Annotated in this window: 50 protein-coding genes; 29 read left to right on the top strand and 21 right to left on the bottom strand. The window is 68.3% G+C overall.

Features of this window, described 5'->3' with window-relative positions; translation table 11 throughout:
- Positions 1-78: 78 nt before the first annotated feature.
- Positions 79-1,314, bottom strand: a complete 1,236-nt coding sequence (locus D8S75_RS16245) for a CaiB/BaiF CoA transferase family protein (protein WP_119967419.1) — start codon at positions 1,312-1,314, stop codon at positions 79-81.
- A gap of 267 nt (positions 1,315-1,581) precedes the next feature.
- On the opposite strand from D8S75_RS16245, the gene D8S75_RS16240 reads away from it, so the two are divergent.
- Entirely contained in the window at positions 1,582-1,887 is a 306-nt protein-coding gene (locus tag D8S75_RS16240) for a winged helix-turn-helix transcriptional regulator (RefSeq protein ID WP_119967418.1), read from the top strand.
- 115 nt (positions 1,888-2,002) lie between these two features.
- Entirely contained in the window at positions 2,003-2,362 is a 360-nt protein-coding gene (locus D8S75_RS16235; RefSeq protein ID WP_119967417.1) for an FKBP-type peptidyl-prolyl cis-trans isomerase, read from the top strand.
- 68 nt (positions 2,363-2,430) lie between these two features.
- On the opposite strand, the gene D8S75_RS16230 is transcribed toward D8S75_RS16235, so the two are convergent.
- From D8S75_RS16230 to ppsA, 4 genes are all read right to left on the bottom strand, one after another.
- Positions 2,431-2,904, bottom strand: a complete 474-nt coding sequence (locus tag D8S75_RS16230; RefSeq protein WP_119967416.1) for a hypothetical protein — start codon at positions 2,902-2,904, stop codon at positions 2,431-2,433.
- Positions 2,905-3,042: 138 nt separating this feature from the next.
- Positions 3,043-5,136: a VC_2705 family sodium/solute symporter gene (locus tag D8S75_RS16225; protein WP_119967415.1), complete on the bottom strand. Its 2,094-nt coding sequence runs from the start codon at positions 5,134-5,136 to the stop codon at positions 3,043-3,045.
- On the bottom strand, positions 5,129-5,449 hold the full coding sequence (locus D8S75_RS16220) for a DUF4212 domain-containing protein (RefSeq protein ID WP_119967414.1): 321 nt from the start codon (positions 5,447-5,449) through the stop codon (positions 5,129-5,131). Before D8S75_RS16220 ends, D8S75_RS16225 begins: the two co-directional genes overlap by 8 nt.
- 27 nt (positions 5,450-5,476) lie before the next feature.
- Entirely contained in the window at positions 5,477-7,867 is a 2,391-nt protein-coding gene (gene ppsA / locus D8S75_RS16215) for a phosphoenolpyruvate synthase (protein WP_119967413.1), read from the bottom strand.
- 192 nt (positions 7,868-8,059) lie between these two features.
- Between ppsA and ppsR the strand changes: the two genes are divergently transcribed.
- The 3 genes from ppsR to D8S75_RS16200 all read left to right on the top strand — a co-directional run bounded on the left by ppsR (position 8,060) and on the right by D8S75_RS16200 (position 11,001).
- On the top strand, positions 8,060-8,881 hold the full coding sequence (gene ppsR / locus D8S75_RS16210; RefSeq protein WP_119967411.1) for a posphoenolpyruvate synthetase regulatory kinase/phosphorylase PpsR: 822 nt from the start codon (positions 8,060-8,062) through the stop codon (positions 8,879-8,881).
- A gap of 354 nt (positions 8,882-9,235) precedes the next feature.
- Positions 9,236-10,429 (top strand): hypothetical protein, encoded by a 1,194-nt coding sequence (locus D8S75_RS16205; RefSeq protein ID WP_119967409.1) that lies wholly within the window; start codon positions 9,236-9,238, stop codon positions 10,427-10,429.
- A complete protein-coding gene (locus D8S75_RS16200; RefSeq protein ID WP_119967407.1) occupies positions 10,426-11,001 on the top strand; it encodes a hypothetical protein in 576 nt (191 codons plus the stop codon). Before D8S75_RS16205 ends, D8S75_RS16200 begins: the two co-directional genes overlap by 4 nt.
- A 438-nt stretch (positions 11,002-11,439) precedes the next feature.
- Here the strand turns inward: D8S75_RS16200 and D8S75_RS16195 are convergent, their stop codons facing one another.
- Positions 11,440-12,324 (bottom strand): LysR family transcriptional regulator, encoded by an 885-nt coding sequence (locus D8S75_RS16195; RefSeq protein WP_119967405.1) that lies wholly within the window; start codon positions 12,322-12,324, stop codon positions 11,440-11,442.
- Between the two features lie 127 nt (positions 12,325-12,451).
- On the opposite strand from D8S75_RS16195, the gene D8S75_RS16190 reads away from it, so the two are divergent.
- Genes D8S75_RS16190 through D8S75_RS16180 form a run of 3 tightly spaced genes read left to right on the top strand, consistent with a single transcriptional unit; the run spans position 12,452 to position 14,451 of the window.
- Positions 12,452-12,958: a universal stress protein gene (locus D8S75_RS16190; RefSeq protein WP_119967404.1), complete on the top strand. Its 507-nt coding sequence runs from the start codon at positions 12,452-12,454 to the stop codon at positions 12,956-12,958.
- Between the two features lie 6 nt (positions 12,959-12,964).
- On the top strand, positions 12,965-13,939 hold the full coding sequence (locus D8S75_RS16185; RefSeq protein ID WP_119967403.1) for a TerC family protein: 975 nt from the start codon (positions 12,965-12,967) through the stop codon (positions 13,937-13,939).
- Positions 13,936-14,451 carry a universal stress protein gene (locus tag D8S75_RS16180; protein WP_119967401.1) on the top strand — a complete coding sequence of 172 codons (516 nt, stop codon included), beginning with the start codon at positions 13,936-13,938 and terminating at the stop codon, positions 14,449-14,451. The genes D8S75_RS16185 and D8S75_RS16180 overlap by 4 nt, the downstream gene beginning before the upstream one ends.
- A gap of 133 nt (positions 14,452-14,584) precedes the next feature.
- Here D8S75_RS16180 and D8S75_RS16175 read toward each other — a convergent pair whose 3' ends face one another.
- Positions 14,585-15,289 (bottom strand): TetR/AcrR family transcriptional regulator, encoded by a 705-nt coding sequence (locus D8S75_RS16175; protein ID WP_157982672.1) that lies wholly within the window; start codon positions 15,287-15,289, stop codon positions 14,585-14,587.
- A 144-nt stretch (positions 15,290-15,433) separates the two neighbouring features.
- Here D8S75_RS16175 and D8S75_RS16170 point away from each other — a divergent pair, with 144 nt between their 5' ends.
- The 7 genes from D8S75_RS16170 (at position 15,434) to D8S75_RS16140 (ending at position 21,434) form a co-directional block, all read left to right on the top strand.
- The gene (locus D8S75_RS16170; RefSeq protein WP_119967398.1) at positions 15,434-15,844 is read left to right on the top strand and encodes a c-type cytochrome; all 411 of its coding nucleotides are present in this window, start codon (positions 15,434-15,436) and stop codon (positions 15,842-15,844) included.
- Complete coding sequence (locus tag D8S75_RS16165; RefSeq protein WP_119967396.1) at positions 15,841-17,250, top strand: D-arabinono-1,4-lactone oxidase; 1,410 nt, start codon at positions 15,841-15,843, stop codon at positions 17,248-17,250. The genes D8S75_RS16170 and D8S75_RS16165 overlap by 4 nt, the downstream gene beginning before the upstream one ends.
- On the top strand, positions 17,247-18,539 hold the full coding sequence (locus tag D8S75_RS16160) for an alanine racemase (RefSeq protein WP_119967394.1): 1,293 nt from the start codon (positions 17,247-17,249) through the stop codon (positions 18,537-18,539). Before D8S75_RS16165 ends, D8S75_RS16160 begins: the two co-directional genes overlap by 4 nt.
- A 25-nt stretch (positions 18,540-18,564) precedes the next feature.
- Complete coding sequence (locus tag D8S75_RS16155; protein ID WP_119967393.1) at positions 18,565-18,996, top strand: DUF2147 domain-containing protein; 432 nt, start codon at positions 18,565-18,567, stop codon at positions 18,994-18,996.
- 48 nt (positions 18,997-19,044) lie between these two features.
- On the top strand, positions 19,045-19,962 hold the full coding sequence (locus tag D8S75_RS16150) for a TorF family putative porin (RefSeq protein WP_157982671.1): 918 nt from the start codon (positions 19,045-19,047) through the stop codon (positions 19,960-19,962).
- Between the two features lie 195 nt (positions 19,963-20,157).
- Positions 20,158-20,502: an ArsR/SmtB family transcription factor gene (locus D8S75_RS16145; protein WP_119967389.1), complete on the top strand. Its 345-nt coding sequence runs from the start codon at positions 20,158-20,160 to the stop codon at positions 20,500-20,502.
- Positions 20,503-20,528: 26 nt separating this feature from the next.
- A complete protein-coding gene (locus tag D8S75_RS16140; protein WP_119967453.1) occupies positions 20,529-21,434 on the top strand; it encodes an arsenite methyltransferase in 906 nt (301 codons plus the stop codon).
- 159 nt (positions 21,435-21,593) lie between these two features.
- Here D8S75_RS16140 and ahpF read toward each other — a convergent pair whose 3' ends face one another.
- Positions 21,594-23,162 (bottom strand): alkyl hydroperoxide reductase subunit F, encoded by a 1,569-nt coding sequence (ahpF, locus tag D8S75_RS16135; protein ID WP_119967388.1) that lies wholly within the window; start codon positions 23,160-23,162, stop codon positions 21,594-21,596.
- A 99-nt stretch (positions 23,163-23,261) separates the two neighbouring features.
- Positions 23,262-23,825, bottom strand: a complete 564-nt coding sequence (gene ahpC, locus D8S75_RS16130; protein WP_119967386.1) for an alkyl hydroperoxide reductase subunit C — start codon at positions 23,823-23,825, stop codon at positions 23,262-23,264.
- A 168-nt stretch (positions 23,826-23,993) separates the two neighbouring features.
- Between ahpC and D8S75_RS16125 the strand changes: the two genes are divergently transcribed.
- Positions 23,994-24,281 carry a VF530 family protein gene (locus D8S75_RS16125; protein ID WP_119967452.1) on the top strand — a complete coding sequence of 96 codons (288 nt, stop codon included), beginning with the start codon at positions 23,994-23,996 and terminating at the stop codon, positions 24,279-24,281.
- A 207-nt stretch (positions 24,282-24,488) separates the two neighbouring features.
- Here D8S75_RS16125 and D8S75_RS16120 read toward each other — a convergent pair whose 3' ends face one another.
- From D8S75_RS16120 to D8S75_RS16110, 3 genes are read right to left on the bottom strand one after another with little or no spacing between them, the layout of a single operon-like run.
- Positions 24,489-25,448: an alpha-E domain-containing protein gene (locus tag D8S75_RS16120; RefSeq protein WP_119967384.1), complete on the bottom strand. Its 960-nt coding sequence runs from the start codon at positions 25,446-25,448 to the stop codon at positions 24,489-24,491.
- Positions 25,442-26,905, bottom strand: coding sequence for a circularly permuted type 2 ATP-grasp protein (locus tag D8S75_RS16115; protein ID WP_119967382.1), 1,464 nt, complete (start codon positions 26,903-26,905; stop codon positions 25,442-25,444). Before D8S75_RS16115 ends, D8S75_RS16120 begins: the two co-directional genes overlap by 7 nt.
- Before the next feature lie 56 nt (positions 26,906-26,961).
- Positions 26,962-29,442 (bottom strand): DNA internalization-related competence protein ComEC/Rec2, encoded by a 2,481-nt coding sequence (locus D8S75_RS16110; protein WP_119967381.1) that lies wholly within the window; start codon positions 29,440-29,442, stop codon positions 26,962-26,964.
- 142 nt (positions 29,443-29,584) lie between these two features.
- Here D8S75_RS16110 and D8S75_RS16105 point away from each other — a divergent pair, with 142 nt between their 5' ends.
- Positions 29,585-30,043 (top strand): RidA family protein, encoded by a 459-nt coding sequence (locus D8S75_RS16105; RefSeq protein WP_119967380.1) that lies wholly within the window; start codon positions 29,585-29,587, stop codon positions 30,041-30,043.
- 29 nt (positions 30,044-30,072) lie between these two features.
- Here D8S75_RS16105 and D8S75_RS16100 read toward each other — a convergent pair whose 3' ends face one another.
- The 5 genes from D8S75_RS16100 to D8S75_RS16080 form a co-directional block, all read right to left on the bottom strand.
- A complete protein-coding gene (locus tag D8S75_RS16100; RefSeq protein ID WP_119967379.1) occupies positions 30,073-31,845 on the bottom strand; it encodes a methyl-accepting chemotaxis protein in 1,773 nt (590 codons plus the stop codon).
- Between the two features lie 192 nt (positions 31,846-32,037).
- Positions 32,038-33,801, bottom strand: a complete 1,764-nt coding sequence (locus tag D8S75_RS16095; RefSeq protein ID WP_119967378.1) for a methyl-accepting chemotaxis protein — start codon at positions 33,799-33,801, stop codon at positions 32,038-32,040.
- A gap of 166 nt (positions 33,802-33,967) precedes the next feature.
- Positions 33,968-36,322 (bottom strand): DNA topoisomerase IV subunit A, encoded by a 2,355-nt coding sequence (gene parC / locus D8S75_RS16090; RefSeq protein ID WP_119967377.1) that lies wholly within the window; start codon positions 36,320-36,322, stop codon positions 33,968-33,970.
- On the bottom strand, positions 36,319-37,119 hold the full coding sequence (locus tag D8S75_RS16085) for a lytic transglycosylase domain-containing protein (protein WP_119967376.1): 801 nt from the start codon (positions 37,117-37,119) through the stop codon (positions 36,319-36,321). Before D8S75_RS16085 ends, parC begins: the two co-directional genes overlap by 4 nt.
- Positions 37,120-37,123: 4 nt before the next feature.
- A complete protein-coding gene (locus D8S75_RS16080) occupies positions 37,124-39,100 on the bottom strand; it encodes a DNA topoisomerase IV subunit B (protein WP_119967374.1) in 1,977 nt (658 codons plus the stop codon).
- Between the two features lie 108 nt (positions 39,101-39,208).
- Between D8S75_RS16080 and D8S75_RS16075 the strand changes: the two genes are divergently transcribed.
- From D8S75_RS16075 to D8S75_RS16045, 8 genes are all read left to right on the top strand, one after another.
- Positions 39,209-40,426 (top strand): MFS transporter, encoded by a 1,218-nt coding sequence (locus D8S75_RS16075; protein ID WP_119967373.1) that lies wholly within the window; start codon positions 39,209-39,211, stop codon positions 40,424-40,426.
- A gap of 7 nt (positions 40,427-40,433) precedes the next feature.
- Positions 40,434-40,583, top strand: coding sequence for a hypothetical protein (locus tag D8S75_RS17605; RefSeq protein WP_198673228.1), 150 nt, complete (start codon positions 40,434-40,436; stop codon positions 40,581-40,583).
- A gap of 43 nt (positions 40,584-40,626) precedes the next feature.
- Positions 40,627-41,205 carry a class I SAM-dependent methyltransferase gene (locus D8S75_RS16070; RefSeq protein WP_119967372.1) on the top strand — a complete coding sequence of 193 codons (579 nt, stop codon included), beginning with the start codon at positions 40,627-40,629 and terminating at the stop codon, positions 41,203-41,205.
- A gap of 34 nt (positions 41,206-41,239) precedes the next feature.
- On the top strand, positions 41,240-42,136 hold the full coding sequence (gene dapA / locus D8S75_RS16065) for a 4-hydroxy-tetrahydrodipicolinate synthase (RefSeq protein WP_119967371.1): 897 nt from the start codon (positions 41,240-41,242) through the stop codon (positions 42,134-42,136).
- A gap of 35 nt (positions 42,137-42,171) precedes the next feature.
- Positions 42,172-43,263 carry an NlpB/DapX family lipoprotein gene (bamC, locus tag D8S75_RS16060; RefSeq protein ID WP_119967370.1) on the top strand — a complete coding sequence of 364 codons (1,092 nt, stop codon included), beginning with the start codon at positions 42,172-42,174 and terminating at the stop codon, positions 43,261-43,263.
- Between the two features lie 19 nt (positions 43,264-43,282).
- Positions 43,283-44,068: an MBL fold metallo-hydrolase gene (locus D8S75_RS16055; RefSeq protein WP_119967369.1), complete on the top strand. Its 786-nt coding sequence runs from the start codon at positions 43,283-43,285 to the stop codon at positions 44,066-44,068.
- Positions 44,069-44,336: 268 nt separating this feature from the next.
- Positions 44,337-44,951, top strand: coding sequence for a TRAP transporter small permease subunit (locus tag D8S75_RS16050; protein WP_119967368.1), 615 nt, complete (start codon positions 44,337-44,339; stop codon positions 44,949-44,951).
- Positions 44,952-44,966: 15 nt separating this feature from the next.
- Entirely contained in the window at positions 44,967-46,796 is a 1,830-nt protein-coding gene (locus D8S75_RS16045) for a TRAP transporter large permease (protein WP_119967367.1), read from the top strand.
- Between the two features lie 514 nt (positions 46,797-47,310).
- On the opposite strand, the gene D8S75_RS16035 is transcribed toward D8S75_RS16045, so the two are convergent.
- From D8S75_RS16035 to xseB, 4 genes are all read right to left on the bottom strand, one after another.
- Complete coding sequence (locus D8S75_RS16035; protein ID WP_119967365.1) at positions 47,311-48,393, bottom strand: TRAP transporter substrate-binding protein; 1,083 nt, start codon at positions 48,391-48,393, stop codon at positions 47,311-47,313.
- Positions 48,394-48,613: 220 nt separating this feature from the next.
- The gene (gene dxs, locus D8S75_RS16030) at positions 48,614-50,506 is read right to left on the bottom strand and encodes a 1-deoxy-D-xylulose-5-phosphate synthase (protein WP_119967364.1); all 1,893 of its coding nucleotides are present in this window, start codon (positions 50,504-50,506) and stop codon (positions 48,614-48,616) included.
- A gap of 77 nt (positions 50,507-50,583) precedes the next feature.
- Positions 50,584-51,522, bottom strand: coding sequence for a polyprenyl synthetase family protein (locus tag D8S75_RS16025; RefSeq protein ID WP_119967363.1), 939 nt, complete (start codon positions 51,520-51,522; stop codon positions 50,584-50,586).
- On the bottom strand, positions 51,507-51,737 hold the full coding sequence (gene xseB / locus D8S75_RS16020; RefSeq protein WP_119967362.1) for an exodeoxyribonuclease VII small subunit: 231 nt from the start codon (positions 51,735-51,737) through the stop codon (positions 51,507-51,509). Before xseB ends, D8S75_RS16025 begins: the two co-directional genes overlap by 16 nt.
- A gap of 356 nt (positions 51,738-52,093) precedes the next feature.
- Here xseB and D8S75_RS16015 point away from each other — a divergent pair, with 356 nt between their 5' ends.
- The 4 genes from D8S75_RS16015 (at position 52,094) to flhD (ending at position 55,814) form a co-directional block, all read left to right on the top strand.
- A complete protein-coding gene (locus D8S75_RS16015; RefSeq protein WP_119967361.1) occupies positions 52,094-53,233 on the top strand; it encodes an aromatic ring-hydroxylating oxygenase subunit alpha in 1,140 nt (379 codons plus the stop codon).
- Between the two features lie 98 nt (positions 53,234-53,331).
- Positions 53,332-54,249 carry a DMT family transporter gene (locus tag D8S75_RS16010; RefSeq protein WP_119967360.1) on the top strand — a complete coding sequence of 306 codons (918 nt, stop codon included), beginning with the start codon at positions 53,332-53,334 and terminating at the stop codon, positions 54,247-54,249.
- Positions 54,250-54,317: 68 nt separating this feature from the next.
- Positions 54,318-55,184 carry a sulfurtransferase gene (locus D8S75_RS16005; protein ID WP_119967451.1) on the top strand — a complete coding sequence of 289 codons (867 nt, stop codon included), beginning with the start codon at positions 54,318-54,320 and terminating at the stop codon, positions 55,182-55,184.
- Between the two features lie 300 nt (positions 55,185-55,484).
- Positions 55,485-55,814: a flagellar transcriptional regulator FlhD gene (gene flhD / locus D8S75_RS16000; RefSeq protein ID WP_119967359.1), complete on the top strand. Its 330-nt coding sequence runs from the start codon at positions 55,485-55,487 to the stop codon at positions 55,812-55,814.
- Positions 55,815-55,932: the final 118 nt, after the last annotated feature.

The raw sequence follows: 55,932 nt of genomic DNA, 5'->3' as shown, positions 1-55,932 counted from the left end.
CCCCACGCGCCGAAACGCTATCAAAAAGAGAGCTATCCGCGCTTTACTGGCAAGCGCTGCAGGCCAAAAAACCTTGAATCAGGCCACGGCCGCGCCGTCGTGCAGCGCCCGCACCTGTTCGGGCGTGTAGCCCAGGCCCTCCAGCAGCGCCTGCGTATGCTCGCCGCGCCGGGGCGGCTGCAGGCGCACGCCCAGGCGCTGGCCGTCCATGCGCAGCGGGAACAGCGTGGTGCGCGCGGTCTGCCCGGCGCGCTCGCCGTCGGGCAGGGTGATGTCGGCCAGGCCGCCCGTGGCGTTGAGGTGCGGATCGTCGTAGAGCTGCTCGGGCCGCAGAATGGGCGCGTAGGGCAGGCCGTTGCGCTCGAACAGCTCGGACAGCTCGGCCGCCGTGCGCGAGGCCAGGCGCTGGCGCAGCTCGGGCAACATGGTGGCCCGCGCCCGCACGCGGTCGTTGTTGGTGGCCAGCAGCGGGTCGGCCTGCAGGTCGGCAAAGCCCAGCGCTTCGCAGAAGGTGTTCCACTGCGCGTCGCTCACGGCGGCCAGGAAGATCTGTTCGCCGTCCTTCACGCTGAACACGTCGTACAGGCCCCAGGACGAGATGCGCTCGGGCATGGGCGCCGCCGGCTGGCCGGTCACGGCGTACTGCAGCATGTGCTGGCCGACGAGGAAGACGTTGTTCTCGTACAGCGCCGAGTCGATCTCCTGCCCGCGCCCGGTGATGCCGCGCTGCATCAGCGCGGCCATGGCGCCGATGGCGCCGAACATGCCGCCCATGATGTCGTTCACGCTGGAGCCCGCGCGCAGCGGGTCGCCGGGGCGGCCGGTCATGTAGGCCAGCCCGCCCATCATCTGCACCACCTCGTCGAGCGCCGTGCGGTGCTCGTAGGGGCCGGGCAGGAAGCCGGTGTGGTTGACGTAGATGAGGCGCGGGTTCTCCGCGCACAGGCCCGCGTAGTCCAGCCCGTACTTGGCCAGCGCGCCGGGCTTGAAGTTCTGCAGCACCACGTCGGCCGACAACGCCAGCTTGCGCGCCACGGCCTGGCCCTCGGGATGGCGCAGGTCGATGGCGATGCTCTTCTTGTTGCGGTTGAACAGCGGAAAGAACCCCGCCCCGGCGCCCAGCAGGTGGCGCGTGCGGTCACCCTCGATGGGCTCCACCTTGATGACCTCCGCGCCCAGGTCGGCCAGCACCATGCCGCAGGTCGGCCCCATGACCATGTGGGAGAACTCGACGACCCGCAGGCCCTGCAGCGGCAACGGGCCGGCGGCGGGCGCGGGGGTGGCGGGAAGAGGCGCGATGGTGGCGTGGCTCATGCGAACAGCGTGGTGGTGGCGAGGGGGGCGCAGCGGCGGCGAGGGAAAACCCGGCCGCTGGAGGCTGCCATCCTAGACCAATCCGTGGCAGCCCCACAACACTTTCAGCGTTTCCACGGCATTCACGGACCCAGCGCCCTGCAGGTATATGTTTGGAGCTATTAAACTTGTAGCAAAATCGGTTCGGCGCTATAGTCCGCCCAGCGCCCCAGGCGCCCGGCTCGCGCCGTACCGCCGCCCATCACCCCTTGCGCAAGGAGAAGCTTCATGAGCTCCAAAGAAAACGCCGCCATCCACCAGCTGTTCGAACGGCTCGAATGCCGCTACGCACTGCGCGTGCTGTGGGCCCTGCGGGACGGGCATCCGCAAACCTTCCGCCTGCTGCAGGACAGCGTGGGCGGCATCACGCCCAACACGCTCAACACCCGCATCAAGGAACTGCGCGAGGCCGGCCTGATCGACCATGGCAGCGACGGCTACGCCGTCACCCCCTCGGGCAGCGACCTGCTCAAGCGCCTGAACGACGTGCAGGCCTTCGCCAACCGCTGGGTGGCCAGCCGGGCCAAGAAGTAAACCCGTCGCCGGTGCCGCAGCGGCGGCACCGTGATTCACAGCAAAAAGCCTCTAGCGCTCATCCACAAAGCGCCTGAAGCTATTATTTATATAGCAAACAATCAAGGAAACATCCATGGCGCTCACCACCACCGCATCGGGCCTGCAGTACGAGGACACCACCACCGGCGAAGGCGCCGAGGCCACGCGCGGCAGCCAGGTCACCGTGCACTACACGGGCTGGCTCTACAACGATGGCGTGCAGGGTGCCAAGTTCGATTCCAGCCGTGACCGCAACGACCCGTTCGTCTTCGGCCTGGGCGCCGGCATGGTCATCAAGGGCTGGGACGAAGGCGTGCAAGGCATGAAGGTGGGCGGCCAGCGCACGCTCATCATCCCGGCGGCCCTGGGCTATGGCGCACGCGGCGCCGGCGGCGTGATCCCCCCCAATGCCACGCTGAAGTTCGACGTCGAACTGCTCAAGGTCGGCCGCTGAGGCGCCCTTCCCCACCCATGAAAAAAGCGGCCACGGCCGCTTTTTTCATGGGAACGGGGCAGGGAGGCTCAGCCAAACAGCGCCACGTCCAGGCGCGCGTACTTGGCGTCGCCCACGGCCTCGCGGATCTTGGGGGCCAGGGCCGCCAGCTGGTCGAAGCTGCCGGCGCCCTCGATGGCCAGGTTGAGGCGGAAACCGCGCAGCCCCAGGTCGGCCGTGAGTTCGGTGGCGATGGGATAGGCCTCCTGGTAGCGCTCCTGGGCCGAGCGCCCGCTGCCCTGGGTGCCGGACGCCTCGGGCTCCGCCGAGGCCACGGCAGCGCCGGCCGCCCCGGCGGCACCGGGAGGAGGTGCGAGCAGGCCCTGGTCGATCATGGTCTGCACGTCGTCCTGGGTGATGCCCATCGCCGCCGTCGCGGCCAACACCTGCTCGGCGGTGCGCTTGCCGTCGAACAGGATGAACGCCGAACGCTGGCGCTGCGTGAGAACGCCTTGGCGATCCTTCAGGGAATCGAGCCCCGCCTGGGTTTTGACAAGTAGCATTTGTTCCTTTGCGGCCCCGCCTGCGCGGCCCGGGCAGGCGGGCAGGCGTTTCCGTATCAACCGTTCGGTTCAGATTGACAGATATGCAACCATCTGTGAACCGGGGTTTTCCATACGCGCCGCGGCGGCGGCCGGAGGTCAGATTTCGGAACGGATCACCGGCTGGGGCGGCGCCGGCCGGGTCAGCCAGCTCACCAGCCCGGCCGAGACCAGCCCGGCGGGCACGCCGAAGACACCGGCCGAGATCGGCTGGATGCCGAACCACAGGCCATCGGCCAGCAGCCACGGCGGCAGCGCGGCGCGCAGGCCCGGCACATGCGAGAGCATGTAGTACATGGCCACGCCCAGCCCGCAGAGCATGCCGGCCACCGCCCCCTGGCGCGTGGTGCCGCGCCAGAAGATGCCCAGCACCATCACCGGAACGAAGGCCGAGCCCGCCAGCGAGAACGACGCCGTCACCAGCGGCAGGATGTCGGATGGCTTGAGCGCCGCCACGAAGGCCGCCGCCAGCGCCACGGCCAGCAGGGTGAACTTGGTCAGAATCACGCGCTGCTCGGGCGAGGCGTTGCGGGGCCGGTCCTGGAAATACAGGTCGCGCACCAGCGCGTTGCTGATGGTCAGCAGCAGGCCGTCGGCGGTGGACAGCGCCGCCGCCAGCCCGCCCGCCGCCACCAGACCCGAGACCACGTAGGGCAGGCCGCCCAGCTCGGGCGTGGCCAGCATGATGAGGTCGGCCCCCAGGCGGATCTCGCCGAACTGCACGATGCCGTCGCCATTGACATCCTCGATGGACAGCAGCGAGGCATCGACCCGCGACCACTGCGCGATCCAGTTGGGCAACTGGTCGAAGCTGCTGCCCACCAGGTTGTTCATGACCTCGAACTTCACCAGCACGGCCAGGGCGGGCGCGCTGAGGTACAGCAGCGCGATGAAGAACAGCGACCAGGCCACCGAGGCGCGCGCGCCCGCCACGGTGGGCGAGGTGTAGTAGCGCGTGAGCAGGTGCGGCAGCCCGGCCGTGCCCACCATCAGGCAGAACATCAGGGCCAGGAAATTGCGCCGCGTTTCGGTGTAGCTCTGCTGCTCCTCGGGCGTGCCGTCGGGGTAGCCGGCGAAGGCATGGCTGTGCGGCGGCAGGCCGCCCAGGGGCTGGGCACGGGCGTAGTTCTCGTGCATCTGACGCGTCCAGCGCTCGCGCGCCGCCTCGGCGTCGCGCGGCAGCGCGGCCAGTTCGCGGCTGGCGGCGACGATGAGGCCGACATCAACGTTCTGCGCGCGCAGGCGGCGGATCTTGTCCTGGATCGCCATGCGCTCGTCCTCCAGCGCCGCCTCCACGTTCTGCAGCCGCGCCTCGTAGTCGCGCGCGCGCTCCAGGTAGGCGGCCACCACCTGGTATTCGGCGGGCGAGGCCAGCAACTGCGCCTCCAGATCGGCGATTTTGCCCACCTGCTTGCCGTAGATGAAGGGCGCGACCGGGTTGCCCAGCTGCTTGTAGGCCAGCCACGACACCGGAATCAGGAAGGCCAGCAGCACCACCACGTACTGCGCCACCTGCGTCCAGGTGATGGCGCGCATGCCCCCCAGGAAGGAGCACAGCAGCACGCCGCCCAGGCCCAGCATGATGCCGATCTCGAACTGCACGCCGGTCAGGCGCGAGGCGATCAGGCCCACGCCGTAGATCTGCGCCACCACGTAGATGAACGAGCACACCACGGCCGCCAGCGCGGCGATGACGCGCGGCCAGCGCCCGCCGAAGCGCACATGGAAGAAATCGGGCACGGTGTAGAGGCCCATGGCGCGCAGGTGCGGCGCCACCAGGATGGCCACCAGGCAGAAGCCCCCGGTCCAGCCCAGCAGGTAGGCCAGGCCGCCCGCGTGGCCCGGCGTGCCCGAGAAGCCCTGCAGGTACAGCGCGCCGGAGAGGCTGATGAACGAGGCCGCGCTCATCCAGTCGGCGGCGGAAGCCATGCCGTTGTACATGGGCGGGATGCGGCGGCCCGCCACGTAGTATTCCTCGGCGTCCGTCGTTCGGCCGTAGACGCCGATGCCGGCATAGACCATGACGGAGAGGAACAGGAAGATCGGCCCGATCCAGTGGCGCGACAGCCCCTGGCTTTCGGCCCAGGTCATCAGCAGCAGGAAGGCCAGCAGCCCCGCAACGTACAGCGCCAGGATGCGGTGCAGGCGCCAGAGATAGGACCGGTCGGTGCCGGCCTTGCCGTGCTCAGCCATCGTGACGCGCGGTCTCCGCCTTCGCGGCGGCGGCGCGCTCCGCGTCCTGCCGCTCGAAACGGTTCATCGCCCAGCAGTAGATCACCACGATGGCGATGAACACCAGCACCCCGCCCTGCGCGGCCACCCAGTAGCCCACGGGCCAGGAGCCCACCACGAGCGACTCCAGGTCACGGGCGAAGTACATGGCGACGAAGGACACCAGCGCCCACGCCAGCAGCAGGCCCGCCTTGAGCCAGAGGTGGCGCACATCGTGCAGGTCCGGCGGGAACGGCCCCGCCATTTCCGGCGCGGAGGGCTGCTGCGGCTGCATGGCGGGCGTGGGTGCGGTGCCTGGGCGTCAGCCCGCCAGTTGCTGCCAGGTGGCGATCACGCTGTCCGGGTTGAGCGAGATGGAAGTGATGCCTTCCTTGGCCAGCCACTGGGCGAAGTCGGGGTGGTCGCTGGGGCCCTGGCCGCAGATGCCGATGTACTTGCCCTGCGCGCGGCAGGCCTTGATGGCCAGGTGGATCAGCGCCTCGACGGCCGGGTCGCGCTCGTCGAAGTCCTGCGCCAGCAGCTCCAGGCCCGAGTCGCGGTCCAGGCCCAGGGTGAGCTGGGTCAGGTCGTTCGAGCCGATGGAGAAGCCGTCGAAGAACTCCAGGAAGCGCTCGGCCAGGATGGCGTTGCTCGGGATCTCGCACATCATGATGAGCTTGAGCTCGTTCTCGCCGCGCTTGAGGCCATGCTGCGCCAGCAGCTGCGTCACGCGCTCGGCCTGGCCCAGCGTGCGCACGAAGGGCACCATCACCTGCACGTTGGTCAGGCCCATGTCGTTGCGCACGCGCTTGAGCGCCTCGCACTCCATGGCGAAGGCCTCGCCGAAGTCCGCGCTCACATAGCGCGCCGCGCCACGGAAGCCCAGCATGGGGTTTTCTTCCTCGGGCTCGTAGCGGCTGCCGCCGATGAGCTTGCGGTATTCATTGGACTTGAAGTCCGACAGGCGCACGATGACCGGCTTGGGCCAGAAGGCCGCCGCGATGGTGGCCACGCCCTCGGCCACCTTGTCCACGTAGAAGGCACGGGGCGAGGCATGGCCGCGCGCCACGGATTCCACGGCCTTCTTCAGGTCGGCATCCACCGCCGGGTAGTCCAGGATGGCCTTGGGGTGCACGCCGATGTTGTTGTTGATGATGAACTCCAGCCGCGCCAGGCCCACGCCCTCGTTGGGCAGCTGGGCAAAGTCGAACGCGAGCTGCGGGTTGCCCACGTTCATCATGATCTTGGTCTGGATGGGCGGCATGGTGCCGCGCTGCACCTCGGTGACCTCGGTTTCCAGCAGGCCGTCGTAGATGCGGCCGGTGTCGCCTTCGGCGCAGCTCACGGTGACCAGGGTGCCGTCCAGCAGCTTGTCGGTGGCGTTGCCGCAGCCCACCACGGCCGGGATGCCCAGCTCGCGCGCGATGATGGCGGCGTGGCAGGTGCGCCCGCCCCGGTTCGTGACGATGGCGCTGGCGCGCTTCATCACGGGCTCCCAGTTCGGGTCGGTCATGTCGGTGACGAGCACGTCGCCGGGCTGCACCTTGTCCATCTCGGAAATGTTGTGCACCAGGCGCACCGGGCCGGTGCCGATCTTCTGGCCGATGGCGCGGCCCTCGGCCAGCACCGTGCCCGTGCCCTTGAGCTTGTAGCGCAGCTCGGCCTGGCCCTGGACCTGGCTCTTCACGGTCTCGGGGCGGGCCTGCAGGATGTAGAGCAGGCCGTCCTCGCCGTCCTTGCCCCATTCGATGTCCATGGGGCGGCCGTAGTGCTGCTCGATCACCAGCGCGTACTGCGCCAGCTGCTGCACGTCGGCGTCGGTGAGCGAATAGCGGTTGCGCAACTCGGTGGGCACGTCGGTGGTCTTGACCAGCTTGCCGGTGGCCTTCTTCTCGTCGGGCGTGGAGAACACCATCTGGACCAGCTTGCTGCCCAGGTTGCGGCGGATCACGGCCTGCTTGCCGGCCTTGAGCATGGGCTTGTGCACGTAAAACTCGTCGGGGTTCACGGCGCCCTGCACCACCGTCTCGCCCAGGCCGTAGCTGCTGGTGATGAACACCACGTCTTCAAAGCCCGATTCGGTGTCGATGGTGAACATCACGCCGGCCGTGCCCAGGTCGGAGCGCACCATGCGCTGCACGCCGGCCGACAGGGCCACCACGTCGTGGGCGAAGCCCTTGTGCACGCGGTAGCTGATGGCGCGGTCGTTGTAGAGGGAGGCAAACACCTCCTTCATCTTGTGCAGCACCTCGTCGGCGCCATGCACGTTCAGGAAGGTTTCCTGCTGGCCGGCGAAGGACGCGTCGGGCAGGTCTTCCGCCGTGGCGGACGAGCGCACGGCGAAGCTGGCATGCGGATTGCCCGCCGACAGGCGCGCGAATTCCTCGCGGATGGCTTTTTCCAGATCGGCCGGGAAAGGCTGAGCCTCCACCAGGGCACGAATCTCGGCGCCCACCTGCGCCAGCGCGCGTACGTCCTCGGTGTCGAGGGCGGCCAGCTTGGCGCTGATCTTGTCGGCCAGGCCGTCGTAGGCCAGGAATTCGCGGAAGGCATGGGCCGTGGTGGCGAAGCCCGTGGGCACGCGCACGCCCTGGGGCAGCTGCGAGATCATCTCGCCGAGGCTGGCGTTCTTGCCGCCAACGACCTCGACGTCGGTCATTCTCAGGTTTTCAAACGGAACGACCAGGGCGGTCGCGTTGAAGAGTGCAGACATGGGAAAGCTCCAGAAGTTGAAACTGGGTCTGCGCCCATGCCCATAAGGAGCAATGGGCGGGCATCCACGCGCGGGGCTCGGCTTTGTCGTTGTGGTTGTAGGCCAGCGGCGCGCATGGTGAGAATTCGGATAATGGGCGCAATTGTAGGCCCGGGCTTCTGGCAACGGGCTGACGCTTTAAAAAGGGCCTCCATGCACTCGCGCACCGTATTTTTTGTCTCCGACGGCACCGGCATCACCGCCGAAACCTTTGGCAACGCCATCCTGGCACAGTTTGAAATGGTGCCCAGGCATGTGCGCCTGCCCTTCATCGACACCGTGGACAAGGCGCACCAGGCCGTGCGCCAGATCAACCACACGGCCGAGCTGGAGGGGCGCAAGTGCATCGTCTTCACCACGCTGGTGAACATGGAGGTGCTCAAGGTCATCCAGGAAGGCTGCAAGGGCATGCTGCTGGACATGTTCGGCACCTTCGTGCACCCGCTGGAGATGGAGCTGGGCATCAAATCACACCACCGCGTAGGGCGCTTCTCGGACATCAGCAAGAGCAAGGAGTACCACGACCGCATCGAGGCCATCAACTTCAGCCTGGCCCACGATGACGGGCAGACGCACCACGATCTCGAAGGCGCCGATGTGATCCTGGTGGGCGTGAGCCGCAGCGGCAAGACCCCCACCAGCCTGTACCTGGCCATGCAGCACGGCCTGAAGGCCGCCAACTACCCGCTGATCCCCGAGGACTTCGAACGCCGCCAGCTCCCGCCCGCGCTGGTGCCGCACCGCAAGAAGATTTTCGGCCTGACCATCAGCCCCGAGCGCCTGTCCGAGATCCGCAGCGAACGCCGCCCCGACTCACGCTACGCCAGCCTGCAGAACTGCCGCCACGAGGTGGCCGAGGCCGAGGCCATGATGCGCCGCGCGGGCATCCGCTGGCTGTCGTCCACCACCAAGTCCATCGAGGAAATCGCCACGACCATCCTGCAGGAGATCCGGCCGGAGCGGTTGGTGTACTGAGGGCGGGGGCGGCGGCTTGCCGGCTGGGGCTCATCGCATTGCCGCATCCTGAGCAAAAACCGGCCGCAGCGCTTATTTAATAAGCGCTAGAAGCTATCAATACGAGAGCAAAATCCTGCTCGATGCGGCATGGGCGGCAAGTGCGGTCGAGACAGGCTGAGGATCGGCAGTCATCGAGAGGCAACTGGTTTCTGCCCGTTGTGGTCCTTCCGCTCGCGAGCGTGACTGGCAGGTCTGAATGAATGGAATGGACGCAGTTTGCGAGCAAGCCTGCGGTGGCAACCGTACACAAGTGACTGCACCGACCGTTGAGGTCACGGCGAATGATGAAAACCAATCTGGAGGGATCGGAGCTTGTTCGAAAGCATCGTACTTAGGAGTAGCGAGGACGCTGGAAACATTACGCTGGGCGCCATCGCGGAGGCGCTTCTCTTCTACCAAAACACTCGCATCGTTGTCGGGCATGGAACACTGGTTTCGTTTGCGCGAGACGGCAGCCTTAGCGAAATCTTGGCGCTTGTGAAAGAGAAGCGCCTACAGGCTGTGCATTGTGAGGAGACCTTAGCCACCATTACGCACTCGCATGGCGTATTTCAGGCGCATGATTTCGGCGCAATCACGCTGATTGGCAACGAGGAAGTGCGCGGAAGGAACCGGGCAGAACGGATCGAGATCAGTTTGCGCAAAAGCGGCCTCGACGCACTTAAGGCGAAGGCTCAAGCGCAAGCTTTTGTCGATCTAGTTCCTTTGAAGAGCTTGGAGAAAGATGACTATGTAAAGGGCGGCATCCCAAATGCAGCTCGCATGGATGCGAAAGATCGCGCGACCCTGAAAGGGCTCCTGCGTGCAGGACTCGCCGTAGTACCTGGCGGATACGACGCGGGAGACAGTCTTGAGGCTGACTATGTCCTCAGCGACCTAGGCTATTTTCTGTTTACCAATGTTGACTTCGCAGCGGTCAACAAGCGCAGGGCGAGTATGAATCCTGTGCTTGAGCCGCTGACGCCAGCCGCGTTGCTCAATCTCATCTTGTGGTCGCGAGCGGACATGCACTTGGCAGCGTTCTACGGGGGAGATTTCATTACGACAACTGCAAATTCGGCGCTGGTTCGGTGGAGGCAAGCGCACTTGTTCGAACGCGCAGACCGAAATCGTGAAACACGGGAGCAATTCTCGGAACTTGTTCTTGCCGACTACCCAAGCATTCGAGAGGTCATCGACAGCGGAGAACGATCATTTGCTGAGTTCTTGAAGGTCTTGGACAAAGCACACAAGTTCAAAGCTTGGTTGACGAAAACAAATCCGGATCAGAAGCTGATCAGCCAGTACATCGAAGCTTTGAAGGCAGACACATGGGCCGACAAGGCGCCAGTCAAGGCACTTCGCTATCTGTTCTCACTTGGAACCGGCTACGTCGATCCAACCGGAGGCATGGTTTCCGGCGCTGCAGACGCCTTTCTATTAGACCGATTCATGAAAGGATGGCGGCCAAATCACTTCGTCGATGACCGACTTAAACCTTTTCTAAGTTGGAAAGGCGAAGCATGAGCGATTGGGATTTTCTGTACGAGATGCACGACCGTGGCTATAGCGCCGACGAGATCGCTAATGCTGCGGGTGCTGGGGTAGCACCTTGGGAGTGGGAGCACATCGACAGAGAGTGGGTGGACGCCCAACTTGAAGACCAACCTGAGGAGGATGCACACTCGGTTGAGCCCGCCCGGAGCAGAGAGGGCTTTCCGTTCAGCGTCCTTGAGCAGACGGAAATCTTCCAAGACTTGGTTGACTGCGCGGCGCGCCACTTCGAAAACACAGGCCGATACCTACAGGTCTGGGGCGAACTCGGAGAAATCTACGCGGAGATCAAGTTTGGACTTCGCCGCCATGCGACCCACGCACCCGGCTCTGACGGAACGATTGGCGGTAAGCTTGTCGAGGTTAAGACAATCTCACCAGAGAAGACAAGCGACCGTGTACTGGTCAAGCGTCAAGGAAACTTTGAGCAGTTGCTGATCGTTCGCATTGATCAGGACTTCCAGTTCCAGGGCAAGCTCATCGACCGCAGCGAGCTAAAGGGTGGCGCTGGAAAGTTCCTTCAAGGACGACTGAAGGGAGACTAGACCGCTTTTTTACACCCAGCCAAACCGGTCTTGCCCAGAAACTTTGTCTGTTGCAGCGAGCAACGGTGTCCGATGTAGCGGATGGCATCCTTGCAGCGCCTGGGGCATTTGGCATGCTGAATTCTGAGTCAATGCCGCAGTCCGTTGCCTAAGGTCTTCACAGGCATCCGCTTTCAGCCTTGAGCCACCGCCGGTTTTTTTTCATTCTGAGGGTCGGTTGCGGCCGTGAACCGCCATCGCACCAATAACTATGCCCCCGGAAAATCCGCGTTCAAGCCATCCATACGATGGCTAATAGCGCTCCTAACACAATAGCTGCTGGCGCTTATTTGATAATCGCTTGAGCCCTATTTCATCAAAAACCCAAGCTACGGCCGTTGCCAACCGGCAATACAGGTCCCAGCGCGACGGTCCCGCCGCGATCGCCCCCTAACCGCGCTAGCGCTCCACCGGCAACAACCGCTGCACCAGCGGATGCAGCACCTTCTTGCGCGCGCCAATCGCGAAGAAGTGCTCCTCGACGCCCTCGCAGGCGCCCACGCGCCTCACGCCATGCAGGGCCGTCAGGTCATCGTGCACCAGGCTGGCCATCGGAAAGACGCCCATGCCTGCCGCGCCGAAGGTCTTGAGCAAGGCGCTGTCCTCGAACTCGCCGGTCACGTTCGGCGTGATCGCCATGCGCTCGAACCACTGGTCGAGCCGGGCGCGCACGGCGGCATGGCTGGTGGGCAGCAGCACGGGCACCTTGGCCAGGGATTGCGGAAAGCCCCGGCGGGCCCCCGCGTACAGCGACGGGGGCGCGTACCAGGCCAGCGCCGACGAGCCCAGCGAATGGCTGTAGACCTTGAGGTTGGGGTTGGGTGGCGCGGGGCGGTCGGCGATGACCACATCAAGCCGGTGCAGCGCCAAATCGCCCAGCAAGTCCTCGAACTCGTCCACCAGGCACAGCAGCCGCAGGTGCGGCTCCTGCATCACCGGCTGCAGCAGGCTGCGGACCGCCAGCTTGGGCAGCTCGTCGGAGATGCCCACCACCAGGCGCACGGTGGGCGAGCCCACGGCGTCGCGCAGCGCGGCCGGCAGTTGCTCGCCCAATTGGAAGATTTGCTCGGCCTGGCGCAGGGCGGCGACCCCTGCGTCGGTGAGGGCCACGCCGCGCCCCGCAGGCTTGAGCAAGGCATAGCCGAGGGAGCGCTCCAACTCACGCACTTGCGTGCTCACGGTCTGCACGGCCATGCCCAGGCGTTCCGCAGCGCGCGCCATGCCGCCTTCCTTGGCGACGACCCAGAAGTAGTACAGGTGCCGGTAGCTGAAGTCGGGACTCATGGTCCGGTTTTTCAGAACTGTTGTTTCTTGATTATCTGCTTTCACAAACTAGCCGCATCACTATCGTTGGGCCCAGGGCCTGTTCGCAGACGAGCCGCCCATCCCACGAACCTGCAGGAGAAAAGCCATGTTGAGAGTCCTTGTTCCAGCGGATGGTTCGCCCAATTCGCAGCACGGCATACGCCACGTGATCGGCGAGTTCATGAAGAACCATGAGCTTGAAATCCATGTCCTGAACGTGCAGCCGCCATTCCCCCGGCTGGTCAGCGACTTCACCAGCCGGCAGGACCGCAGGGAGTTCCATGAGGAGCAGGCCGAGCTGGCGCTCGCGTCCGTCCGGCAGACGCTGGACGCCGCTGGCGTGCCCTACACCGTCCATTCCGAGGTGGGCGACAAGGCCGACTGCATCGTGGAGGCGGCGCGCCGGCTCCAGTGCGATTGCATCGTCATGAGCACGGCGCGCAAGAGTTCGCTGGTCCGCCTGGTGGAGAACTCGGTCACCAACCAGGTGATCGAGCGCACGACCGTGCCCGTGGAGGTGATTGCCGGCGAGCCTCCCTCGGCGCTGGAGCGCGTGGGCATTCCGGCGGGCCTGGGCGCGGGCATCGCCGTGCTGTGGATGGCCGCCAGCTGAGAAGGTATGAACCCCATCGAATCCCTGGCCACGGGCCCGATGTGGGCCGGCTTCATCGTCTTCGTGCTGGCGATGCTGGCCCTGGATTTGTTCGTGCTCGGCGGCAACAAGGCCCACCGCGTTTCGGCCAAGGAGGCCGCGGGCTGGGCCACGGCCTGGGTGGCCCTGGCCAGCACGTTTGGCGCCCTGCTGTGGTGGTACCTGGACGGCGTGGCCGGCCGCGAGGTCGCCAACCGCAAGGCGCTGGAGTTTTTCACCGGCTACCTGATCGAGCAGGCCTTGTCGGTGGACAACATGTTCGTGTTCGTGATGATCTTCGGCTACTTCGCCGTTCCGCCGGAGCTGCAGCGCCGCGTGCTGCTGTATGGCGTGCTGGGCGCGATCATCATGCGCGCCGCGATGATCCTGGGCGGTGTCTGGCTGGTGTCGCAGTTCGCCTGGGTGCTGTACGTGTTCGGCCTGTTCCTCGTGGTGACGGGCGTCAAGATGCTGCTCATGGCCGACCAGAAGCCCGACCTGGAGAAGAACCCCTTGCTGCGCTGGCTGCGCGGCCACATGCGCATCACGCCGGGGTTTCACGGCCAGGCCTTCTTCGTGCGCATCGACGGGGTGCGGCACGCGACGCCGATGTTCCTGGTGCTCATGATGATCGAGGCCAGCGACCTGGTCTTTGCCGTGGACAGCATCCCGGCCATCTTCGCGGTCACCACCGACCCGTTCATCGTGTTCACGTCCAACATCTTCGCCGTGATGGGCCTGCGGGCGCTGTACTTTCTGCTGGCCGACATGGCCGAGCGCTTTCACCTGCTCAAATACGGCCTGGCCCTGGTGCTGGTCTATATCGGCGGGAAGATGCTGGCCATGCCCTGGTTCCACATGCCGGTGCAGTGGTCGCTGCTGATCGTGGGCTTGATCATCCTGATCTCCGTGGTTCTCAGCCTCAGGCTCTCCGGCAACAAAACCTCCAGGAGCACCTTATGACCCCTGCGGCCATGCCCGACAACATGCCGGCGCCCGGCCTCGAACGGCGCGACGGCATGGGCCGGCTCGTCGCCGTCACCTGGCACGGCACCGGAACCCATGCCGCCCACGGCAGCGCGCGCTGGCTGGTGGCGGTCGATGGCTCCGCCTGCTCGTCGCGCGCCGTCGCGATGGCGGCGCGCCTGGCGGCGCTGGCGCCGGGCGCCGAGGTGGACCTGGTGCATGTCCAATCCTGGCTGAGCAAGGAGGCGGCGGAGACCGGGCTGGCGCGCGGCGGCTGGGCCGCCACGGCCCAGGCCCGCCAACTGCTCGACGCGGCGGGCCTGCGCTGGCGCCTGCATGCCGTCATGGGCGAAACAGCGCCCGAAATCGTGGGCCTGGCCGAGGCACTGGGCAGCCACGGCATCGCCATGGGTTCGCACGGGCTGACCGCCGCCGCGTCCGTGCTGCTGGGCTCCGTGGCCTACAAGGTCTTGCACTTGGCCGGGATACCCATCCTCATCGTGCGTTGAGTCCCGCGCACAGCGCGGCGGTGCGCCATGCCGCCATGCGCCCGCATGAAAGGGCGATGCCCCATGGCCGCCATTAGCTATTAATTTGATAGCTAATGGCGCTTACCCACAGGCCCCTGGAGTCCGTTTTTGTTCACACCCTGGGGGCTCCCGGCCCCTGCCAGCGCGCCACGATGCCCTGCAGCAGCACATCAAGCATGAGGTCCAGGTGCTCGGGCACGCCCTGGCGGTTGATCCAGGGGTCGTCGCCGGTGCAGATGCGCAGCGCCACCAGGCCGTGCAGGCTTTCCCAGACCATCTGGGCCACGGTTTCCACCTCCTGTTGTGCCAGCGCCATGCCGTGCTCGTCCAGCATGCCGGCCACCAGGGCGCAGACCAGCGCATAGGCGTCCTCCGACACATTGCCCTGCTCGATGCTCGAATCCTCGATGGCCGAGGGCGGGCGGCGCTCCATGAACACCAGCCGGTACTGCAGGGGGTGCGCGATGCCGTGCGCCACATAGGCATGGGCCACGCGCCGGAGCTTGCCGGTGGCGCCGCCCTCGCCCTCGCTGGCTTCGAGCAGGTGGCGCGAGAGCTTCTTGAGGTCGCGGTCCACCGACTGCGCGATCAGCGCCGCCTTGTCCGGGAACAGCGCGTAGACCATGGTGGTGGACGCGCCCACGGCGTCGGCCACCGCGCGCATGGTCACGGCCTGCACACCGCCTTTTTGCAGCAGCTTGCGCACCGCCGCCAGCATGGCATTGCGGCGCTGCGATGCCTCGCGCTCGCGCAATTGCTTGCGCCCTGGCGGCTTCGCCGCGCCCTTGGTGTCTGCCTGTCTTGCCTTCGCGTTCAAACCACTCCCCTTGCAGCGCCCCCAACCCGGGGGCGCCAGATGACGTCATCCCAAGCATAGCGCCAGCCTGACGTTCCCGCTTGCCACGGCCCCCTGGAACAAACCCCAATAAAAAACATTGTTTTTTTTGAGATCATTGTTTTCATGAAGTTCCACGAACCTGCCACGCCACCCGCGCGGCCCGCCACGGCGGCGCCCGGGCGGGCGCTCGGGCCGCTGCTGGCGCTGTGCCTGCTGGCCGGCTGCGCGCAGCGCGAGACCCCGCCCACGCCCCAGGAGCTGGCCCGCGCGCAGCAGATGCGCCCGGCCGATCCCGCCCTCGCCAACGCCTACGAACGCTCCTGCATGCTCTGCCACGCCCAGGCCGGCAGCGGCGCCCCGCTGACCGGGGCCGCCAGCGCCTGGGCCCCGCGCCTGCGCCAGGGCATGGACACCCTGCTGGCCCGCACCGAAAACGGCTTCAACGCCATGCCTGCGCGCGGCCAGTGCGCCGATTGCAGCGCGCAAGACCTGCGCGCCCTCATCGCCTTCATGGCCCAAAGCCCCACCCCATGACACCTCCCGCCCCCACCGACTCCGGCCGCCGCGCCCTGCTGCGCGCCAGCGCCGCCTGCGCCCTGGCCCTGCCCGCCCTGCGCGCGCCAGCGCAGGCTCCGGCACCCGCCCCCACCCCGCCCGCGCCCACCCCCTGGCGCAACTGGTCGGGCCTGCACAGCGCCAGCCCGCGCCTGCGCGCCACCCCGGGCAGCGAGGCGGAAGTGGCCGCGCTGCTGCGCGAACACCCCGCCCTGCCGGTGCGCTGCGTGGGCGCGGGGCATTCGTTCACGCCGCTGGTGCCCACCGAGGGCATGCTGGTGTCGCTGGACCGGATGTCGGGCGTCACGGTGCTTCCGGGCAGCGAGCCGCTGGCCCGCGTGCAGGCCGGCACGCGGCTGTCGGTGGTGTCGCGCCAGCTCGACCAGGCCAATCTGGCGCTGCGCGTGCTGCCCGACATCGACCTGCAGAGCCTGGCGGGCGCCATCGCCACCGGCACGCACGGCACCGGCGCCACGCTGCCCGCCATGCATGCCGACGTGGTGGGGCTGCGCCTGGTCACGGCGCGCGGCGAGGTGCTCGAATGCTCCGAACAGCAACGCCCCGAGCTGCTGGCCGCCGCGCGCGTGTCGCTGGGCTGCCTGGGCGTGGTCACGCAGGCCACGGTGCGCGTGGTCGATGCCTTCCAGCTGCGCCGGCGCGTCTGGATCGAGCCCACCGAGGCCATGCTGGCCAACGCCGAGCAACTGGCGCGCCAGCACCGCAACTTCGAGTTCTACTGGCTGCCCTTCACCGGGCACTGCGCCGGTATCGCCCACGATCCCGCCCCGGGCACCGACGTGCTGATGCCCCCCGCCGCCGACGAGGACGTGCTGCGCGACCTGCGCCGCCTGCGCGACACGCTGGGCCATGTTCCCGCGCTGCGGCGCTGGGTGGCGGGCCAGATCCTGCGGCGCACGCCGGCCGAGGAGGCGCGCAACCGCTCGTGGCGGCTGCTGTCCACCCACCGGCCCACGCGCTTCAACGAAACCGAATACCACCTGCCGCGCGAGGCCGGCCTGGCCTGCCTGCGCGAGGTGATCGCGGCGCTGGAGTCGCGCAACGAGGTGTTCTTCCCGCTTGAATTCCGCTTCGTCGCGCCCGACGACGCCTGGCTGAGCCCGTTCCACCAGCAGCCCAGCTGCTCCATCGCGGTGCACGCGGCGGCCGACGAGCCGCACGGCTACCTGGTGGACGCCATCGGCGCCATCCTGCGGCGCCATGGCGGCCGGCCGCACTGGGGCAAGCTGCACGGGCTGCGGGCGGCACAACTGGCGCCGCTGTACCCGCGCTGGAAAGACTTTCTGGAGCTGCGCGCCTCGCTCGACCCGCAGGGGCGCTTTCTCAACGCGCACCTGCGCGAAGTGTTTGGAGTGACTCCCGCATGAAACCCTCCCCCACCCGCCGCCGGCTGCTGTTGGCCGGCTCCGTGGCCGGCTCCGCCGCTGCCGCCGGCTGGGCGCTGCGGCCGGCCCCCACCGGCGCGCCGCACGGCGCCTACTTCCAGGCCCTGGCCCAGGCGCTGAACAGCGCCGACGCGAGCGCCCCGCGCATGGTGATCGACCTCGAACGCCTGCTGGCCAACGCCGCGCTCGTGCGCCAGCAGGTGCAGGCCAGCGGCCTGCACCTGCGCCTGGTGGCCAAGTCGCTGCCCAGCCTGCCCCTGCTCGACCGGCTGATGCAGGCCACCGGCACGCAGCGCCTGATGGTGTTCAACCTGCCCTACCTGCTGACCCTGGCGCAAGAGCGCCCCGCCACCGACCTGCTGCTGGGCAAGCCCCTGCCGGTGGGCGCCGCGCGGCAGTTCTACGCCGCGTTCCGGGGCGACGCTGCTGCCCTTGCGTCCCGGCTGCAGTGGCTGATCGACACGCCCGCGCGCATGGCCGAATACCGCGCACTGGCGCGCACGCTGGGCCAGCGCATGCGCGTCAACCTGGAGATCGACGTGGGCCTGCGGCGCGGCGGCTTCGCCGATGCACAGGCCCTGGCCACGGCCCTGCGGCTGCTGAAGGAAGAGCCCCTGCTGGAATTCGCCGGCCTGATGGGCTACGACGCCCACCTGGCCAAGCTGCCCGGCCTGCCGGGCGTGCGCGCCAGCGCCCAGGCCCATGCGCGCGAGGTGTACGCCGCCTTCAAGGCCCAGGCCCTGCAGGCACTGGGCCTGCAGGACGGCCCCCAGTTCACCTGGAACGCCGCCGGCTCGCCCACCTACCACCTGCACGACGGCCAGGGCGCCGCGAACGAGGTGGCCGTGGGCTCGGCCCTGGTCAAGCCCTCGGATTTCGACCTGCCCGCGCTCGCGCCGCTGCGGCCGGCCGCCTTCATCGCCACGCCCGTGCTCAAGGCGGCGGCGTTCAGCCTGCCGTTCGGCGTGCAGGGCATCAGCCAGGCGGCGCGCTGGTGGGACCGCAACCAGGCCCTGGGCTATTTCATCTACGGAGGCCAATGGCTGGCCGACCCCGCCTCGCCCGAGGGGCTTGCACCCAGCAGCCTGTACGGCACCTCGTCCAACCAGCAGGTGCTGGTGGGCTCGGGCGCGCAGGCGCTGCAGGTGAACGACACCATCTTCCTGCGCCCGCGCCAGAGCGAGGCCGTGCTGCAGCAGTTCGGCGACCTGCTCGTGGTGGCCGGCGGCAAGGCCGCCGAGCGCTGGAGCGTGCTGCCCGCGCAACCCTGATCCCCCAACCCCAGGAGCCCCGACCATGCGCCCCACTCCCTTCCTCGCAGCCCCTGCCCTGGCGCTGCTTCTCGCCCCGGCCACCAGCGCCCTGGCCGCCAGCCCGCAAGACGCCCAGGGCCTGTGGCTCAGCGGCGACAAGGCCGCCGTCATCCAGTTCGCGCCCTGCGACGCGGGCGGCACGGCCGCGCTGTGCGGCCGCATCGTCTGGGACAAGGACGCGGGCACGCCGCAGGACGCCTGCGGCGTGCAGATCGCCCAGCTGCGGCAATGGGACGGCAGCGCCTGGCGCAACGGCTGGGTGCACGACCCGCGCACCGGCAAGAACTACAAGGGCGCGCTGCGCGTGAAGGGCGACACCCTGGCGCTGCGCGCCTACATCGGCACCGAAATGCTCGGCGAAACCGAGGAGATGGCGCGCACGGCCGCCATCCCCGAGGGATGCAAGCCCCGCTGACCCCAACCCCCACCAGACCCGCCAAGGGCGACCATGAGGAGACACACCATGCACAACACTGTTCTGGCACGCCACTGCGCCTTCGCGCTGGCCGCGCTCACCCTGGGCGCCAGCGCCCTCGCACAGGGCCGCGCGGCCCCGGCCGAGCCCGAGGTGCAAAGCTATTCCATCGACACGGAGGTGAAGCTGCTGAGCGACCGCAAGTCGCGCGGCGTGTCCGACACCTTCAACCGGCCCGGCGCCGAAATCACGCTCAACGCCGCGCACGAATCGGGTTTCATCGGGCGCTTGCAACTCGCCAGCGTGAGCAAGGTGATCTTCCCCGAAAGCAACCGCGCCACCCTGCTCGCGGCCGTGGGCTACCGGGGCGGCGACCCCGACGGCTGGCACTACGGCGCCGGCATCGCGCGCGAATTCTTCCCCCAGGCCCGCGCCACGGACGTGCCCACCGGCTTCGACGAGGCCCTGCAGCCCACGGGCACGGCCACCTCGCGCTTTCACACCAGCTACCTGGTGGGCGAGCTGGGCTGGGGCATCCTGAACGCGCGCTACCTCCATGTGCTGAGCCGCGACTACCGGGGCCTGAACACCTCCACCGTCTGCGCGGGCTACCTGCCGGCCGTGATGGCGGGCGGCGACCCGAGCGCGGCCTTCAACTGCTACGGCCCCGGCATGCGCCGCAGCGGCGGCACGCACCTGCTGGACTTTGACGTGGCCTACCCGCTCGACGGCCAGACCCGCCTGCTCGCCCATGTGGGCCTGCAGGCCGTGCGCAACTTCAGCGTGCTCAACACCGTGGACTACAGCGTGGGCATCGCGCACAAGCGCTGGGGCCTGACCTTCGGCGCCGAGATCACCGGCGTGCGCGTGCGCGACCGCAGCCTGTTCACGGCCATGGATGCCAACGGCAATTTGCGCAAGCTGGACCGGACGGCGCTGGTGCTGTCGGTGGCGAAGCAGTTTTAAGCAGCCTGTGCAACGCCCCGGGCCCGCGAGGGCCTGGGCCGTGGCCGGAGGATTCAAAAAACGGCCTTCGGCCTGGGAGGCCGTTCGCCAAGCGTCGGCAGCGACCCGGTTCGATGGCTTCCGGGTCTTGCCACGTGCGCTTGACAGCCGCGTTATATTTCGATTATTGTAGAAATATAGATGCAAGAAGCTCCAATGCCCCAAACCCACCAGCCCTCCACCACGGCCCGGTTCGCGCGCATGCTCGCCGCGATGGGCACCGAGCCCCGCTTGGCCATCGTGCGGCTGCTGCTCACCGCGCATCCCGAGGGGCTGTTCGTCGGCGAGATCGCGGCCGAGCTGGGCATGGCCGGCTCGACGCTGTCGCACCACTTGGACAAGCTCAAGAACGAGGGCTTGGTGACCGTCCAGCGCGAAGGCACCTTCCTGCGGTGCACCGCCAACACCGCCGGGCTGGAAGAACTGCTGGGCTTTCTGTACGCCGAGTGCTGTACCCGCAACAAGGCGGTGGAGCCTGGGCGCGTCACCTGCTGTGGTTGAACCAAACCTTGATGAAGGAGAGCGTGATGAGTGAAATGACGGATGTGAAGGAAGTGGTCAGGCAGAAATACGGCGCGGCGGCCGAGCGCGTGGCGCAGGGCGGTGGAACGTCCTGTTGCGGTGGCTCGGCGGCGTCACCCGAACAGTGGGACCCCATCACCTCGAACCTGTACGACCAGGCCCAGGCGGCCGACGTGCCGGCCGAGGCGATGCTGGCATCGCTGGGCTGCGGCAACCCGACCGCGCTGGCGGAACTCCAGCCCGGCGAGACGGTGCTAGACCTGGGCTCGGGTGGCGGCATCGACGTTCTGCTCTCGGCCAAGCGCGTCGGCCCCACCGGCACGGCCTACGGCCTGGACATGACCGACCAGATGCTGGCCCTGGCGCAGGAGAACAAGCGCAAGAGCGGCCTGTCCAACGTGCATTTCCTGAAGGGCGAGATCGAGCACATCCCGCTGCCGGCCAACTCGGTGGACGTGATCATCTCCAATTGCGTGATCAATCTGTCGGCGGACAAGGACCGCGTGCTGCGCGAAGCCTTCCGCGTGCTCAAGCCGGGCGGCCGCTTCGCGGTGTCGGACGTGGTGGTGCGCGGAGAGGTGCCCGAATCGATCCGCCGCAACATGGAATTGTGGATTGGCTGCGTGGCCGGAGCGCTGCGCGATGCCGACTACATCGCCAAGCTGCGGGCCGCCGGCTTCGAGGACGCGGTCATCGAAATCACGCGGGTCTACACGGCGGAAGACGCTGCCGATTTCCTGGCGGGCCAGCCGGCACACATGCAGCAACTGGCGCGCGAGGTGGACGGCCGATTCGCCAGTGGCTTCGTGCGGGCACGCAAGCCTCTGGTACCAGGGAAGACGGCTGAAGCCGTGGCCCCGGCCGCCGCATCCGTGGCGACGGGTTGCGGCTGCGGCCCACGCTGCTGCTGAGGCGGATCTCGGCCAAGCGCATGCCCGGGCCCTGCCTCAACCCGCCCGCGCCTGCGTGCCAAACCAAAGCGGCAGTGCTGTTTCCACAGCCCGCCGCTTTTATTTTGATAGCTACTGGCGCTTACTGCATAAGCGCCAGATCCCGATTTGGCTTGAAATTCACGCCGGCGCCGTCGTCCGAATGAGATGGTCGAACGCGCTCAGCGCGGCCGTGGCGCCCGCGCCGGCGGCGATGACGATCTGCTTGTAGGGCACCGTGGTGCAGTCGCCGGCAGCGAACACGCCGGGCACGCTGGTGTGGCCCTTGGCGTCGATGATGATTTCGCCGAACTTCGACAGCTCCACCGTGCCCTTGAGCCAGTCGGTGTTGGGCAGCAGGCCGATCTGCACGAAGATCCCTTCGAGCGCGATCTGCTGCACGCCGCCGCCCACGCGGTCCTTGTAGGTGATGCCGGTGACCTTGTGGCCGTCGCCGTTGACCTCGGTGGTCTGGGCGTTGAGGATGACCTGAACGTTGGGCAGGCTCTTGAGCTTGCGCTGCAGCACGGCATCGGCCTTCAGCTCCGGCGCGAATTCGAGCACCGTCACATGCGCCACCACGCCCGCCAGGTCGATGGCGGCCTCGATGCCGGAGTTGCCGCCGCCGATCACGGCCACGCGCTTGCCCTTGAACAGCGGGCCGTCGCAGTGCGGGCAGTAGGTCACGCCCTTGGTGCGGTACTGCTCCTCGCCGGGCACGTTCATGTTGCGCCAGCGCGCGCCGGTGGACAGGATCACGGTCTTGCCGCGCAGCGTGGCGCCGCTCTCCAGCTCGACCTCGATCAGGCCGCCTTCGGTAGCGGCGGGCTTGAGCGCCTTGGCGCGCTGCAGGTTCATGATGTCGACCTCGTAGTCGCGCACATGGCGCTCCAGCGCGGCGGCGAACTGCGGGCCTTCGGTCTTGCTGATGGAGATGTAGTTCTCGATGTCCACGGTGTCGAGCACCTGACCACCAAAGCGCTCGGCCGCCACGCCGGTGCGGATGCCCTTGCGCGCTGCGTACACGGCGGCAGCCGCGCCTGCGGGGCCACCACCGACGATGAGCACGTCGAATGCTTCCTTGGCGTTGAGCTTGGCGGCGTCCTTGGCGGCGGCGCCCTTGTCGATCTTGCCGACGATCTCGGCCAGCTCCATGCGGCCCTGGGCGAAGCGCTCGCCATTGAGGAACACGGTGGGCACGCCCATGATTTCGCGTGCCTCGATCTCGTTCTGGAACAGGCCGCCGTCGATGGCGGTGTGGGTGATGCGCGGGTTGAGCGCGCTCATGAGGTTGAGCGCCTGCACCACGTCGGGGCAGTTGTGGCAGCTCAGGGAGTAGTAGGTCTCGAAGTGGTAATCGCCGTCCAGCTCGCGGATCTGCTGCAGCAGATCGGCCGCTTCCTTGGAGGGGTGGCCGCCCACGTGCAGCAGCGCCAGCACGAGGGAGGTGAATTCATGGCCCAGAGGCACGCCGGCGAAGCGCACGCCGCTGTCCGTGCCGGGGTTGGTGATGAGGAACGAGGGCTTGCGCGCCTGTGCGTCATCGCGCTCAACCACGGTGATCTTGTCCGACTGAGCGCGGATGTCTTCCAGCAGTTCGCGCAGCTCGTTCGACGTGGCGCTGCCATCCAGCGTGGCCACCAGTTCCACCGGGCGCTGCAAGCGCTCCAGGTAGGCTTTCAACTGGGTCTTGAGGGTGTCGTCGAGCATGGCAAAACTCCTGAAATTCGATTTATGGGCGTAAAAAAGCCCGGGCGCCAGGCACCCGGGCGTCTTTGTGGTCAGTGCGACTGACGGGGTGGCGATGCCTTAGATCTTGCCGACCAGGTCGAGCGAGGGAGCGATGGTCTTGGCACCTTCGTTCCACTTGGCGGGGCACACTTCGCCAGGATGCGCTGCCGTGTACTGGGCTGCCTTGAGCTTGCGCAGGGTTTCCTTCACATCGCGGGCGATTTCGTTGGAATGGATTTCCAGGGTCTTGATCGTCAGCTCGGGGTTGATGATGAAGGTGCCGCGCAGTGCCAGGCCTTCCTCGGGGATGTGCACACCAAAGGCATTGGTCAGCTGGTGCGTGGGGTCACCCACCAGCGGGAACTTGGCCTTGCCCACGGCGGGCGAGGTTTCATGCCAGACCTTGTGCGAGAAGTGGGTGTCGGTGGTGACGATGTACACCTCGGCACCCGCCTTCTGGAACTCGGCGTAGTGCTCGGCGGCGTCTTCCACTTCGGTGGGGCAGTTGAAGGTGAAAGCGGCGGGCATGAAGATCAGCACGGACCACTTGCCCTTGAGGGATTGTTCCGTGACTTCGATGAACTTGCCGTTGTGGAAAGCCTGGGTCTTGAAGGGCTGGACTTGGGTGTTGATCAGGGACATGGCTCTTACCTTTCGTTGGTTGGTGTGGACACAGAACGAAGTATGGGCATTCCATTGAAATCAATCCAATCAATTGATTACATCGATGTAATTTGTTTTATCTATTATGCGAACACCAAAACCCCCTCGGAAACAGGTGGCCCACCCCGGCACGCTATGCTGCCGGGCATGAACCCCGACGAGCAAGCCCCCGCCGCCCCCTCCACCGCGCCACGGGCACAGCCGCGCAACCCCCTGCACGGCGTCACGCTCGAAGCCATGGTGGTGGCGCTGCAGGCGCACTACGGCTGGCAGGAGCTGGGCCGGCTGGTGCCGGTGCGCTGCTTCCAGAGCGACCCCAGCGTGTCGTCCAGCCTCAAGTTCTTGCGCAAGACGCCCTGGGCGCGCGAGAAGGTGGAGAGCCTCTACCTGTTCATGCTGCGCGAGCAGCGGCGCAACGCCCCGGGCGGGCGTTGAGAGGCTGAGCCGCCGGCCCAGCCCGCGTTCACCCCGTATCAGTTTTCATGGTGCAGCAGCACCCGCGACCCATGACACGGGCGCGGCCCAGGCCAGGGCAGCCAAGCAAGGGCCGCCCCGCAGCAAGGGCTGCGTCCCCCTGCCCGCATTGCGCAGCAATGCGAGAGCGGGGGGAAGCGACGAAGTCGCTCAGGGGGGTGTTTCGCTTCAGTGCGAGGGCGCGACAAGGAAGTCGCGCCCGATGCCCGCGCCCAGGTCGTTCACGCGGTCCAGGAACTGCGTGAGGAAGGCGTGCAGGCCGGTCGCCAAAATCTCGTCGATGCGGCCGTACTGCAGGTCGGCCAGCAGGCGGCCGGCGCGGCGCTCGGTTTCGGCCGAGTGGCCGTTGGAGACCAGGGCCAGGTTGTCCACCACCTCGCGCAGGCTGGCATGCAGCGAGCGCGGCATGTCGCGGCGCAGGATCAGCAGGTCGGCCACGCGCTCGGGCGTGATCACGTCACGGTAGACCTTGCGGTACACCTCGAAGGCCGAAACGCTGCGCAGGATGGCGCTCCAGTGGTAGAAGTCGGCCTCGGGCTCGCGGCCGGTGACGACGCCGTGGAAATCGCTCTCCACGGCGTGGAACTTCACATCGAGCAGGCGCGCGGTGTTGTCGGCCCGTTCCAGGAAGGTGCCCAGGCGCAGGAAGTGGAAGGCCTCGTCCTGCAGCATGGTGCCCAGCGTGACGCCACGCGAGAGGTGCGAGCGGTACTTCACCCACTCGAAGAACTGGCCCGGGTCGCGCTCGAAGGCCCCGCCTTCGAGCAGGCGGTGCAGCTCCAGCCAGGTCTGGTTCTGCGTCTCCCACACCTCGGTGGTGAGCGCGCCGCGCACCGCGCGGGCGTTCTCGCGCGCACCGCGCAGGCACGACAGGATGGACGAGGGGTTGTTGCCGTCGCGCACCATGAAGTCCAGCACCCCCTCGCGCGTGACGGCGCCGTGGCGCGCCGTGTAGGCGGGGATCAGTTCGCTGATCGACAGCAGGCCCAGCCAGCCCTCCTGCGCCTTGGCGGTGGACTGGGGCAGGAGGGAAGTCTCGTAGCCTACGTTCAACATCCGGGCGGTGTTTTCTGCCCGCTCTGTGTATCTCGACATCCAGAACAGATGATCGGCGGTGCGGCTCAGCATGGCGTGCTCCCTTCTTCCTGCAGCACCCAGGTGTCCTTGGTGCCGCCTCCCTGCGATGAATTGACGACGAGCGATCCCTCCTTGAGCGCCACGCGCGTGAGGCCGCCGGCCACCATCTGCACCTTCTGGCCCGAGAGCACGAAGGGCCGCAGGTCGATGTGGCGGGGCGCCAGGCCGCTCTCCACGAAGGTGGGGCAGCTCGACAGGCTCAGCGTGGGCTGGGCGATGTAGCGCGCCGGGTCGGCGATGAGGGCGCGGCGGAAGTCCTCGATCTCGGCCTGCGTGGCCGCCGGGCCGATCAGCATGCCGTAGCCGCCCGCGCCATGCACCTCCTTGACCACGAGGTCCTTCAGGTTCGCCAGCACATGCCGCAGGTCGTCCGGCTTGCGGCACAGCCAGGTGGGCACGTTCTGCAGGATGGGCTCCTCGCCCAGGTAGAAGCGGATCATCTCCGGCACGTAGGGGTAGACCGATTTGTCGTCGGCCACGCCCGTGCCCACGGCGTTGCAGATGGCCACGTTGCCCTTGCGGTAGGCCTCCATGAGGCCGGGACAGCCCAGCGTGGAGGTGGGGCGGAACACCTGCGGGTCGAGGAAGTCGTCGTCCACGCGGCGGTAGATCACGTGCACGCGCTGCAGGCCGCGCGTGGTGCGCATGTAGACGAAGCCATCACGCACCACCAGGTCCTGCCCCTCGACCAGCTCCACGCCCATCTGCTGCGCGAGGAAGGCGTGCTCGAAGTAGGCGCTGTTGTACATGCCGGGCGTGAGCACCACCACCGTGGGCGTGGCCACGCCGGCCGGGGCGCTGGCGCGCAGGGTGTCGAGCAGCAGGTCGGGGTAGTGCGCCACGGGCGCCACCTGGTGCATGCTGAACAGCTCGGGGAAAAGGCGCATCATCATGCGGCGGTTCTCCAGCATGTAGCTCACGCCGCTGGGCACGCGCAGGTTGTCTTCCAGCACGTAGTACACGCCCTCGCCCTGCGCGTTGGCGGCGCGCACGATGTCGATGCCGGCGATATGCGCATAGATGTCGCGCGGCACCTTCACGCCCGCCATCTCGGGGCGGTACTGGGCATTGCCCTGCACCAGGTCGACCGGGACGATGCCGGCGCGCAGGATGTCCTGGCCGTGGTAGACGTCGTGGATGAAGCGGTTGAGCGCCGTCACGCGCTGCACCAGCCCGCGCTCCATGGTGGCCCATTCCCGCGCCGGGATGATGCGCGGCACCAGGTCGAAGGGAATCAGGCGCTCGTTGCCCGCGCCGCCCTCGTCCTTGTCGCCATAGACGGCGAAGGTGATGCCCACGCGCCGGAAAATCATCTCGGCCTCGGCGCGGCGCGCCTCCATGGTGGCCGGTGCCTGGCGCGCCAGCCAATGGCCGTAGCGCTTGTAATGCTCGCGCACATCGCTGCCGTCGAACGGCAGCATGGCGTACATCTCGTCGAATTTCTGCATCTCGGGCCTCCTGGGCTCAGGATAGCAAGTTGCGCGCCAGTGCGGCCGCAAAAACCTCACCGTTCAGGAAGCTGGTGCGCCCAGTAGCGCGGGTGGTCGTCGCGCTCGCAGCGCACCTGCCGTGGCTGCGCGGACGACCAGCGGGCCGCGCCACAGCGCGCGGACTCCACCACGGCGATGCCACGCCCGTCCAGGCGGGCCAGCACCTCGGGCGCCGGGTGGCCAAAGCGACTGCGGTAGGCCGCCTGCACCAGTGCGGTGCGCGGCCGCACGGCATCGAGAAAGGGCTCGCTCGACGAGGTCTTGCTGCCATGGTGCGGCAGCAGCAGCACATCGGCCGCCAGCGGCGCGGCGCGCGCCACCAGGGCCTGCTCCTGCGCGGCCTCGATGTCGCCCGGCAGCAGCGCCGCCGTGCCGTCCGCCGCCACCACGCGCAGCACGCAGCTCAGGGTGTTGTCGCGCACCGGGCGCGCGGCCTCGTCGGTATCGGCTGGCAAAGGGTGCAGCACCTCGAAGGCCACGCCATCCCACTGCCAGCGCTGGCCCGCCAGGCAGGGCTGCGCCGCGCCCAGCCGCTGCAAGGCGGGGTCGCCCGCGATGGAGCCGGTCAGCAAGGCCTCGGGGTAGAGCGCGCGCACGGCGGCGGCGCCGCCGGTATGGTCGCTGTCGCGGTGGCTCAGCATCAGCACGTCCAACGGCTCGCCCAGGGCACGCAGCAGCGGCACCAGCACGCGCGCGCCCGCGTCGCTGACCCGGCTGTAACGCGGGCCGGCGTCGTAGAGCAAGGTGCGCTCGGCCGTGCGCACCAGCACGGCGTTGCCCTGCCCCACGTCGGCAGCGAGCAGCTCGAACTGGCCCGGCGCAGGACGCGGCGCCTGCCACAGCAGCACGGGCAGCAGCAGCGGCAGGCCCAGCAGCCGCACCCGCCAGGGCCAGCGCAGGGCCAGCAGCACGCCCCCGGCCAGGCCCGCCACACCGGCCCACAACGGCGCGGCGGGCGCCGACACCAAGGCCCAGGGCAGCGCGGCCAGCCCTTCCAGCAGCAGCGCCAGCATCTGCACGCCCCAGCCCGCGGCCTGCCACAGCGGCGCCCACAGCACGCCAGCGAAGGCCAGCGGCGTCACCACCAGCGTCACCCAGGGAATCGCCGCCAGATTGGCCAGCAGGCCCACCAGTGATACCTGGCCGAACAGCAGCAGGCCCAGCGGCGCCAGCGCCAGCGTGAGCACCCACTGCTCGCGCAATATTGAAGAAAATCGGCTTCCAACGCCTGTGGAAAGGGCGCCATAAGCTCCTGAATCGCTAGCAAAAAGCACCGCCACGGCGACAAAGCTGAGCCAGAAACCCGGCTGCAGCAGCGCCCACGGGTCGGGCACCACCACCACCGCGCAGGCCAGCAGCCACACCTGCGGCCAGGGCCAGCGCCGCCCGGCCAGGCGCAGCAACGCCACGGTGGCCAGCATCAGCACCGTGCGCCGTGCCGGCACACCCCAACCGCTGAACAGCGCATACAGCGCGGCCAGCAGCACGCCGCACACCAGGGCCGCCGAGGGCGCGGGCAACGCCAGGCACAGGCGCCGCGATCGGCGCCAGAGCTGCCGCGCCACGGCGGCGGCGAGCCAGGCGAACAAGGTGATGTGCAGGCCCGAGATGCTCATGAGGTGGGCCACGCCGGTGGCGCGGAACACCTCCCAGTCGGCACGGTCGATGGCGCGCTGGTCGCCCGTGACCAGGGCCGCCACCACGCCCGCGCGGCGCGCGGCGGCGGCGTCCGTGGCATCGGGCGCCAGGTGGCCGATGATGGCGTCGCGCACCGCCTGGCGCGCGCGCTCCACGGGGTAGCGCCAGGTGGCCTCGATGCGCCGGGGCGGCGCGTCGCGCGGCCCGGCGCGCACATAGCCCGTGGCCTGCACGCCCTGCTCCCACAGCCACAGCTCGTAGTCAAAGCCATGCGGGTTGCGCGCGCCATGCGGCGCCTTGAGCCGCACCACCATGCGCCAGCGCTCGCCCGCGCGCAGCAGCAAGGGCTGGCGCTGCCATTGCGCGGTGCCCGGTTCCTCCGCGTGCAGGCCGTGGTACCAGCCCAGGTCGATCAGCGCGGGCAGGCGCACGGGCGTGCCGCCCCGCGAGGCCGACTCCACCGCCAGCCGCAGGCGCAAGCCCGCCTCGATGGGCTGGGGCATGGCCGCCACGACGCCCGTGACCTGAATATCCTGCCCCTCCAGCGCCGGGTCGAGCGCCTGCGCCTGTTGGTGCGCGGCGCGCAGCCCGGTCAGCGCGAACACCGCCAGCGCTGCGGCCACGGCCACGGCAGCGCCGCGCGATCCCGGCCGCCCGGCGCGCGCCGCGCCCCAGGCCAGCGCCCCGGCCAGCAGGCACAGCGCGGCATAGACCGCCCAGGGCCAAAGCACCGGCTGCCGCAGTTGCAGGGCGGCACCGGCCAGGGCGCCGAGCAGCGCGCCCTGCCACCATGCCTTGGGCCACGCGGCCACCGGCCCCGTGCGGGACGCGGAAGGGGAAGCGGGGGGCACGGCCATCGGCGCATGCTAAGGCAAGCTGAAAACCGCCCAGCGCGCCGTCTGTGTAACATGCGAACCCTTGGCCGGCATGCCGCTACCGGCGGCATGGCGGAGCGCCCCGCTCCTTCCGCGCCGGTACTCCGTTTTCACAAGGAACACCATGAGCGTTTACGACAAGCTTTCCGCCCTCAACATCACCCTGCCGCCCGTCGCCGTGCCGGCCGCCGCCTACGTGCCCTTCGTGCAGACCGGCAACCTCGTGTTCCTGAGCGGCCACATCGCGCGCAAGGATGGCAAGCCCTGGGCCGCGCAGTTTGGCCGCGACATCAGCACCGAAGAGGGCAAGCTGGCCGCCCGCGCCGTGGCCATCGACCTCATGGGCACGCTGCAGGCGGCCTGCGGCGGCGACCTGAACCGCGTCAAGCGCATCGTCAAGGTGATGAGCCTGGTGAACTCCACGGGCGACTTCACCGAGCAGCACCTCGTGACCAATGGCGCCAGCGAGCTGCTCGGCGAAGTGTTCGGCGAAGCCGGCGTGCATGCGCGCAGCGCCTTCGGCGTGGCGCAGATCCCCCTGGGCGCCTGCGTGGAAATCGAACTGATCGCCGAACTGGCCTGATCCCTGCGCCGCCCTCGCGGGCGGCGCGGTCAGAAGGATTCCCAGTCGTCCTCGCCGCCCACGCGCGGCGCGGCGGCCAGCGTCTTGGCCGGCGCGGCCGGCTTGGTGGGCGCGGCCGCGACGGACTGGGCCAGACGCGCAGGCGCCTGGGCTGGCACACGCACCGCCGGCTTGGCGGGCGGCGCGGCCTTGCGCACCGGGGCTGGCACGGTGGCCTCGGCACGGTAGGCCACGGGCGCGGCCAGGGCCATGCCGCTGGTGTCCACCTTGAACACCGACACGGCCTGCGCCAGCTGCCCGGCCTGTTCGCGCAGGCTTTGCGCGGCGGCCGTGCTCTGCTCCACCAGCGCGGCGTTCTGCTGCGTCATCTGGTCGAGCTGCACCACGGACTGGTTCACCTGGGCGATGCCCGCGCTCTGCTCGGTGCTCGCGGCCGTGACCTCGCCGATCATGTCGGTCACGCGCTGCACCGATTGCACGATGTCCTGCATCGTGGCCCCGGCGTCCTGCACCAGGCGCGAACCCGCTTCCACGCGCTCGACCGAGGCGCCGATGAGCTGCTTGATCTCCTTGGCCGCCTCGGCGCTGCGCCCGGCCAGGCTGCGCACCTCGCTGGCCACCACGGCGAAGCCCCGGCCCTGCTCGCCCGCGCGCGCCGCTTCCACCGCCGCATTGAGTGCCAGGATGTTGGTCTGGAACGCGATGCCGTCGATCACGCCAATGATGTCGGCGATCTTCTGGCTGCTCTGGTGGATATCCTCCATGGTGGAGACCACCTCTTTCACCACGTCGCCGCCCCGGCGCGCCACGCCCGAGGCGCCGGCCGCCAGGGTGCTGGCCTGCTGGGCACTGGCCGCGCTTTGCTGGATGGTGCTGGTGAACTGGTCCATCGCCGCCGCGGTCTGCTGCAGGTTGCTGGAGGTCTGCTCGGTGCGCGCCGACAGGTCGTGGTTGCCCGCCGCGATCTGCGCGCTGGCCGTGGCGATGCTGTCGGTGCTCTGGCGCACCTGGTGCACCATCCGGCCCAGCGAGTCGCTCATGGCATTGAGCGAACGCAGCAAGTCCCCGAATTCGTCGCCGCGCGTGGAACTCTCCCGTGCGCTGAGGTCGCCGCCCGCGATGCGGTCGGCCAGGCCGCGCGCCCGGGCCAGGGGTTGCTGGATGTCGCGGATCAGGAAATATGCTCCCACGCAGACAGCCAGCAGCACCAGGCTGGCAAAACCGCCCGCGATCTGCACCGTGCGCACGCGCTCGCCGCCCAGCGCGATCTGGCGCTCGCGCGCATAGTTCTGCTGCATGGCCACGAACTCCTGCAGGATCTGCAGGTAGGCGGCGGCGGCCGGGTTGTAGGTCTGGCGCAGGAAGGTCTTGGCCTCGGCGGCGCTGCCCTGCTCGGCCAGGGTGCTGGCCTGCTGGCGCATTTGCTGCAGGGCGGTGCGGGCCGCGGCGATCCTGGCGATCTGCGCCTTGTCCTCGTCCCGCAGGGGCAGGGCCTGGAGCGTGTCCTGCGCCTCGCCGATCTTGGCGGACGTCCGGGCGATCATGCCCTTGAGTTCGGCGCGGGTGTCCGGATCGTCGCCCAGCACCAGGGCCTGAGTGCGCGCCGTGTTGGTTTCGGTCAGGCCCATCCAGCGCTGCGCCGCCTCGACGCGGGTATTGAGTTCCTGGAGCACCAGGTTGGCCTCGGCCTGGGTGCGGGCCGAGCGGTAGCCCGCCGAACCCACGACCGCCAGCATCATGATGACAATCCAGGCCACGGCGCCCCAGAGCTTGGTGGCCGTGCGCATATTCTGAAACCGCATGTCTCCTCCCTTGTGGTGCGGCCCGCGTGCATGGGAGCCGCTACTGCTGATACGTCACGAAACGTAATTTACTGTGCGGCCTTTCCCACTTTTTAGGCAGGGATGACTACTTTGCGGCCCACACCGTGCCTCCAGGGAAAACCACGAGGCCCCGGACGGGCCTGGGATGGAGCAGCGCAGGCGAGAACAGGCTCAGAAGCTTTCCCAGTCGCCCTCGTCGGCCGCCGCCTTGGGCGGCGTGGCGATGCGCGGCGCCGCAGGCGCCGGCTTGGGCGGGGGCACGGGGGCCGGCCTGGATGCCGGGGCACCCTTCCCCGCCACGGCGCGCGGCTTGGGGGGCGGCGCCACCGGCGCGGCCGTGGGCCGGGGCGGTGCCACCGGACGGGGCTGGTGGGCCACCTGTGCCGCGATGCCACCCGCCACCTTGAACACCGACACCGCCTGCGCCAGCTGCTGCGCCTGCTCGCGCAGGCTCTGCGCGGCGGCCGTGCTCTGTTCCACCAGCGCGGCGTTCTGCTGCGTCATCTGGTCCAGTTGCCCCACGGCCTGGTTCACCTGGGCGATGCCGGAGCTTTGCTCTGTCGAGGCAGCGGTGATCTCGCCGATCATGTCGGTCACGCGCTGCACCGATTGCACGATGTCCTGCATGGTGCTGCCCGCCTGTTGCACCAGGCCCGAACCGGCCTCGACCCTTTCGACCGAGACGCCGATGAGTTGCTTGATCTCCTTGGCGGCCTCGGCGCTGCGCCCGGCCAGGCTGCGCACCTCGGAGGCCACCACGGCGAAGCCCCGGCCCTGCTCGCCCGCGCGCGCCGCCTCCACGGCGGCGTTCAGCGCCAGGATGTTGGTCTGGAAGGCGATGCCGTCGATCACGCCGATGATGTCGGCGATCTTGCGGCTGCTCTGCTGGATCTCCTCCATGGTGGAAACCACCTGCGAGACCACCTCGCCCCCCTTGCGCGCCACGCTGGCCGCTCCATGGGCCAGGCCGCTGGCCTGCTGGGCGCTGGAGGCGCTTTGCTGGATGGTGCTGGTGAACTGCTCCATGGCGGCCGCGGTCTCCTGCAGGTTGCTGGAGGTCTGTTCGGTACGGGCCGACAGGTCGTGGTTGCCTTGGGCGATCTCGGTGCTGGCGATGGCGATGCTGTCGGTGCTTTGGCGCACCTGGTGCACCATGCGCCCCAGGCTTTCGCTCATGGCATACAGGGCACGCAGCAGGTCGCCGAACTCGTCGGCGCGGTTCACGTCCTCGCGCGCGCTGAGGTCTCCCGCTGCGATGTGCTCGGCCAGTGACTGCGCCTGCGCCAGCGGGTGCTGGATGCTGCGGATCAGAAAGGACGCTCCCACGCCAATGCCCAGCAGCACCAGGGCGACCATCCCACCGGCGAGCTGCACGGTGCGCATGCGGTCCGCGCCCAACTCGGCCTGGCGCTGCACCGAGTATTTCTGCTGCAGGTCCACGAAATCGCGCAGTGCCTGCAGGTACGCCGCCACGGCCGGGTTGTAGGACTGCTTGACCAGGACAATGGCCTCGTCGTTCCGGCCTTCGCCCTTGAGCTGGGAGGCCTTCTTGCGCAGGTCCAGCATCGCGCTGCGCGCGGCAGCGATCTTGGCCATCTGGGCCTTGTCGGCCTCGGTCAGGGACATGGATTCCAGCGACTTCTGCACCTGGCTGATCTGCGCCGAGGTGGCGGCGATCACCTCCTTGAATTCGGCCTCGACCGCCGGGTCGCTGCTCACGATCATGGCCTGGGTACGGGCGGCGTTGGTCTCGGTCAGCCCCTGCCATTTCAGCGCCGACTCGACACGGGTGGCCAGCTCGCGGGTGACGGCATCGGCCTGGGCCTGGGATTTGGACGAACGGTAGGCCGCGAAGCCCACCACCGACACCAGCAGGACGATGATGGCAAGCACCGCCAGCCACAGCTTGTGGCCCATGCGCAGTTTGGTGGTCATGTGGTTCTCCAGTGGGGCAGACGCGCATCGGTTCGTTGCCGGGCGCGGTTGGTGGCAACAAAGTGTACGCCGATCAATGCGCCCCGCCAGCCCCCCGCCTCGCGCACGACGGCCTCGGGGGACCATGGGGCCCCGAGCGGATTCCACGGCCGCGCGCGGCCCGGCTTTACTCCACGCGCGTCACGGCCGCCGGCTTGAAGCCCAGGTCCGCCGCCTTGCCCTTGCGTCCGCGCGCGGCGCGGGCGTTGTTCAGCGAGCGGATTTCCAGCTGCTCCTCGCGCGGCTTGCCGCCGCGCCCCACCCCCTCGATGCGGATGCTGCGCGTGTAGGCCGCGGCGCCGGCGAGCTGGTCCTTGGCCTCCAGGTCGATCAGCATCAGGCCGCGCCCGCCTTTTTCCAGGGCCTTGAGTTCGCCGATCTCGAAGGTGAGGATGCGCCCGCCCGCCGAGGCACAGGCCACGTGCGTGGCCGGCGCCAGCGGCTGGCTGCCGCTCGTGTGCGCGGCGTGCGAGGGCGCGCACACCGTCTCGCCCTCGCCCACGGTGATGAAGGCCTTGCCGCCGCGCTGGCGCGAGACCATGTTTTCCACCGTGGCCAGGAAGCCGTAGCCCCCCGTGCTGGCCAGCAGCAGCTGGGCCGTGGACGGGCCTGCGAAGTAGTGGGCGATGGCGCTGCCGGGCTCCAGGTCGATCAGCGTGGTGACGGGCTGGCCGTCGCCGCGCGCGCCCGGAAGCTGGGCCACCGGCACCGAATAGACGCGGCCGTTGTGGCCGAACACCAGGAGCTGGTCCACCGAGCGGCATTCGAAGGTGCCATACAGCCCGTCGCCCGCCTTGAAGGCGAAGCTCGCCGCCTCGTGGCCGTGGCCGGTGCGCGCGCGCACCCAGCCCTTCTGCGACACCACCACGGTGACCGGCTCGTCCACCACCTTCACCTCGACCACGGCCTTCTTCTCAGCCTGGATCAGGGTGCGGCGCGCATCGGCAAACTGCTTGGCGTCCTGCTCGATTTCCTTCACCATCAGGCGGCGCAGCGCCGCCGGGCTGCCGAGGATTTCTTCGAGCTTGCCCTGGCTCTCGCGCAGTTCCTTCAGCTCCTGCTCGATCTTGATAGCTTCGAGGCGCGCGAGCTGGCGCAGGCGGATTTCCAGGATGTCCTCGGCCTGCCGGTCGCTCAAGGCAAAGCGCGCGATCAACGCGGCCTTGGGCTCGTCCGACTGGCGGATGATGGCGATCACCTCGTCGATGTTGAGCAGCACCATCTGCCGCCCTTCGAGAATGTGGATGCGGTCCAGCACCTTGTCCAGGCGGTGCTGGCTGCGCCGCGTGATGGTGGCCTGGCGGAACGCGATCCACTCCTCCAGCATCTGGCGCAGCGATTTCTGCACCGGCTTGCCGTCGATGCCCACCATGGTGAGGTTGATGGGCGCCGAGGTCTCCAGGCTGGTGTGCGCCAGCAGGGTGGTGGTCAGCTCCTGCTGCGGCACCTTGCCGGTCTTGGGCTCGAACACCAGGCGCACGGGCGCGTCCTTGCTCGATTCGTCGCGCACGCCGTCGAGCACGGCCAGCATGCTGGCCTTGAGCTGGTTCTGCTCCTGCGTCAGTGCCTTCTTGCCGGCCTTGACCTTGGGGTTGGTGATTTCCTCGATCTCTTCGAGCACCTTCTGGCTGCTCACGCCCGGCGGCAGCTCGGTCACCACCATCTGCCACTGGCCGCGCGCCAGGTCCTCGATCTTCCAGCGCGCGCGCACCTTGAGGCTGCCACGCCCGGTGCGGTAGGCGTCCTGGATGTCGGCGGCCGTGCTGATGATCTGGCCGCCGCCCGGGTAGTCGGGCCCCGGGATCAGCATCTGCAGGTCGGCATCGGGCAGTTGCGGGTTCTTCACCAGGGCCACGCAGGCGCCGGCCACCTCGCGCAGGTTGTGGCTGGGGATTTCGGTGGCCAGGCCCACGGCGATGCCGCTGGCGCCGTTGAGCAGCGCGAACGGCAGGCGCGCGGGCAGCTGGCGCGGCTCCTGCGTGCTGCCGTCGTAATTGGGCATGAAATCGACCGTGCCCTCGCCGATCTCGTCGAGCAGCAGGCTGGTGATCTTGGCCAGGCGCGCCTCGGTGTAGCGCATGGCGGCGGCGCCGTCGCCGTCGCGGCTGCCGAAGTTGCCCTGGCCGTCGATCAACGGATAGCGCTGCGCGAAATCCTGCGCCAGGCGCACCAGCGCGTCGTAGGCCGACTGGTCGCCGTGCGGGTGGAAGCGGCCGAGCACGTCGCCCACCACGCGGGCGCTCTTGACCGGCTTGGCCGCCACGTTGCGGTTGGGGCCGCTGTAGCCCAGGCCCATCTGGTCCATGGCGTACAGGATGCGGCGCTGCACGGGCTTGAGGCCGTCGCACACATCGGGCAGCGCGCGGCCCTTGACGACCGACAGCGCGTATTCAAGGTAGGCCCGCTGGGCATAGCCCGCCAGGCCCAGGGTGTCGTCCCCTTCGCCGGAGGTCGTGAAATCGAGGGTGGGTTGGTCGCTCATTCGTTGGCTTCGGTTGCAATCGGGTTCGGGGTCTGCGCCACGCGCACGGGCGGCAGAGGGCCCCGGGGGTGGGCACCGCGCTGCGCCAGCACGGGCGCGGGCGGCTTGAGCTGGGCCCGCAGGGCCAGCACGGTGCGCACGTAGTTCTGGGTTTCCTTGATGGGCGGAATCTGCCGGCCGGCGCGCTGCACGGCGCCCTCGCCCGCGTTGTAGGCGGCCAGCGCCAGGTCGGTACGACCCGGGTACTGGTCGATCAGGTGGCGCAGGTAGCGCGCGCCGGCCTGCACGTTCACGGCCGGGTCGGCCAGCTTCTGCTCCAGCGTGCGCCCGGCATCGGCCACCACGCCGAAGCGGCTGGCCGTGGCGGGCATGAGCTGCATCAGGCCGATGGCGCCCCGGGGCGAGACAGCGGCCGCGTCGAAGCCCGATTCGGCGGCGATCAGCGCCTGGAGCAGCTCGTATTCGACGCCATGGCGGCGCGCGGCGGCGCGCAGGTGGTGGCGCACGCGCTGGTAGTCGGGCGAGATCTCGAAGAAGGCCAGCAGGCGCGCGCTGGCGGCCGGCAGCGCGAACGGCAGGGCGGCCTGCCCGGCGGGCGCGCCCGATGGCGCATCCAGGCCGTTGCCCCGGAAGAACAGCTGGTAGCGCGCGTCCGTCTGTTCGGCGGCAAAATGCGCCACGCCGCGTTCGTCCACGTAGGCCCAGAGGTCGGCGCGCGCGATTTGCTGCGAAAACAATAGCACGCAGGGCACGGCCAGCAAGCGCAGCAGGCCGAAAACCTTGCAAACCATTGGCATGGCGTCAGATGTCGATCTCGACCGCATCGCCGTGCAGTTCCATGAGCTCGCGCCGCGCGGCGGCCTCGCCCTTGCCCATGAGCTTGGTGATGAGGCCCTCGGTGGCGGCGAAGTCCATGCCACCCAGTTGCACGGGCAGCAGGCGCCGGGTGTCGGGGTTCAGCGTGGTTTCCCAGAGCTGCTCGGCGTTCATCTCGCCCAGGCCCTTGAAACGGCTGATCTGGCACTTCTCGCGCGGCACGCCGTCTTTTTCGGCCTTGTCCAGGATGGCGGCCAGCTCGCCGTCGTCCAGCGCGTACATCTTGGCGGCGGGCTTCTTGCCGCGCGCCGGCACGTCCACGCGGAACAGCGGCGGGCGCGCCACGTAGATGTGGCCCGCCTCGATGAGCTTGGGGAAGTGGCGGAAGAACAGCGTGAGCAGCAGCACCTGGATGTGCGAGCCGTCCACATCGGCGTCGCTCAGGATGCAGACCTTGCCGTAGCGCAGGCCCGAGAGGTCGGGCGAATCATTCGGGCCGTGCGGATCGACACCGATGGCGACCGAGATGTCGTGGATCTCGGTGTTGGCGAACAGGCGGTCGCGGTCCACCTCCCAGGTGTTGAGCACCTTGCCACGCAGCGGCAGGATGGCCTGGCTTTCCTTGTCGCGGCCCATCTTGGCGCTGCCGCCGGCCGAGTCGCCCTCGACCAGGAAGACCTCGTTGTGGCTGATGTCGCGGCTTTCGCAGTCGGTCAGCTTGCCAGGCAGCACGGCCACGCCCGAGCCCTTGCGCTTTTCCACCTTCTGGCCGGCCTTTTGCCGTGTCTGCGCGGCCTTGATGGCCAGCTCGGCCAGCTTCTTGCCGTAGTCCACATGCTGGTTCAGCCACAGTTCGAGCGTGGGGCGCACGAAGTTGCTGACCAGGCGCACCGCGTCGCGCGAGTTCAGGCGCTCCTTGATCTGGCCCTGGAACTGCGGGTCGAGCACCTTGGCCGACAGCACATAGCTGGCGCGCGCGAACACGTCCTCGGGCAACAGCTTCACGCCCTTGGGCAGCAGGCTGTGCAGCTCGATGAAGGACTTGACGGCCTGGAACAGCCCGTCGCGCAGGCCGCTTTCGTGCGTGCCGCCGGCGCTGGTGGGGATGAGGTTGACATAACTTTCGCGCACCGGCTGGCCGTCCTCGGTGAAGGCCACGGCCCAGGCCGCGCCCTCGCCCTCGGCGAAGCTGTCGTGGCCCGCGTCGGCGAAGCCCTCGCCCTCGAACAGCGGGATCACCGGGTCGGCGCTCAGCGTCTGCATCAGGTAGTCGCGCAGGCCGCCCTTGTACTGCCAAGTCTGGGTGTCGCGCGTCTTCTCGTTGGCGAGCGTGACCGAGACGCCGGGCATCAGCACCGCCTTGCTGCGCAGCAGGTGGGTCAATTCGCCCATCGGCAGGCTGCTCGACTCGAAATACTTGGCGTCGGGCCACACGCGCACCGTGGTGCCCTGCTTGCGCTCGCCGGCCTCCAGGGGGCGCGCCGCCAGGGGCTCAACCACATCGCCGCCCGAGAACACCAGGCGCGCGGCCTGGCCTTCGCGGTGGCTGGTGGCCTCCAGGCGCGTGGCCAGCGCGTTGGTGACCGACACGCCCACGCCGTGCAGGCCGCCCGAAAAGCTGTAGGCGCCGCCCTTGCCCTTGTCGAACTTGCCGCCGGCGTGCAGGCGCGTGAACACCAGTTCGATCACCGGCGCCTTCTCTTCGGGGTGCAGGCCGAAGGGGATGCCCCGGCCGTCGTCCTCCACGCTGACCGAGCCGTCCTGGTGCAGCGTGACCTTGATCTTCTTGCCGAAGCCCGCCAGGGCCTCGTCGGCGGCGTTGTCCAGCACCTCCTGGATGATGTGCAGGGGGTTGTCCGTGCGGGTGTACATGCCCGGGCGCTGCTTGACGGGCTCCAGGCCCTTGAGCACGCGGATCGAGCCTTCGGAGTATTCGGATGCGGAAACGGGTTTGACTGCCATGGGCGCGGATTGTAGTGCTGTATGAATTCACAGGCATGACACCTGTGGCGACTGTACCGGTCGCCCGTGTGCCGGCAGATTCCGTGCAATCTCGCTACATTGCAGCGTATGCATACGAATCCCCCGAAACTGTCCATGTTCCAGGTGCTGGCCTGCGGCGCCGCCATCGTGACCCTGTCCATGGGCATCCGCCATGGCTTCGGCCTGTGGCTGCAGCCCATCACGCAGGAGATGGGCTGGACGCGCCAGTCCTTCGCGCTGGCGCTGGCCATCCAGAACATCGCCTGGGGGCTGGTGGGTGTGTTCGCGGGCATGGCGGCCGACCGCTTCGGCGCCTTCCGCGTGCTCATCGTGGGCGCCATCCTCTACGGGCTGGGCCTGGTGGGCATGGCGCTCTCGCCCACCACCCTGCTGTTCGCCCTGACCACCGGCCTGCTCATCGGCGCGGCGCAGGCCGGCACCACCTATGCGGTGATCTACGGCGTGCTGGGGCGCCAGATCGCGCCCGAGAAGCGCTCCTGGGCCATGGGCGTGGCGGCGGCGGCGGGGTCGTTCGGCCAGTTCCTCATGGTGCCCGTCGAAGGTTTCCTGATCACCAGCCTGGGCTGGCAGGATGCGCTGCTGGCGCTCTCGCTGCTGGTGCTGCTGATCGTTCCACTGGCTTTCGGGCTGCGCGAGCCGGGCTTCCAGGGCGCGGCCCCGGCGCAACGCACCCAGACCGTGGGCCAGGCGCTGGCCGAGGCCGTGCGCACGCCCAGCTTCACGCTGCTGACGCTGGGCTACTTCGTCTGCGGCTTCCAGGTGGTGTTCATCGCGGTGCACATGCCCAGCTACATCAAGGACCTGGGCCTCTCGCCCCAGGTGGCCAGCTTCTCGCTGGCGCTGATCGGGCTGTTCAACGTGTTCGGCACCTACATCGCGGGCTCGCTGGGCCAGCGCATGCCGCGCCGCTTCATCCTGGCCTTCATCTACCTGGCGCGCTCGGTGGTCATCGTGGTGTTCCTGCTGGTGCCGATCTCGCCGATGTCGGTGTACGTGTTCTCGGCCGTGATGGGCATGCTGTGGCTGTCCACCGTGCCCCCCACCAACGCCACCATCGCGCAGATCTTCGGCGTGCAGCACCTGTCCATGCTGGGCGGCCTGGTGTTCTTCAGCCACCAGATCGGCAGCTTCATGGGCGTGTGGCTGGGCGGCGTGCTGTACGACCGCACGGGCAGCTACGACATCGTCTGGTACATCTCCATCGGCCTGGGCGTGCTCGCCTGCCTGGTCAACCTGCCGGTGCGCGAGCAGCCGCTGCAGCGCACGGCGCCCCAACCCGCCTGAACCGGCCATGAACCCGCCCCCGCACCGCCCTCCCCGCGCCTGGCGTCGCTGGCTGGGCGGGGCACTGGCCCTGCTCATGCTGCTGGCGGTGCTCCTGCTCTACCGCGACCCCGGCTTCATGCTCATGCTGGCGGACCAGGTGTGGGCCTGTTTTTAAGCGAAACTGGCCTCCAGCGCTTGGTGAACAAGCGCAAACAGCTATGAATTTAATAGCAAGCATTTCCTCCACCCAAGGCACGGGCGAGCCCTCCGAATGGGTATGCCGCTGGTCGCACCTGGTGCCGCAGGGCGCTGCCGTGCTCGACGTGGCCTGTGGTGGCGGACGCCATCTGCGCTGGTTCCAAGCGCGTGGCCATGCGGTGACCGGTATCGACCGCGACCCGCTGGCCGTGCAGGCGGCCGCCCAGGTGGGCGAAGCCATTGCCGCCGACATCGAGAACGGCCCCTGGCCGCTGGCGGGCCGCGCATTCGGCGCCGTGGTGGTGACGAACTACCTCTGGCGGCCGCTGCTGCCCGCCATCGTGGACAGCGTGGCGCCCGGGGGCGTGCTGCTCTATGAAACCTTCGCCAGCGGCAACGAGACCGTGGGCCGCCCCGCGCGGCCCGACTTCCTGCTGCGCCCCGGGGAACTGCTCACGGCCTGCGCCGCGCTGCGCGTGGTGGCCTACGAGGACGGCTTCCTCGATGCCCCGGCGCGCTTCGTGCAACGCATCACGGCGGTGCGCGTGGCAGAGGACGGGCTGTCACCGGCACGCCATCCCTTGCGTGCACTCTCCTAGTTAGAATGCTCTTTTACCGTTTTTGACTGCGGACATGACCTCTCCCACCGCCCCCCTGACCGGCAGCATCGTCGCCCTCGTCACCCCCATGCACGCCGATGGCAGCGTGGACTACCCCACGTTGCGCAAACTGATCGACTGGCATATCGCGGAGGGCACCGACTGCATCGGCGTGGTGGGCACCACAGGCGAATCGCCCACGGTGAACGTGGAAGAGCATTGCGAGATCATCCGCGTGGCCGTGGAGCAGGCCGCCAAGCGCGTGCCCATCATGGCCGGCTGCGGCGCCAACTCGACGGCCGAGGCCATCGAACTGGCCAAGTTCGCCAAGAAGGTCGGCGCCGACAGCCAGTTGCAGGTCGTGCCCTACTACAACAAGCCCACGCAAGAGGGCCAGTACCAGCACTTCAAGGCCATCGCCGAAGCCACGGGCGACCTGCCCATCGTGCTCTACAACGTGCCCGGCCGCTCGGTGGCCGATATGCAGCACGACACCGTGCTGCGCCTGGCGCAGGTGCCCGGCATCATCGGCATCAAGGAAGCCACGGGCAACATCGAGCGTGCGCAGTGGCTGATCCGCGACGTGCCCAAGGGCTTTGCCGTGTATTCGGGCGACGACCCGACCGCCGTTGCGCTGATGCTGTGCGGCGGTCAGGGCAACATCAGCGTGACGGCCAACGTGGCCCCGCGCCTGATGCACGAACTGTGCGTGGCCGCCATCGCCGGTGACGTCAAGCGTGCCATGGAAATCCAGTTCCGCCTCATGCCCGTGCACAAGCACCTTTTCGTCGAGGCCAACCCCATCCCCGTGAAGTGGGCCATGGCCCGCATGGGCCTGTGCGGCGGCACGCTGCGTCTGCCCATGACCCCGCTCTCCCAGGGCAACGAGGCCGTGGTGGAAGGCGCGTTGCGCGCCGCCGGCCTGCTGTAAACACTGTACGCCCCGAGATTCCAAAGGATTGCCGCGTGAACCATACCGCACGACTGGGCCTGCTCGGCCTGACCATCGCCCTGTCCGCCTGCTCGGTCCTGGAGGGCGAGAAGATCGACTACAAGAGCGCCTCCAAGGGCTCGTCGCTGGAAGTGCCGCCCGATCTCAAGCAGCTCTCGCGCGAGACGCGCTACGCCGTGCCCGGCGGCGTGGTTTCGGCCAACGCCATGCAGGCCGGCCAGCCGGTCCAGGCATCGAGCCCGCAGGCCGCCGTGTCGAGCATGGGTGACGTGCGCATCGAACGCAACGGCAACCTGCGCTGGCTGGTGGTGAACCGCCCGGCGGACAAGCTCTGGGACCCGGTGCGCGAGTTCTGGCTGGAGAACGGTTTCACGCTGGCGCTCGACCAGGCCAACATCGGCATCATGGAGACCGACTGGGCCGAGAACCGCGCCAAGATCCCGCAGGACTTCATCCGCAACACGCTGGGCAAGGTGCTCGACTCGCTCTACTCCACGGGCGAGCGCGACAAGTTCCGCACCCGCATGGAGCGCAATGCCGAGGGCGGCACCGAGATCTACGTCAGCCACCGTGGCATGCAGGAAGTCTTCAACAGCGCCACCAAGGAATCCACCGTGTGGCAGCCCCGCCCGGCCGACCCCGAGCTGGAAACCGAATTCCTGCGCCGCATGATGGTCAAGCTCGGCGTGAGCCAGGAGCAGGCCAAGGCCGTGGCGGCCTCCTCGGCCGCGGTGCGCGCGCCCGTGGCGCGCGTGGGCAACGTGAACAGCATCCCCGTGGTCCAGATCGACGAAGGCTTCGACCGCGCCTGGCGCCGCGTCGGCCTGGCGCTGGACCGCACCGGCTTCACCGTGGAAGACCGCGACCGCAGCCAGGGCCTCTATTTCGTGCGCTACGTGGCGCCCAAGGCTGACAAGAAGGAGCCCGGCTTCCTGGGCAAGCTCTTCGGCGGTTCCGAGAAGGCCGTGCCGCCGCTCAAGTACCGCATCGTCGTGCGCAGCCAGGGCGAGGCCACCACGGTGTCGGTGCTCAACGCCGCCGGCGCGCCCGAGACCTCGGCCAACGCCGAGAACATCGTGCGCGTGCTGGCCGACGACCTGAAGTAAGCCCCGTCCCAGGCGCGCCATGCTGCGCTTCCGGAGCCTGGGCAGCGGCAGTTCGGGCAATGCCACCGTCGTCGAGGGGCGCAGCGGCGCGCAGGTGCGCCGCCTGCTCATCGACTGCGGCTTCGGCATCCGCCAGCTCCAGGACCGGCTCGCCGCCGCCGGGCTGGCGCTCGACGAGATCGACGCGGTCTTCGTCACCCACGAGCATTCCGACCATGTGGGCTGCGCCCACGCCCTGGCCCTGCGCCAGCGCATTCCCGTCTGGATGAGCCGGGGCACCCACGCCGCGATCGGCAGCCCGGACTTCGAGGGCCTGCTCCGGTGGGCCAGCGACGGCGCCGCCATCGACCTGGGCTGCTTCGAGGCCCTCCCCTTCACCGTGCCGCACGACGCCCGCGAACCGCTGCAATTGCGCTGCAGCGACGGTGCGGCGCACCTGGGCGTGCTGACCGATCTGGGCCACGCCACCGCCCATGTGCTGGAGCAGCTGGCGGGCTGCCACGCGCTGCTGCTCGAAGCCAACCACGACCCGGCCATGCTGGCCGGTTCGCGCTACCCGCCCTTCCTCAAGCGGCGCATCGGCGGGCCGCACGGCCACCTGGCCAACGAGGCCTCGGCCGACATCCTGCGCGCGCTGCGCCACCCTGGGCTGCGGCAGGTCGTCGCCGCGCACCTGAGCGAGCGCAACAACCACCCCGGCCTGGTCCGCCCCCTGCTGGCCTCGGCACTGGACTGGAGCCCGCAGGCCATCGGCGTCGCCGATCCACGGCACGGCACCGGCTGGCTCCAGGCCGGGCTGGAATGACGCCATCGCGGTCCACGGCACCCCGGCCCGCGCGCCATCCGCCCGCGAATCGCCCCCGAAAGCAGCTTCCAGGGCATAGGAAGAAACCCTAATTGCTATATATTCAATAGCATATGAGTCAGTAGGCATACCGGGATAACACCGTCACACAGCCGTCAGACTCAAATTACAGTGCTCCGTAGAATCGCGCCGTTGCAAATTCTTGACTGGCTCTTCCATCCTCCGTGGGCGCGCCAGCATGTTGTACACACAGCTCTTTGGAGACACCATGCAGGCTTTACTCAAACTATCCCGGGCCATCGACTGGCTCAGCGGCCAGATAGGCAAATATGTCATCTGGCTCATCCTGGCATCCACCCTCATCAGCGGCATCAATGCCGTGGTCCGCAAGGTGTTCAACACCAGTTCGAACGCCTTCCTGGAAGTGCAGTGGTACCTGTTCGCCGCCTCTTTCCTGATCGCCGCCGGCTACACGCTGCTCAACGGCGAGCATGTGAAGATCGACGTGGTCACCAGCCGCCTGTCCAAGCGCGCGCAGATCTGGATCGACATCTTCGGCTTCGCCTGCTTCCTCACGCCCGTGTGCCTGGCAGTGCTGTGGTACGGCATCCCCTTCTTCACGCGTGCGCTGGCGTCCGGCGAGATGTCGAACAACGCCGGCGGCCTGATCCGCTGGCCCGTGTACCTGATGATGCCGCTGGGCTTCGGCCTGCTGCTGCTGCAGGGCTGGTCTGAGCTCATCAAGCGCCTGGCTTTCCTGCAAGGGCTCATCGAGGACCCCACGGCCAAGAAGCATGAAAAGACGGCCGAGGAAGAGCTGGCCGAATCCATCCGCCGCCTGGCCGAAGCCGCCAAGGGCAACGACACCGACAAGGCCCCCTGAGCGGAGAGACACACCATGGAATTCATCGCCCATAACCTGGCCCCGATCATGTTCGCGGGGCTCATCGTCTTCCTGCTGCTGGGCTTCCCCGTGGCCTTCAGCCTGGGAGCCTGCGGCCTGTTCTTCGCCTTCGTCGGCGTCGAGCTGGGCGTCCTGCCCGAGGCCCTGCTGCAAGCCCTGCCCTTGCGCATCTTCGGCATCATGCAGAACGACACACTGCTGGCCATCCCGTTCTTCACCCTCATGGGGCTGATACTTGAACGCTCGGGCATGGCCGAGGACCTGCTGGAAACCATTGGCCAGCTGTTCGGCCCCGTGCGCGGCGGCCTGGCGCTGGCCGTGATCTTCGTTGGCACCCTGCTGGCCGCCACGACCGGCGTGGTGGCCGCCTCGGTGATCTCGATGGGCCTGATCTCGCTGCCCATCATGATGCGCTACGGCTACGACCGGCGCCTGGCGGCCGGCGTGATCGCCGCGTCGGGAACGCTCGCACAGATCATCCCGCCCTCGCTGGTGCTGATCATTCTGGCCGACCAGCTGGGCCGCTCCGTGGGCGACATGTACAAGGGCGCCTTCGTGCCCGGCCTGATGCTGTGCGGCTTCTATGCCGCCTACGTCATCCTGATCGCCATCTTCAAGCCCCACTGGGCCCCGGCCCTGCCGCCCGAGGCGCGCACGCTGAAAGAAGACAACGGCAAGACCGGCCTGCCCTCGCTGCTGGTGCTGACGTCCCTGTGCACGGCCGCCGCGGTCTACGTGGGCAAGAACATGCCCGCGCTGCACACCTGGTGGAGCGGCGAAGCCGTGGACAAGGTGGCGCTGGACGAAACCATCGTCGTCGCCATGTGCTTCGGCGTGGCCCTGGCCTTCATCATCGCCAGCATCAACAAGATCACCCGCATGGGCCTGCTCTCGCGCATGGCCGAGCGCGTGACCTTCGTGCTGATCCCCCCGCTGCTGCTGATCTTCCTGGTGCTGGGCACCATCTTCCTGGGCGTGGCCACCCCCACCGAGGGCGGCGCCATGGGCGCGCTGGGTGCCTTCATCATGGCCATGGCGCGCGGCCGCCTGAGCATGGACCTGCTCCGGCAGGCGGTGAACACCACCACCAAGCTCTCGTGCTTCGTGGTCTTCATCCTGGTGGGCGCGACCATGTTCGGCCTGACCTTCCAGGGCGTGGACGGCCCGATCTGGGTCGAGCACCTGCTGACCGGCCTGCCCGGCGGCCAGCTCGGTTTCCTGATCGTGGTGAACGTCATGATCTTCTTCCTGGCGTTCTTCCTGGACTTCTTCGAGCTGTCCTTCATCGTGGTGCCGCTGCTCGCGCCCGTGGCGCAGAAGCTCGGGATCGACCTGATCTGGTTCGGCGTGCTGCTCGGCGTGAACATGCAGACCTCGTTCATGCACCCGCCGTTCGGCTTCGCGCTGTTCTACCTGCGCAGCGTGGCACCGGCGAAGGAATACACGGACAAGGTCACCAAGAAGCTGATCCCACCGGTCACGACCATGCAGATCTACTGGGGCGCCGTGCCGTTCGTGGTGATCCAGCTCATCATGGTGGGCTTGATCATCGCCTTCCCGGGGATCGTCTCCAGCGGCCTGGACAAGACCGAGGTATATGACCTGGACAAGGTGCGCATGGAGATGGAGGCCGCGATGCCCGATGCTGCCCCCGCCTCGCTCGACCCCGCGACCGGCATGGACGGCGCCAGCGGCTCGACCGAGGCAGCCGACCCCACGGCTGGCATGGAAGGCGCCGATGCGGCACCCGCCGCCGCGCCGGCGGCCGCCGACGACCCGCTCAAGGCACTGCAGGACTCCATGTCCTCCGGCGACAAGAAGTAAGCACCGGCCATCCCGGCCGGAAAGCCCAAGGCCCCCGCAGGCGATTGCCTGCGGGGGCTTTTTTCATGGTGGCGCCTCTGGCCCCAAGAAGGCATGGGCACCTCCGCCCACGGTGCATGCCACGGCACCCTGCGGCGCCGCGCGGCGCCCCCCCCTTGCTGATCGCATGCCGCCAAGGCGCGCCCGCCCCAACGGGGACCTGGGCCCGCCCACGCTCCTTGCCGGTGCGTGCAGGCCCCGGGGCCGCCGCACGCCCAGGGCACCACGGCGTGGCGGGCAAGCGGCATGCGTCCCCATGTGGCAAACAGGAACACGGCACCCTTGCCCTTGCCCTTGCCCTTGCCCTTGCCCTTGCCCTTGCCCTTGCCCTTGCCCACGATGCTGCTTGCGCGCAAGGGACGAGCCCTGCACTACGCACCCGCCAAGAAAAAACCCGCCAGGCTTGCCGCCTGGCGGGTTTTCGTGTGTGCCGAAGGCCGCCATGGCACCCTGCTGGGCGCCACGGCAGGCGGCATCAGAGCTTCTTGGTGGCCATGAAGCTGTCGTAGCGGGCCTCGGCGAAGCGGAACCAGAGGATCTGGTCGCGCTGGAAGTTGCGCATGTCGGCGTAGATCTTCTTCCACTCGGGGCTCTTGGCGTCGTTCTCGGCGAAGACTTCCATGGCGGCGTTGAACGAAGCGTCCATCACGGCCTGCGAGAACGGCAGCACCTTGGTCTTGGCGGCCACGAGCTGCTTGAGCGCGTGCGGGTTCAGCGCATCGTACTTGGCCAGCATGTCGGTGTGGGCCAGGTGCGTGGCGGCCTCGATGATGGCCTTGTTCTCGGACGACAGGGCATCGAAGGCCTTGTTGTTGATGAAGAAGTCCACTTCGGGACCGCCTTCCCACCAGCCGGGGTAGTAGTAGAAGGGCGCGACCTTGTTGAAGCCGAGCTTTTGGTCGTCATACGGACCCACCCACTCGGCGGCATCCAGCGTGCCCTTTTCGAGGGATTGGTAGATTTCGCCGCCGGGGATGCTCTGGGGCACGGCGCCCAGCTTCTGCATCACTTCGCCGACCAGGCCGCCGCCCAGGCGCATCTTCAGGCCCTTGAAGTCGGCGGGGGACTTGATTTCCTTGCGGTACCAGCCGCCCATCTGCGTGCCGGTATTGCCGCCCGCGAAGCTGATGGCGTTGTAGTTCGAGTAGAACTCGTTCATCAGCTTGCGGCCGTTGCCGTGCAGCATCCAGGCATTCATCTGGCGCGCGTTGAAGCCGAAGGGAATGGCCGAGCCCAGCGCGAAGGCGGGGTTCTTGCCGTAGAAGTAGTAGGGCACGCTGTGCGCCATTTCCACGGTGCCTTGCTGCACGCCGTCCAGCACGCCGAAGGGGGGCATCAGTTCGCCGCCCGCATGCACGGAGATCTCGAACTTGCCGCCCGACATGGCCTTGACGGCCTTGGCGAACACGTCGGCACCGCCATAGATGGTGTCCAGCGACTTGGGGAAGCTCGAAGCCAGGCGCCAGCGGATGGCGGCCTGTGCGTGCACGGCTGGCGCCACGCCAGCGGCGAGCACGCCGGCGATGCCGGCACTCTTGATGATTGAACGACGATCCATGAGGTTCTCTCCGAAATAGTGATTGCACAACCCACCGTCCGGGCCTGCGCCCGGTCCGATGAGGACTTGTTGAGCCGCGTTCATTGTAGGAACATGCCCCCCCTGTCTTTTACGGGTTTTCCCGTGAAAACAGAGGCTTGCGGGCAGGGCTTCAGGGTTCTGCAAGCAAGCTCGGAAACGGTGGCCGGTGGCGCGCGAAGGCCGCCACCGATGGCCGCGATCAGGCCGTGGCGGTGCCGAAGCGTCTGGCGATGGAGCGCTGGATGCCCGCAGCGTCGAGCCCCTGCAGCGCCAGCAGCTTGGCCGGATCGCCGTGCTCGATGAACACATCGGGCAGGCCCAGCGCGAGCACCGGGCGCACGACGCCGGCGGCGTTCAAGGCCTCCATCACGGCGCTGCCCGCGCCGCCCATGGTGGCGCCTTCCTCCACCGTGACCAGCGCATCGTGGCTGGCCGCCAGTTCGAGCAGCAGATCCACGTCCAGCGGCTTGGCCCAGCGCATGTTGGCCACGGTGGCGTCGAGCGCCTGCCCCGCCTCCAGCGCCGGGTACAGCAGCGTGCCGAAGGCCAGGATGGCGATGCGCGGGCCGGTGGCATCGGCGCCGCCCTGGCGCGTGCGCCGGACTTCGCCCTTGCCGAACGGCAGCATGTCGAGCCCGGGCAGCGGCGCCACGCCCACGCCCGCGCCGCGCGGGTAGCGCACGGCCACGGGGTGGTTCTGCGCGAAGGCGGTGGAGAGCAACTGGCGGCACTCGCGCTCGTCGGCCGGGCAGGCCAGGCTCATGTTCGGAATGCAGCGGATGAACGGGATGTCGTAAGCGCCCGCGTGCGTGGCGCCGTCGGCGCCCACCAGGCCCGCGCGGTCGAGCGCGAACACCACGGGCAGGTTCTGCAGCGCCACGTCGTGGATCATCTGGTCGTAGGCGCGCTGCAGGAAGGTGGAGTAGATCGCCACCACGGGCTTGGCGCCCTCGCAGGCCATGCCGGCGGCGAAGGTCACGGCGTGCTGCTCGGCGATGCCCACGTCGTGGTAGCGGTCGGGGAAGCGCTGGTGGAACTCGACCATGCCCGAACCCTCGCGCATGGCGGGCGTGATGCCCACGAGGCGCTCGTCCTGCCCAGCCATGTCGCACAGCCACTGGCCGAACACCTGGGTGAAGGTCTGCTTCGGCGGCGTGGCCGGCTGCGTCAGGCCCACGCTGGGGTCGAACTTGCCCGGGCCGTGGTAGGCCACGGGGTCGGCCTCGGCCAGCTTGTAGCCCTGGCCCTTCTTGGTGACCACATGCAGGAACTGCGGGCCTTCCAGGCCCTTGATGTTCTCCAGCGTGGGGATCAGCGAGTCGAGGTCGTGGCCGTCGATCGGGCCGATGTAGTTGAAGCCGAACTTCTCGAACAGCGTGGCCGGCACCACCATGCCCTTGGCCTGCTGCTCCAGGCGCTTGGCCAGCTCCAGCAGCGGCGGCGCGTTCTTGAGCACGGTCTTGCCCACGTTCTTGGCGGCGGCGTAGAACTGGCCGCTCATGAGCTGGGCCAGGTAGCGGTTGAGCGCGCCCACGGGCGGGCTGATGCTCATGTCGTTGTCGTTGAGGATGACGAGCAGGTTGCAGTCCTGCACGCCCGCGTTGTTCAGCGCCTCGAAGGCCATGCCCGCCGTCATGGCGCCGTCGCCGATGATGGCCACGGCGTGCCGGTTCTCGCCCTTGCGCTGTGCGGCCAGCGCCATGCCCAGGGCCGCCGAGATGCTGGTGCTCGAATGCGCGGTGCCGAAGGTGTCGTACTCGCTCTCGGCGCGCTGCGGGAAGCCCGAGATGCCGCCCAGCTGGCGCAGCGTGTGCATGCGCTCGCGCCGGCCGGTGAGGATCTTGTGCGGGTAGGTCTGGTGGCCCACGTCCCACACCAGCCGGTCGTAGGGTGTGTCGAACACATGGTGCAGCGCCACGGTCAGCTCCACCGTGCCCAGGTTGGAGCTGAGGTGGCCGCCCGTCTTGGAGACGCTGTCGAGCACGAAAGCCCGCAGCTCCGTGGAAAGCACCTTGAGCTCGGCCCGCGAGAGGCGGCGCAGGTCGGCCGGTTCGTTCACGCTCTGGAGCAGGGGATAGGGGTTCGTGGGCATTGCTATGTTTTTTGTAGCTACTGGCGCTTACTGGAAAAGCGCCGGAGGCTTAATTTATACCAAACGGCGCCTCGGCGTCAGTGCGAACGGCTCACCACCATGTCCGCCAGCGCGGCCAGCGCGCGCGTATCGGACAGGCTGCTGGCCGCCAGCGCGGCATGGGCCTCGGCCAGCAGTTCGCGGGCATGCGCCTGCGCACGCTCCAGGCCCAGCAGCGAGACATAGGTAGGCTTGTCCTGGGCGGCATCCTTGCCGGCCGTCTTGCCCAGGGTGGCGGAGTCCTGCGTCACGTCGAGGATGTCGTCCACCACCTGGAAAGCCAACCCCACGGCCGCGCCGTACTTCGACAGGCCCGCCAGGGCGACGGCATCGGCGCCGCCGCAGGCCGCGCCCATCATCACGCTGCCTTGCAGGAGCGCGCCGGTCTTGAGGCGGTGCATCTGGCGCAGCCGGTCTTCATCCAGCGCCACGCCGACGCTGGCCAGGTCGATGGCCTGGCCGCCGGCCATGCCGGCCGCGCCGGCCGCGTGCGCCAGCAGGCGGCACAGGCGCGCCTGCACCGGCTCGGGCACACCCGCGCCCTCGGGCGTGAGCAGCTCGAAGGCCAGGGCCTGCAGCGCATCGCCGGCCAGCAGCGCCTGGGCCTGGCCGAACTGCACATGCACCGTGGGCTTGCCCCGGCGCAGCACGTCGTTGTCCATGCACGGCATGTCGTCGTGCACCAGCGAATAGGCATGGATCAGCTCGACCGCGCACGCGGCGCGCAAGGCCGCTTCGTCGTATCCGGCCGCCTGGCCCGCGCCGTCGGCCGGCGCCACGGCGGCACGCGCCGCCAGCACCAACAAAGGCCGCAGGCGCTTGCCGCCGTCGAGCACCGCGTAGCGCATGGCGTCGCCCAGGCCGGCCGGCGCGTCCACGCCCACCCAGCGCGACAGCGCCTGTTCCACGCGTTCCAGATGGCTGCCGCTCCAGCCCTGCAGATCCCACGGCGCCATGCCGTTCATTCCTGTGTCCATGGTTGCAGCGTGCCTTCGTCGAGCACCCGGACCTGGTCCTGCACGGCCTGGAGCCGGTCGCGGCAGAACGCGAGCAGGGCCGCGCCCCGCTGGTAGCCCGCCAGCAGCTGGTCGAGCGGCATCTGGCCCGACTCGATGCGGCCGACCAGTTGCTCCAGTTCTTCCAGCGCGGCTTCGTAGCTGGCCGGATCGGCGGTTTTGGATTTGGGGGGCATTGGCAAGCGGCTGCGGAAGCTGAAACGCGCGATTTTAGGCTGAGATCAGGGGACAGCCCCCTGTGGCGCTGCGCGCCTTCCCCCTTCTCTCGCTTCGCGGGAAGGGGGACTTTGCTGAGTGCGGCGGGGCGGCCCTTGCACGGTGGCCGCTGATCCAAGGCACGCCCATGTCATAGGCGGGGATGCGGGGCGGAGACGGATGAATACACGCATGGGGGTTGCGGGAATGGCGGCGCCAATAACCCCACGTCCTATAATCCCATTCCCTGCGACCGGCACCCCGCCGGTTTATTTTTTTCTCCCCGCGCCCTGGCGCCCTGTCTCTCCCTGTGGGGAGTCTTTAGGTCAGGTCCCCCATGTCTGATTTAAGTCTTCGACTGCAGCAGGCCACGAGCCAACTCCCCGTTTCAAGCTACTTTGACGCGGCGCTGTTCCAGCGCGAAATGGAAGTGCTGTTCCAGCGCGGCCCCCGCTACGTGGGGCACAGCCTGAGCGTGCCCAACGTGGGCGACTACCACGCCCTGCCCCAGGAGGGCGAAGGCCGCGCGCTGGTGCGCAACGCCCAGGGCGGGGTCGAACTGGTGTCCAACGTCTGCCGCCACCGCCAGGCCATCATGGTGCAGGGGCGCGGCTCGCTGCAGGACAACCAGAAAGGCAGCGCGGGCGGCAACATCGTCTGCCCCGTGCACCGCTGGACCTACAGCCCCAGCGGCGAGCTGCTGGGCGCGCCGCACTTCGCGCACGACCCCTGCCTCAACCTCAACAACTACAAGCTGCGCGAGTGGAACGGCCTGCTGTTCGAGGACAACGGCCGCGACATCGAGGCCGACCTCGCGGGCATGGGCCCGCGCGCCGAGCTGTCGTTCGAGGGCTTCGCGCTCGACCGCATCGAGCTGCACGAGTGCAACTACAACTGGAAGACCTTCATCGAGGTCTATCTGGAGGACTACCACGTCGGCCCGTTCCACCCCGGACTGGGCAATTTCGTCACCTGCGACGACCTGAAGTGGGAGTTCCAGAAGGAATACTCGGTGCAGACCGTGGGCGTGGCCTCCACCTTCGGCAAGCCCGGCTCCGATGTGTACAAGAAGTGGCACGAAGTGCTGCTGAAGTACCGCGAGGGCAAGCTGCCCGAGCGCGGCGCGATCTGGCTCACCTACTACCCGCACATCATGGTGGAGTGGTACCCGCATGTGCTCACCGTCTCCACGCTGCACCCCATCAGCGTGGACAAGACGCTGAACATGGTGGAGTTCTACTACCCCGAGGAGATCGTCGCCTTCGAGCGCGAGTTCGTCGAGGCCCAGCAGGCCGCCTACATGGAGACCTGCATCGAGGACGACGAGATCGGCGAGCGCATGGACGCCGGCCGCAAGGCCCTGCTGGCGCGCGGCGACAACGAGGTCGGCCCCTACCAGAGCCCCATGGAGGACGGCATGCAGCACTTCCATGAGTGGTACCGCCGCGCCCTGGGCGAGGCCGTGCCCGCGCGCTGAAAGCCCGCCCTCCAGCAGCTTTTTTTTGCTCCCAATAAAATAGCTGCCAGCGCTTGATCCACAAGCGCTGGCAGCTATTTTCATTTCAAGACTGACCCATGCAAGCTCTCTGGATGGTGCTGGCCGCGTTCCTGTTCGCAAGCATGGGCGTGTGCGTCAAGATCGCGTCGGGCTACTTCAACGCCGCCGAACTGGTGTTCTACCGCGGCCTCATCAGCATCGCCCTCATGTGGACGCTGGCGCGCTCGCAGGGCGTGCGCCTGGGCACGCAGTACCCCGGCATGCACGCCTGGCGCAGCCTCATCGGCGTGGTCTCGCTCGGCGCCTGGTTCTACGCCATCGGCCACCTGCCGCTGGCCACGGCGATGACGCTCAACTACATGAGCAGCGTCTGGATCGCCGCCTTCTTCGTCGGCGGCGCCCTGCTCGCCTGGCGCCCCTCTGCCGCTAACCCGCGCCCCGCGCTGCAGGGGCCGCTGGTGCTCACGGTGCTGGCCGGCTTCGTCGGCGTGGTGCTGATGCTGCGCCCCACCATCGGCCAGACGCAGGAGCAGATCTTCGCCGGCCTCGTGGGCCTGATGTCGGGCATGACGGCCGCCTTCGCCTACATGCAGGTGGTGGCGCTCTCGCGCATCGGCGAGCCGGAAACGCGCACCGTGTTCTATTTCGCCGTGGGCTCGGCCGTGGCTGGCGGCGCCGCCATGGCCGTGGCCGGCGCCTCGGCCTGGCCCGGCTGGCCGGCGCTGTGGCTGCTGCCCATCGGCATCCTCGCCTCCGGCGGCCAGCTGTGCATGACCAAGGCCTACGCCAGCGCGCGCACCCAGCGCGGCACGCTGGTGGTGGCCAACCTGCAGTATTCGGGCATCGTGTTCGCATCGCTCTACAGCGTGCTGCTGTTCGGCGACCACATCCCGCCCATCGGCTGGATCGGCATGGTGCTCATCGTGGGCAGCGGCATCGTGGCCACCATCCTGCGCGCGCGCGCCGCGCCCGGCACGCCGGCGGAAGAACACTGACGCCGCACCGGCAGTGCGGGCCGGGAAATTGGCCACAATGGCGTTTTCGTTTTCTCATGCCCACCGCCATGTCCCACACCACGCTGATCTCCGCCTCTGAACTCCACGCGCTGGCCGCCAGCGGCAAGCCCCTGATGGTGTTCGACTGCAGCTTCGACCTGGCCGCGCCGGGCGCGGGCGAGCAGGCCTACCTCGGCGGCCACATCCCCGGCGCCGTGTACGCCCACCTCGACCACGCGCTCTCGGCCGGCAGCGGCCCGCGCGCCTCGGGCGGGCGCCACCCCCTGCCCACGCGCGAGAATTTCGCCGCCTGGCTGGGCAGCGTGGGCTTCACCAATGGCATGCAGGCCGTGGTGTACGACCGCAACGGCAGCGCCTACTGCGGCCGCCTGTGGTGGATGCTCAAGTGGCTGGGGCACGACGCCGTGGCCGTGCTCGACGGCGGCCTGCAGGCCTGGACGCAGGCCGGCGGCTCGCTCGCGCAGGGCCCGGGGCAGGCGCGCGCGCCGGTCCGCTTCCGCGTTGACGCGCCGCTGCGCCAGCTCGCCACCGCGCAGCAGGTGCTGCAGGACCTGGGCAAGCCGGGCCAGACCATCATCGACGCCCGCGCCACGCCGCGCTACCGGGGCGAGGTGGAGCCGCTCGACCCCGTGGCCGGCCACATTCCGGGCGCGCTCAACCGGCCCTTCGCCGACAACTTCGGCCCCGATGGCCGCTTCAAGAGCCCCGACATGCTGCGCGCCGAATTCCTGGCGCTGCTGGCCGGACGCGACCCCGCAGGCGTGGTGAACCACTGCGGCAGCGGCGTGACGGCCAACCCCAATGTGATCGCCCTGGAACTGGCCGGCCTGGGCCAGACCGCGCTGTTCGCGGGCAGTTGGAGCGAGTGGTGCAGCGATGCCACGCGGCCGGTGGAGAAATCGACACCCCCCTGAGTGGCTGCGCCACCTCCCCCCGCTCTCGCAGCGCCGCGCGCTGCGGGGCGGCCCTTGCGCGGTGGCTGCTAGCCTGGGCCGCGCCAGTTTCATGCGGCATGAACTGCGCTGGGGCCAATGCGTTCGCAGCACGCCGTGTCAGGCAAATTCCTACACGCCGCACCCGGCAACCAGACACGACGCACCGGCAGGCGCCGACTTAAGTTTTGTTTGGCCCGAATTCACAATCCATTTCAACGGATCGCGAAAACATGCATGAGGCATGCAACGCACGACCCGGGACTGGATAAGGATGCCGCCATGACCAACGAACAACTCCTCGCCGAAATCCGCGAAGCCAACCTCACCTACCTGATGCTGGCCCAGACGCTGATCCGCCAGGACAAGGCCGAGGCCGTGTTCCGCCTGGGTCTCAACGAAGACGCCGCCGATATCCTGGCCTCGCTCTCGGCCGCCCAGGTCATGAAGCTGGCGTCCCGCAACACCCTGCTGTGCTCGTTCCGCGTCGATGACAACCTGGTCTGGAGCCTGCTGACCAACCACAACACCCCCAAGAAGGTGGGCAATGAGGCCACCAATGCGCTGCACGCCAACATCCTGATGGCCAGCCGCGTGTCCGAAGTGCTCTGATCCGCCTCCGCTCTCCCGCCCCCTTCCACCGTTTCCTGAAAGCCCCGCCATGACCGCCACCACCACCGCTGCCAAGTCCACCGCCAAGGCCCCCGCCAAGAGCGTGCTGGGCGAGTCC

The organism is Simplicispira lacusdiani (assembly GCF_003604195.1).
GTDB classification, from domain to species: domain Bacteria; phylum Pseudomonadota; class Gammaproteobacteria; order Burkholderiales; family Burkholderiaceae_C; genus Simplicispira; species Simplicispira lacusdiani.
This window is presented reverse-complemented; position numbering and strand designations above follow the sequence as displayed.

Coding starts and splice junctions, on each gene's coding strand:
- D8S75_RS16245 (WP_119967419.1), bottom strand. CDS start 1,314: ATGAGCCACGCCACCATCGCGCCTCTTCCCGCCACCCCCGCGCCCGCC.
- D8S75_RS16240 (WP_119967418.1), top strand. CDS start 1,582: ATGAGCTCCAAAGAAAACGCCGCCATCCACCAGCTGTTCGAACGGCTC.
- D8S75_RS16235 (WP_119967417.1), top strand. CDS start 2,003: ATGGCGCTCACCACCACCGCATCGGGCCTGCAGTACGAGGACACCACC.
- D8S75_RS16230 (WP_119967416.1), bottom strand. CDS start 2,904: ATGCTACTTGTCAAAACCCAGGCGGGGCTCGATTCCCTGAAGGATCGC.
- D8S75_RS16225 (WP_119967415.1), bottom strand. CDS start 5,136: ATGGCTGAGCACGGCAAGGCCGGCACCGACCGGTCCTATCTCTGGCGC.
- D8S75_RS16220 (WP_119967414.1), bottom strand. CDS start 5,449: ATGCAGCCGCAGCAGCCCTCCGCGCCGGAAATGGCGGGGCCGTTCCCG.
- ppsA (WP_119967413.1), bottom strand. CDS start 7,867: ATGTCTGCACTCTTCAACGCGACCGCCCTGGTCGTTCCGTTTGAAAAC.
- ppsR (WP_119967411.1), top strand. CDS start 8,060: ATGCACTCGCGCACCGTATTTTTTGTCTCCGACGGCACCGGCATCACC.
- D8S75_RS16200 (WP_119967407.1), top strand. CDS start 10,426: ATGAGCGATTGGGATTTTCTGTACGAGATGCACGACCGTGGCTATAGC.
- D8S75_RS16195 (WP_119967405.1), bottom strand. CDS start 12,324: ATGAGTCCCGACTTCAGCTACCGGCACCTGTACTACTTCTGGGTCGTC.
- D8S75_RS16190 (WP_119967404.1), top strand. CDS start 12,452: ATGTTGAGAGTCCTTGTTCCAGCGGATGGTTCGCCCAATTCGCAGCAC.
- D8S75_RS16185 (WP_119967403.1), top strand. CDS start 12,965: ATGAACCCCATCGAATCCCTGGCCACGGGCCCGATGTGGGCCGGCTTC.
- D8S75_RS16180 (WP_119967401.1), top strand. CDS start 13,936: ATGACCCCTGCGGCCATGCCCGACAACATGCCGGCGCCCGGCCTCGAA.
- D8S75_RS16170 (WP_119967398.1), top strand. CDS start 15,434: ATGAAGTTCCACGAACCTGCCACGCCACCCGCGCGGCCCGCCACGGCG.
- D8S75_RS16165 (WP_119967396.1), top strand. CDS start 15,841: ATGACACCTCCCGCCCCCACCGACTCCGGCCGCCGCGCCCTGCTGCGC.
- D8S75_RS16160 (WP_119967394.1), top strand. CDS start 17,247: ATGAAACCCTCCCCCACCCGCCGCCGGCTGCTGTTGGCCGGCTCCGTG.
- D8S75_RS16155 (WP_119967393.1), top strand. CDS start 18,565: ATGCGCCCCACTCCCTTCCTCGCAGCCCCTGCCCTGGCGCTGCTTCTC.
- D8S75_RS16150 (WP_157982671.1), top strand. CDS start 19,045: ATGCACAACACTGTTCTGGCACGCCACTGCGCCTTCGCGCTGGCCGCG.
- D8S75_RS16145 (WP_119967389.1), top strand. CDS start 20,158: ATGCCCCAAACCCACCAGCCCTCCACCACGGCCCGGTTCGCGCGCATG.
- D8S75_RS16140 (WP_119967453.1), top strand. CDS start 20,529: ATGAGTGAAATGACGGATGTGAAGGAAGTGGTCAGGCAGAAATACGGC.
- ahpF (WP_119967388.1), bottom strand. CDS start 23,162: ATGCTCGACGACACCCTCAAGACCCAGTTGAAAGCCTACCTGGAGCGC.
- ahpC (WP_119967386.1), bottom strand. CDS start 23,825: ATGTCCCTGATCAACACCCAAGTCCAGCCCTTCAAGACCCAGGCTTTC.
- D8S75_RS16125 (WP_119967452.1), top strand. CDS start 23,994: ATGAACCCCGACGAGCAAGCCCCCGCCGCCCCCTCCACCGCGCCACGG.
- D8S75_RS16120 (WP_119967384.1), bottom strand. CDS start 25,448: ATGCTGAGCCGCACCGCCGATCATCTGTTCTGGATGTCGAGATACACA.
- D8S75_RS16115 (WP_119967382.1), bottom strand. CDS start 26,905: ATGCAGAAATTCGACGAGATGTACGCCATGCTGCCGTTCGACGGCAGC.
- D8S75_RS16110 (WP_119967381.1), bottom strand. CDS start 29,442: ATGGCCGTGCCCCCCGCTTCCCCTTCCGCGTCCCGCACGGGGCCGGTG.
- D8S75_RS16105 (WP_119967380.1), top strand. CDS start 29,585: ATGAGCGTTTACGACAAGCTTTCCGCCCTCAACATCACCCTGCCGCCC.
- D8S75_RS16100 (WP_119967379.1), bottom strand. CDS start 31,845: ATGCGGTTTCAGAATATGCGCACGGCCACCAAGCTCTGGGGCGCCGTG.
- D8S75_RS16095 (WP_119967378.1), bottom strand. CDS start 33,801: ATGACCACCAAACTGCGCATGGGCCACAAGCTGTGGCTGGCGGTGCTT.
- parC (WP_119967377.1), bottom strand. CDS start 36,322: ATGAGCGACCAACCCACCCTCGATTTCACGACCTCCGGCGAAGGGGAC.
- D8S75_RS16085 (WP_119967376.1), bottom strand. CDS start 37,119: ATGCCAATGGTTTGCAAGGTTTTCGGCCTGCTGCGCTTGCTGGCCGTG.
- D8S75_RS16080 (WP_119967374.1), bottom strand. CDS start 39,100: ATGGCAGTCAAACCCGTTTCCGCATCCGAATACTCCGAAGGCTCGATC.
- D8S75_RS16075 (WP_119967373.1), top strand. CDS start 39,209: ATGCATACGAATCCCCCGAAACTGTCCATGTTCCAGGTGCTGGCCTGC.
- D8S75_RS17605 (WP_198673228.1), top strand. CDS start 40,434: ATGAACCCGCCCCCGCACCGCCCTCCCCGCGCCTGGCGTCGCTGGCTG.
- D8S75_RS16070 (WP_119967372.1), top strand. CDS start 40,627: ATGAATTTAATAGCAAGCATTTCCTCCACCCAAGGCACGGGCGAGCCC.
- dapA (WP_119967371.1), top strand. CDS start 41,240: ATGACCTCTCCCACCGCCCCCCTGACCGGCAGCATCGTCGCCCTCGTC.
- D8S75_RS16055 (WP_119967369.1), top strand. CDS start 43,283: ATGCTGCGCTTCCGGAGCCTGGGCAGCGGCAGTTCGGGCAATGCCACC.
- D8S75_RS16050 (WP_119967368.1), top strand. CDS start 44,337: ATGCAGGCTTTACTCAAACTATCCCGGGCCATCGACTGGCTCAGCGGC.
- D8S75_RS16045 (WP_119967367.1), top strand. CDS start 44,967: ATGGAATTCATCGCCCATAACCTGGCCCCGATCATGTTCGCGGGGCTC.
- D8S75_RS16035 (WP_119967365.1), bottom strand. CDS start 48,393: ATGGATCGTCGTTCAATCATCAAGAGTGCCGGCATCGCCGGCGTGCTC.
- dxs (WP_119967364.1), bottom strand. CDS start 50,506: ATGCCCACGAACCCCTATCCCCTGCTCCAGAGCGTGAACGAACCGGCC.
- D8S75_RS16025 (WP_119967363.1), bottom strand. CDS start 51,522: ATGGACACAGGAATGAACGGCATGGCGCCGTGGGATCTGCAGGGCTGG.
- xseB (WP_119967362.1), bottom strand. CDS start 51,737: ATGCCCCCCAAATCCAAAACCGCCGATCCGGCCAGCTACGAAGCCGCG.
- D8S75_RS16015 (WP_119967361.1), top strand. CDS start 52,094: ATGTCTGATTTAAGTCTTCGACTGCAGCAGGCCACGAGCCAACTCCCC.
- D8S75_RS16010 (WP_119967360.1), top strand. CDS start 53,332: ATGCAAGCTCTCTGGATGGTGCTGGCCGCGTTCCTGTTCGCAAGCATG.
- D8S75_RS16005 (WP_119967451.1), top strand. CDS start 54,318: ATGTCCCACACCACGCTGATCTCCGCCTCTGAACTCCACGCGCTGGCC.
- flhD (WP_119967359.1), top strand. CDS start 55,485: ATGACCAACGAACAACTCCTCGCCGAAATCCGCGAAGCCAACCTCACC.